Raw genomic sequence first — 43,936 nt, forward strand, 5'->3', positions numbered from 1 at the left:
TGGCTAACATCGTGCCTAAGAGGCACCACATCGGCCATCTCTTCCAGAAAAAGATTACGGTCAGTTTGCTCCATTGCCCGTCCCCCAGACTCAAGTTTGGCTACACACTTTGTAAATAAATCAATCTTCTGATTAAAATACGTATCCATTATAGTGACAACAACTGCATAAACTTCGAATTACTTAATGAAATTCCTACTAACTGCTTTCATCTTACTCAGTTTGATGATCGCCCCAAGCTGGGCTAAAACGCACCAAGAGCAAGATCAGGCAGCCTTGAATGCAATATATCGACAGTATGCCACAGCGTTTGCGGCGCTAGATGCTGAGCAACTTAAATCTGTCTATGCAAAAAATGCCACTTACGTGCCGGAACAACCTAGTATTGGCATTATTAAGGGGCTGGACGAGGTATTAGCGCTGTACCAAAAGTTTTTTGATCGAGTTAAAAAACGCCGGGCTACGCTAGAAGTCGATTTTCGTGTAGTCGATAGGCAACGTCACGGCAATGAGGTAACTGACATTTGCTACTACATGGTACGCTTTCATCCGCCTAAAGATACCGAAGAGCCGATCAGTGAGTTTGCAGGTAAGTTAGTTATGGTACTTAAAAAAGCTGACCAGACCACGAACCAATGGCAAGTGGTATTGGATGTGAGTAACCGTGCAGAGCCCAAGCTATACTACGATGCGACACCGAAACCAAACTGGTATTACGGCGAACAATTTTCACCGATAAAAGCCCCGATTAACCCATAGGCTCAACATTACCTCATGACCATGTCACTTTCTGCGGCCGCTAACTGCCCATGTCATAGCGGCTCAAGCTATGGCGAATGTTGCCAACCGTTTCATATTCATCACAATGCAACCTCTCCCGAACAGTTGATGCGCTCGCGCTATACCGCATTTGTGTTGCAGTTATTCGATTATCTGTTGTTGACTCATGCCACGGATTATCGCGCCGAACTCACGGAGCAAGCGCTAGCAGAAGCGACTCCTGAACAGTGGCTTGGCCTACAAGTGTTGAGTAGTGAGCAAGATGAAACCGAAGGGCAAGTACATTTCTGCGCATGGTTTAAAGATAATGGTCAGGTGGGCGCCATTCATGAAGTGTCACAGTTCTGCCGCGAACAAGGGCAATGGTTCTACACCACAGGGGAACAACTACCGGTGAAGATACCAGGGCGAAATGAGCCATGTATTTGTGGCAGTGGTAAGAAATTCAAACAGTGCTGCCTAAAGCCTTAATGCAGCACCGCCTCTTTAGCGTTCTCTATAAACATAGAAAATTCCGCTTCACGTAACGCCGGACTGTATAAAAAGCCTTGCGCTTGATGGCAGAGATTTTCCGTTAGGAACGTCTCCTGTTCGGTGTTCTCCACCCCTTCCGCCGTCAATGAAATATTCAACGCCTTCGCCATCGCAATGATAGCGCTGACAATTTCACGACTTTGGTGGCTGATGTTCAAGTCAGTGATAAATGAACGGTCAATTTTCAGTTTGCTGATCGGGAACTGCTTGAGATAACGCATAGAGCTGTAACCCGTGCCGAAATCATCGATGGCTAACCCGACACCTAACTCAGCCAATTCTTGGCACAAGTTAGTGGCATAACGAATATCTTCCATCAACTCAGTTTCAGTAATCTCTAGAATTAAACTTCGAGGCTTCAACGGATAACGATTCAGCAAATCCCATACCTGTTCGTACAAGTTGCTGCTAAAGAACTGCCGCGCAGACACATTCACATGCATCGATAGATTGATATCGTGATGCTGCCACAGGTACAGCTGTTTACAGGCCGCTTCCAGCACCCATGAGCCAATGGCATTGATCAGCCCGGTTTGCTCAGCAAGGTCGATAAACGCCCCAGGGTACAACACCCCTCTTTTGGGATGATGCCAGCGGATTAACGCCTCAGCTCCAATATAGCGTTGAGTTTGCAGATCTTTTAGCGGTTGGTAATAGAGTTCAAACTGACGTGTACGAATGGCGTGGTTGAGATCCCGCTCCAACTCCGCGTCATCCTTAAAGGCATCCAATAACGTCGAAGTAAAAGTCTGGATGGGCTGTCCTTGCTTTTTCTTAGCGCTTTGCAAGGCGATATCTGCACACGTCAGTGGTGACACCGTACTAGCAACTTTTGAGATATCGACGATCGCAATTGCTGGTCGTACTTCCACCGATTCACAACCAAAAGAAACCGGATGAGACAGCTGTTGATGCAGCTTTTTAACTACCATTGATAACTCAGGCACTTCAGGACTATGCAGCAGCAAAGCAAACTCATCACTGCCCACACGCGCACTGATGTAATTATCACCAAAATGAGAACTGGCAAAACTGCGTAACCGACGGCCGACCTCGACCAACATCTCATCGCCCTGCTCATGACCATAAGTGTCGTTATACCGCTTAAATCCCATGAGATTGACCATGACAAGCCAACCTTCAGCCATCCGATCCAACGCACGCGTAAAGTAAGGACGATTATATAATCCGGTCAAATTACAGTGCCATGCCAGATGTTCGAGCTCTAGCTGACTCTGGCGAATGTCGGTGTAATCTTCAGCGGAAATCAGCGCAAAATGGTTGCCACGAGGGGTTTCAAACTGACTGGCAAAAAACTTAATCCACACTTCATTGCCAGCTAGATTGTTGAATGAATACATGCCTCGCACATAATCACCGCTACACAGTTGCGATAATGTCTGCTTGGCTTCACGCGGATGTTCCTTGAAGTAGACTAATTCGTACAGACTTTTACCAACGATTTGCGCTGGGGCAATGCCAGTAATTGATTCGTGAGCAGCGTTAACGTATTCAATTCGCCCTTGGTGTAAATCAACCAACATGGTGATTTGGCGCGAATTATCGATGGCCGACTGAAATAAGCTCAGCATTTCATCTTTTTGATAAGCGTCATTGGTGGCCAAGGTTAACGCCAGTTGATCGGCCACATGAGTCGCGATATCAATTTCGGCGTTATCCCAAGGAGGCATCTGCATGGTACGTTCGAGACTAAGCACGCCTTCGATATGCCCGTTGATACGGATAGCGACGTCTAAACAGCGACCGATATCGTTTGGAATAAGGTAATCACGCTGCAACTCAATCAAGCGCATATCATTGGCTGCATCATTAGCATTAATATGCAAATGCTTACGCAACTCGGCGATATACATTTCCATATCTGCCAGATGCTTTGGCCGTTCACATGCGACAGGATGACCTGCTCGCGCTACAGCAAACTGAATATGTTGATCCTTCGACCAAGACCAAATGCTGACCTGATTAACTTCAAGTTGTTCGCTAAGCAATCGAGTTGCTAACTTAGCCGTCTCTATAAAGTTGCCGGTTTGCTTGGCCTCAGAATTCGTCAGCGACTCCAGTAACCGTTGAAACTTCTCACGATTAACGCCTATTGCCAAACCAATCACCTATATCCCACTGCCCTATGGAAGTTATTTTATTACCACAGCAGATTACACAGCACCTACTGTTGGCGCAATAAGTTTAATATTTACTTACATTTAACACTTTTTAGTAGGTATCTGTTTTGCTAAGGCAAATTGTGCTGTAGCTGAAATATCATCTTTTCAGCGCTACAACCAAACTCAATATTAAGCTGAACGTCATTACCCTGTTGTTGTAATTCAACCACAGCATCAGCAAAACGCTGCGTTGCTTGTTCCGCTAACATCCCCGCTTCTGCTCTGGCATTATCACCGCTTAAATTGAGTTGTAATTTGGTGTCACCTTCTTCAACCACCGCACCTATATCGACAAAACTACCGCATTCAGCGCAGGTATCGTTGACTAAACTGCTTTGTGCATCTTGGATACTTTTCATGACTTGCTCCAGCCGTAAACAGTAATAGGTGTGATTATATGCTGATTAGCTGCGCAAAGACTGTGGTTTAATTCACGCTGCGATACTCTTATTGAGCCACATACGCTGTTCGGTAAGCTGATCTGCAAAATCAGGCACTTGTGGCAGTACATTAATAGCGGTGCCAGCATAGCGACTACGACTATGCAGATCCAAATTTTCAATCACTTCGCTCATTTCCATCGAATGCTCACCACGGATCACTAACGCTTCGGGTCGCAAACACTGCTGTAGTCGAAATGCGGTAGCGCCTTGCTCGGCAAAAGTGGCGCTGTTATCAGTCACCACAGCATCAGTCGCCAAATTAGCTAAAAGCGGCTCAGTTGGGGGCAATTCAAACTGTTTGTGCAACTGCTGTTCGGTTGAGCCCCCATCCTGCAGATGGAATTGTGGCCAATCACACGCATCTTGCGATAGCAATGCCAACAGCAGACCAAAATCACCACGATGATTTTGATCAACGGCTTGATGCAGCTTAGGTGCAAGTTGTAACTCATTAACAATGACTGGCGTAGTTTGCATAAAAAAACATCAGAAAAACAATCTGTTGTTATTTAATCGACCAGTTGGAGAGGAACTTTAGCGTTTTTTTAAAATTCGGGCTTTACATGAAATCTGTCTATGTATACTATTGCCGCCGCTAAATGAGGAGGGGTTCCCGAGTGGCCAAAGGGATCAGACTGTAAATCTGACGGCTCCGCCTTCGAAGGTTCGAATCCTTCTCCCTCCACCATTTTGCAACGGCTAGTAATGATGTGTTTTGAATAAGCACTGGAGGGGTTCCCGAGTGGCCAAAGGGATCAGACTGTAAATCTGACGGCTCCGCCTTCGAAGGTTCGAATCCTTCTCCCTCCACCATTTTGCAACGGCTAGTAATGATGTGTTTTGAATAAGCACTGGAGGGGTTCCCGAGTGGCCAAAGGGATCAGACTGTAAATCTGACGGCTCCGCCTTCGAAGGTTCGAATCCTTCTCCCTCCACCATTTTCTCTTGTTATTTCCTACGCTTTTCTTCTTGCTGTTATTAATACCATCTTTGCTCGATTACATAGTCAGCATATTGTCGCGCCTTCATTTCGTTGGCGACAGTACGTCTACCAACAGATAAAACATCAATAAAAAACGACATCCACACTAGGCCGATGTCGTTTCATGCTGCTCTCACCCTGCTTCACCAAGCTTGGCTTAACCATGACGACTGCTGCGAGTAATCAGTCGATCTGTAGATATTTGTGTGTTTGTACTGACAAACGCCAGTTGCGCTCAATGCACACTTTCATGGCTAACTCAGTAGCGCGCGCCTTTTGGCTGATCGGCTGTAAACAGATGGTTTTTCCATCGGTATCAATTTGCGCTAATAACTCATCAAGCTGCTCAATGTGTAATGCGGTTGCGACTGGGTGTTTTATCTCATTGGCGCGCACCAGTGCTGATGCCAGCACGGGTAATTTTCCTTGCATCGCGACTTTAGGTGATACGGTGACCCAAGTCGCTTCCGCACACTGCACCTCAAATGTACCACTGGTTTCAATTTGCGTGGTATAACCCGCAGCATGCAACGCTTCGGTAAGCTGTCGCAGATCATACATGCAAGGTTCACCGCCTGTAATCACCACATGCTTGGCGGTAAATTGCTGTTTAGTGAAGCCCTCAATAATCTTTGCCGCCGAGAGTTCTGACCAACGGCCAATTTCGCCGTCAGTCTGAAAAATCACCCCATTTTCCACTTGATTTGCAGGCAGTAATTCCCAAGTTTGCTTGGTGTCACACCATGGACACCCGACCGAGCAACCTTGTAAGCGCACAAATAACGCAGGTACACCGGTCCACTGACCTTCGCCTTGAATCGTTTGGAAAATCTCGTTGACTGGATATTGCATGTACTAACCTCTTTTCGTTGCGGCGCACTTTATAGAAGATTTCAGCGCTAAACGCAATGCAGCTGTGGCTTGGAACTGTTGACCTTTGTTGATTATTTTGCAGCAAGAAGAGCGCAATTTAGACAAGACAGCTGATGTGCCGTGTCGTCATTCTCCACCGATACGGATAAATCCCGCGCTATCGCGGCCTGAAGGGTTCATTTAAATGCAGGCTGAACTTTGTTGCCTCCAGTTTGCTTAGTTGACTAAGCGTCACTGGCTGCGCCTTGCTCATAATGCACTCAATTTGAACAACAATTAAACACCAAAGATCAACACACTCTAGGGCTTATCAGGCTTTTACGCTAAACTAGCGCCAATTTTAGTAAGTACATTAGCCAATATGACAACAGCGACAGCCAACAACCAACGTAAAGCCATTATTGTATTCAGCGGCGGCCAAGACTCGACCACCTGTTTAGTACAAGCACTTGAACAATATGATGAAGTGCATGCGATCACTTTTGATTACGGCCAACGTCATAAAGCCGAAATTGAGGTGGCACAACAGGTGGCGGCGAAACTTGGGGTCGCAAGCCACAAAGTGCTTGATGTTGGTCTGCTTAACGATTTAGCAATCTCTGCCCTCACCCGCGATAATATTCCGGTATCAAATGAGCTGATGGACAATGGATTACCGAATACCTTTGTGCCCGGTCGTAATATTCTATTTTTAACGCTGGCAGGCATTTACGCCTATCAAATTGGTGCCGAAGCGGTGATCACAGGCGTATGCGAAACCGATTTTTCCGGTTACCCAGACTGCCGCAATGATTTTGTTATCGCACTCAATAAAGCCTTAGAGCTCGGCATGGATCGGCCGCTGAATCTCGTCACTCCTTTGATGTGGTTAGATAAAGCTGAAACCTGGGCACTGGCAGATCATTATGGCCAGTTAGATTTAGTCCGTCACCATACGCTCACCTGTTATAACGGCATTAAAGGCGACGGTTGCGGCGAGTGTCCAGCGTGTAAGCTACGTCACCAAGGGCTAACACACTACCTCGATAACCAAGCCGCGGTGCAGCAACAACTGCAGCAGAAGATGTCCCGCGCATGAGCGTAAACGGCTTGATGACTCGCTTCCCACCGCTGTGGCGAGTCATCTTTGGATTATCTTTGTTATGCGTAGCACTACAAGGCGCAGATTTAACGGAAAGCTTAGCCTATCAGCGCGCTAACATTGCTGATGGTGAGCTATGGCGGCTATTGACCGGTAATTTAATGCATACCAACGGGTGGCATCTGTTGATGAACCTCGCTGGCTTGTGGGTTGTCACTTATATCCACCGCATGCATTATCGCGCCAGAGGTTTGCTACTATTGCTGCTAATGCTCTGCTTGATGCAAGGCATCGGTCTTTATCTGTGGGTTCCGTCGCTGTTGGGTTATGTTGGCTTAAGCGGCGCATTGCACGGCTTATTTGTGTTTGGTGCGTTAAGTGACATTGGCAGAGGTTGGCGCTCGGGATGGCTATTGCTTATCGGCGTCAGTGCCAAAGTCATTTCTGAACAAACCTTAGGTGCGAGCAACGAAGTCACCGCTTTGATTGGTGCCCGCGTAGCAACAGAGGCCCACCTCATCGGTTTAATTAGCGGAATCGTGCTATTTGTCCTGTTCCGAGGCTATGGTTATTGGTCAAATAAAATCTAGCTGCTGTTGCCGTTTAACATTTAATTTTTCAAGAAAATAAACGTGTTGTTAGTGGGTCATTCGGCCACCGAGGCTTAGATTCCATGCCGTGCGAGAGGCGTTTAATCGCCCCGTTGGCATGTAGCCAAGCACCATTGGGTTAGCGTGAGTCGCTGGTTGTGAGGAGTGACTAAGCGGCATCTTACGCTGCTTGCCTAAGTCTTATGTGGTCGGCGGCAAAAAACATTTAACAAAGTCCCACCGCCGTTAGCTTCCTAATAAAAATAACGCCGCAGATAGTGAGTCGGCGGCGTTGTTGATGGCATAGCACTAAGCAGCAACTATCCCATACGTTTTAGCTGCTCATTCAGGCCAGCAATTTCGTCCCGCAGTGCTGCGGCTTCTTCAAACTCGAGATTGCGCGCGTGTTCATACATACGTTCTTCCATTGCGGCGAGCTCTTTGGTTAATTCGGCAACGTTACCGTGATAGCGCGCTTTTGGCTCAGCAACACGGCGAACATCGCGAATGTCATCATTCGTTGGCATATCGCGCTCTCGGCTGTCACCAATATCCATCACATCAGTAATGCGTTTCACCACCCCACGCGGCACAATGCCATTCTCAAGGTTAAACTGATGTTGTTTCTCACGGCGGCGCGCGGTTTCCCCCATCGCTTTATTCATCGATGCCGTGATTCTATCGGCGTACAAAATGACTTTACCATTCACGTTACGTGCAGCACGGCCGATGGTCTGGATCAAGGAGCGCTCAGAACGTAAGAAGCCTTCTTTGTCAGCATCAAAAATACACACCAGTGATACTTCAGGCATGTCGAGGCCTTCACGCAGCAAGTTAATACCCACCAGAACATCAAAGATCCCTTTACGCAAATCACGAATAATTTCGACCCGCTCTACGGTATCCACGTCAGAGTGTAGATAGCGCACTTTAACGCCGTGCTCGTCGAGATATTCCGTTAAATCTTCCGACATGCGTTTGGTGAGCGTCGTTACCAACACGCGCTCATTTACCGCTACGCGCTTCGCTACTTCAGACAGTAAGTCGTCAACCTGAATCGCCACTGGGCGCACTTCGATTTCAGGATCGAGTAATCCGGTTGGCCGAACAACCTGCTCGGCAATCTCGCCGTCACTGCGTTCAATCTCATAACTGCCCGGTGTGGCAGACACATAAATGGTCTGTGGCATCAGCGTTTCGAACTCTTCAAACTTCAGTGGCCGGTTGTCGAGTGCTGACGGTAAACGGAACCCATATTCCACCAGCGTTGTTTTACGCGAACGGTCACCTTTATACATAGCGCCGATTTGTGGCACGGTAACGTGTGATTCATCAATAATCATCAGACCGTCATCGGGTAGGTAATCCAACAATGTTGGTGGGCCTTCGCCAGGGGCGCGACCTGACAGATAACGTGAGTAGTTTTCAATACCAGAACAGTAGCCCAGCTCCATCATCATTTCGATGTCGTACTGCACTCGCTCAGTAAGGCGCTGCACTTCGACTAATTTATTAAGCTGCAGCAGTTGCTCACGCCGCTCACGTAGCTCTTCCTTTATTTGCTCTGCAGCCGCTAGAATCTTTTCTCTCGGTGTTACGTAGTGCGTTTTAGGATAGACCGTGGCCCTAGCAATTTTTTTGGTGACATGTCCCGTTAGTGGGTCAAACAGCGACAGGCGATCGATCTCTTCGTCAAACAACTCTACGCGAATTGCATCTCTATCCGATTCCGCTGGAAAGATATCAATGACTTCACCGCGAACGCGGAAGGTGCCGCGCGCCAACTCAATGTCGTTGCGAGTATATTGCAGCTCGCTTAATCGCTTGAGAATATCGCGTTGATCAACAATATCGCCTTGTCGCAGATGCAATAGCATCTTCATGTAGGAATCGGGATCGCCCAAACCATAGATTGCCGATACCGAAGCCACCAGCACCACATCACGCCGTTCTAACAATGCCTTAGTGGCTGACAAACGCATCTGCTCAATATGGGCGTTAACCGACGCATCCTTTTCAATAAAGGTGTTGGTGGATGGCACATAGGCTTCGGGCTGGTAATAGTCGTAGTAAGAAACGAAATACTCTACCGCGTTATGGGGAAAGAACTCTTTCATTTCGCCATACAGCTGTGCAGCCAAGGTTTTATTGGGGGCCAAAATTATGGTGGGTCGCCCTAAGTTGGCGATCACATTGGCGATGGTGAACGTTTTGCCCGATCCCGTCACCCCTAACAAGGTTTGGTGGGCTAAACCAGCATCTAATCCATCCACTAATTGTTGGATGGCGGTAGGCTGATCGCCCGCTGGAGAATAATTGGACTCAAGTTTGAAAACAGTGTCGGACACAGTAACAGCTCCTTTTAACTTGGGAGCATTGTAATCAGCTCCCGTTATAACTGCTACCACCACGCCAAACTTCCGCTAAATTTCTGGCCTAGGATTGTTAGCATTTCAGAACAACCATAAATGATCGCGATCAATGCTTTGGCTTGATTTTCGCCAAAATCAGTTAAACTGCCCCAATTTAATGCACAACGCAGAAATAACGATCTTCAGTAAATAGTCAGTTATGTAACAAATGCCTTTTGCATAGTCTTGACTTTTCTAACATATTGATATTATTTAAATTTGCTTTTATTAAAAATTTTTGCGCAAATTAAGACTATCGCAGTCTCCACAAGGGTTTGCGTGCCATTTGTACCTTTAACTCACAAGGTTATCCACAGAAATAGTGGATAAGTACCGCTAACCCCGTAGCCATGCGGGATTGCAAAATCGACACCTTTGCCACCGCACACCTCTCTACAAAAAAAATCTTGAAGACGCTCACTCTACCTCTAACTAATTAGTCGAGGATCGACATAAATGCCGATCGCCAACGCCCTGCTTCGGTGCAAGATAAATTTCTCTTTATGGGATAAACGCTCAAGCTTTAGCCCCAATGCTGTAATTCAGCTGATCTTTTCAAATTCAATAACAACATATGTAGTGCCAATATTGATATAGAAGTTGTGCTTAGCTGTTATTTTTTATGCATTATTCGTCATTAATTGGCCGATTTTATTCGTTATGCGCACAAGATAAGCAATCAACAACTAATTCGCGGCTTTTTTTGAAAAGGCGAGTTGACTCATTCCAAAGAGCGTTTTACTATGCGCTCCGTTCTTAAGCGAGACGCTTGCGATTCCCCAGTAGTTCAGTCGGTAGAACGGCGGACTGTTAATCCGTATGTCACTGGTTCAAGTCCAGTCTGGGGAGCCATCTTAAGCGTTACAATCTGTTCCCCAGTAGTTCAGTCGGTAGAACGGCGGACTGTTAATCCGTATGTCACTGGTTCAAGTCCAGTCTGGGGAGCCATCTTAAGCGTTACAATCTGTTCCCCAGTAGTTCAGTCGGTAGAACGGCGGACTGTTAATCCGTATGTCACTGGTTCAAGTCCAGTCTGGGGAGCCATCTTAAGCGTTACAATCTGTTCCCCAGTAGTTCAGTCGGTAGAACGGCGGACTGTTAATCCGTATGTCACTGGTTCAAGTCCAGTCTGGGGAGCCACGCTACGCCAACAACTCCCCCTCTGCTAGTTTTAAAAATCCCATTCAGACCTTAGGTACAGCTCAATACAACAAGTTGTTTTTATTGTCGCAATTATTTGGTTTATTTCGGGCCAACTGTTGGTAAATAACGCTAACCCCTGAATTCTATGTGTTGTTTATCGCTGCCTAAATGCCGATAATAAGCGTCTTGCGAAATAACCAAATTGCGTTGCAATGACTGAATATTTATTGCTGTTGGTCGGCACAGTACTGGTCAACAACTTTGTATTAGTGAAATTTCTTGGCTTGTGCCCGTTTATGGGCGTATCAGGCAAGCTTGAGTCTGCCCTCGGGATGGCGATGGCCACCACTTTTGTACTGACGTTGGCCTCTATTTTAAGTTACTTAGTCAATCAGTATTTGTTACTGCCATTTGACCTAACTTACTTACGCACTATGAGTTTTATTCTGGTGATCGCTGTCGTGGTGCAATTTACCGAGATGGTCGTGCAGAAGACCAGTGCCTCCCTTTACCGCGCTTTAGGTATTTATCTGCCACTGATCACCACCAACTGTGCTGTGTTAGGGGTTGCACTGCTTAACGTCAACGAAAAGCACAACTTATTGCAAAGTGCCGTGTACGGCTTTGGTGCCGCGGTCGGTTTTTCTTTGGTGTTGATCCTATTTTCTGCCATGCGTGAACGCTTAGCCGCCGCCGACGTGCCAACGCCATTTAAAGGCGGGGCTATTGCGATGATCACTGCTGGACTTATGTCACTGGCCTTTATGGGCTTTACCGGCTTAGTGAAATAATAGAGAGGCACAGATGTTAACAGCTGTAATTTTATTGACACTGCTGGCCTTAGTGTTTGGTGTCATTTTGGGGTTTGCCGCGGAAAAGTTTCGCGTTGAAGGCAACCCGATTGTTGATCAAATTGAATCACTGCTGCCACAGACCCAATGCGGTCAATGTGGCTTTCCAGGTTGTCGCCCATATGCCGAAGCGATTGCTAACGGCGAGAAGATCAATCGTTGCCCTCCTGGTGGTACCGCCACCATGGAAAAGCTGGCTGATCTCATGGGCGTTGAACCTGAGCCTTTAGCGGAAGAAGCCCAAGAACAGATAAAGAAAGTGGCCTATATCCGTGAAGAGGAATGTATCGGCTGCACTAAGTGCATTCAAGCCTGTCCGGTAGATGCCATTGTTGGCGCAGGTAAACTGATGCATACCGTGTTAACCGTCAATTGTACCGGTTGTGATCTATGCGTTGAGCCCTGCCCTGTTGACTGCATCGATATGATCCCTGTGGCACAAGACACACGTAGTTGGGATTGGCGCTTAAATGCCATTCCAGTGAAAACTTTGTAATTGGGGATAGCGCTCTTGAATCTTATCGACATTATTGATCAAAACACGCTATGGCCGTTGGCTGGTGGTATTCATCCGCCGCAGATGAAACAGTTATCCAATCAAACGGCGATTGCTCGGCTACCGCTGGCCGAAGAATATTGGATACCACTACCTCAGGTAGGTGATTGTGCCTTGCTCGCAGTTAATGTTGGCGACCACGTTCTCAAAGGCCAAGCGCTAACCCAAGCGGCTGGCGCTATGTATTGTGCGGTGCACGCGCCAACCTCAGGAACAGTCACCCATATCGAGCCCCGCGCCAGCAATCATGCTTCTGGCCTACCGCAGCTTACCTGTGTTATTGCAGCTGATGGCGACGATAAAGAAGTGAGTTACGACGCCGCTACACTCGCCGAGCTGAGTAAAGAACAAATACTGCGCCGTATTCGTGACGCAGGCATTGCAGGCATGGGCGGCGCCATGTTCCCTAGCCACATCAAGCTTAACCCAGCGAATACTATCGATTTGCTGATTATCAACGGCGTGGAGTGCGAGCCATACATTACCTCTGACGATCGCCTAATGCGTGAACACGCCAAGGGGATTGTCGCTGGCATCGAAATTATTCAACACCTAGTGCATGCTAAGCGGATTGTCATCGCGATTGAAGATAATAAGGCGGAAGCCGCCGCCAGCATGACTACCGCCGTAGCACAACACAATACGTTAAAAGCGCTGACCAGTGTTCGCGTTATTCCCACTAAATATCCGTCTGGCGGTGAAAAACAATTGATCCAGATCCTCACGGGACAAGAAGTACCATCGGGCTCTATTCCTGCAGAACTCGGCATAGTGGTGCATAACGTCGGCACATCTCTAGCCATTCGCGATGCAGTGTTGGCAGGCAAGCCGCTGCTCGAACGCGTTGTTACGGTGACGGGCGGTAATCTGACACAAAACGCCAACTACTGGTTGCCAATTGGTACCCCAGTCAATCACGTATTACGCCAGTGCGGCATCAAAGATACCAACACTGCCGAGGTGATTGTTGGTGGACCGATGATGGGCTATACCCTCTTCGATGCCGCCGTGCCCGTACTCAAAGGTACCAACTGTTTACTGGTCCCAAGCAGCGCTGAGCTTACCCATCCACAGCAAGAGCGCGCTTGTATCCGTTGCGGAGAGTGTGCCCAAGTATGCCCAGCAGATTTACTGCCGCAACAGCTTTATTGGCACGCCAAAGCACAGGAATACGACAAAGCGACTGCGTTTAATTTACAGGACTGTATTGAATGTGGTTGTTGTGCCTACGTCTGCCCATCTGATATTCCCTTAGTGGAATACTATCGCGTAGCCAAAGCTGCTATTCGCCAAGCGAAGGCTGACAAAGTACAAGCTGATCAGGCAAAAATTCGTTACGAAGCCCGCATCGCCCGCTTAGAGCAAGAGAAGCAGGAACGTGAAGCCAAAGCGCGTGAGGCGGCTGAACGCCGCAAAGCGAGCATGAGTGGCAATGAAAAGGATGCCGTTGCTGCTGCACTGGCACGTGTAAAAGCCAAAAAGGCGGAACAAGAGACTAGCGAACAGGCGAATACTCCAACTGCAGCGACCGATGATAAGCAATCACAAGTTTCCGCTGCCATCGCGCGCGCTAAAGCCAAGAAAGCTCAACAAACAGACGACACTGCTGGTGCCGATTCAACGGACACTGCTGCCGCTAACGATAAAAAGTCACAAGTTGCTGCCGCCATCGCTCGCGCTAAAGCTAAAAAAGCACAGCAAGCCGGCGACACGGCTGCAGCCAATTCAACGGACACAGCTGCCGCTGACGATAAAAAGTCACAAGTTGCTGCCGCTATTGCGCGCGCTAAAGCCAAAAAAGCCCAGCAAGCTGGCGAGGCAGTGCCAGCAGAAGCTAGCAGGACACCAACCGCGAGCGAAAGCGCAGAGAAACCAGCAAGTGATAAGCAAGCACGTATCGCCGCCGCAGTCGCCCGAGCCAAAACAAAAAAAGCACAGCAAGTAGACTCGTCGACAACGAGTGCTGAGGCAGAATCATCTGCCGCCGATACCGAAGCCACTCAGTCACCTGACACCAATACGGAAGCAACTTCAAACGAAGTGGATACCAAGCAAGCACGTATCGCCGCCGCAATAGCGAAAGCAAAAGCTAAGAAGGCACAGCAAACAGAGTCGTCGGTAGCGAGTGTTGAGGCAGAATCATCTACCGCCAACACCGAAGCGCCCCCGTCAACTGACAGCAACACCAAAGCAGCGCCAACCGAAGTGGATGCCAAACAAGCCCGTATCGCCGCCGCAGTTGCGAAAGCAAAAGCCAAGAAAGCGCAACAATCCGACGCCACGGCCGCAGAAGCTGGTGAACAGCAACAGGGTTCACCTAGCGCTGCCGAGCCTACACATACTAGCACCACGGCTGAAGTCTGCCCTCAAGCAGAAACTTCAGCAGAGCCAACAGCAGCGGATGCCAAAAAAGCACGCGTTGCTGCGGCGATTGCCAAAGCTAAAGCCAAGAAAGCACTCGCTGATAAGGAGAACCAAGACTAATGGCCTTTAAAATCGCATCATCTCCCCACATTATTCGGCCATTACAGACCAGTACCGTGATGCAACGCGTACTACTTTGCGCCCTTCCCGGCTTTGCGGTTCAGATTGCCTTCTTTGGTTGGGGCACACTGTTTCAGGTGTTGCTCGCCATGCTTACAGCAGTTGCGACCGAAAGTGCAGTAATGAAATTACGCCAGCGCACCGCCGCCAGCGCCATTAGTGATAACAGTGCGTTGCTGACTGCGTTGTTGATTGGTGTTGCGGTTCCACCGTTGGCGCCATGGTGGCTAACCGTTATCGGTACCGCATTTGCGATTGTTATGGTTAAGCAGCTGTATGGTGGATTGGGCAACAACCTATTTAACCCTGCGATGGCAGCTTATGTGGTACTTTTGATTGCCTTCCCCGTGCAAATGACCTCATGGGTTGCGCCAGTGGGTGCATCCGCTCATGCGCCTGCTTTTTTTGAAAGCTTAAACGTGATTCTAGCGGGCACTCAGATCAGTGTTGCTGACAGCTTCCAGCTCAGTGTCGACGGTTTTACCATGGCGACCCCTCTCGATACGCTGCGGACCGACTTATCACAAGGCCACTCGATCAGCGAAATCCTACAAAAACCGGCGTTCAATGGGATCGCCGGTGCAGGTTGGTTCTGGGTTAACCTCGCCTATCTACTGGGCGGATTAGTCATGTTAAAGCTTAAACTCATCCGTTGGCACATCAGTGCAGGTGTGTTGGGTGCGTTAACCGTGTGTGCCGCTATAGGCTGGTTATGGCAACCAGCAACGCATATCAGTCCACTACTGCATCTATTTAGCGGTGCCACCATGTTAGGTGCTTTCTTTATTGCGACAGATCCTGTGACAGCAGCGACCAGCAATAAAGGACGACTAATCTTCGGTGCATTGATCGGCGTACTGGTTTACGTGATCCGTAGTTACGGTGGCTACCCAGATGCTTTCGCCTTTGCTGTATTACTGGCGAACCTCACCGCACCGTTGCTTGATTACTACATCAAGCCTCGTACCTACGGTCACCGCGATTAATCTGAGAGGCAATAGTGAAAAATAGCATGTTAAAAAATGGCTTATTGCTGGGGGGGTTCGCCTTGGTGTGTTCAGCGCTTGTAGCTGGCGTAAACTTGTTTACCGCCCCTCAAATTAGTTATCAGCAACGGCAGCAGCTGTTAGGCACACTGCATCAGATTATTCCTGATTCAATTCATGACAATGATCTTGCCGCTTCATGCCGTTTGATCACCGCACCTGACGCATTAGGCACTAGCAATGCGATGCCGGTGTACGTCGCCACCAAGTTAGGTGAACCTCAAGCTGCTGCACTGGAAACCTTTGCACCGGATGGCTATAACGGCAATATTCATATTATCGTTGCCGTTAACAATGAAGGCGTTGTGTTAGGTGTTCGTACGCTTGAGCAGCAAGAAACGCCCGGTCTTGGCGATAAAGTCGACTTACGTAAATCGTCTTGGGTTGATGGTTTTGCTGGTAAGTTATTTGATCTGAACAATCTTAAAGCATGGTTTGTCAAAAAAGATGGTGGCGCCATTGACCAATTTACCGGTGCAACAATCACCCCTCGCGCCTACACCAAAGCACTGCGCAATACGCTAAGTTACTTTGTGGCCAACAAACAGCAAATTTATGCGAGTTCCACCCCATGTGAGGAGGGAAAACAATGAGCCAATATAGCGAGATAGCCTTTCAAGGACTATGGAAAAACAACCCAGGCTTAGTGCAACTCCTTGGACTGTGCCCCCTACTGGCAGTAACCGCCACAGTCACCAATGCTTTAGGCCTAGGTTTAGCCACTATGGTGGTGTTGATTGGCTCCAACGTGCTGGTATCATTGATCCGTGAATTTGTCCCCAAAGAGATCCGCATTGCCGTATTTGTGATGATCATCGCCGCCCTAGTGACAGTCGTGCAGTTACTGATTAACGCTTACGCCTACGGACTGTATTTGTCGCTGGGTATTTTCTTACCCTTGATTGTGACCAACTGTGTCATCATCGGCCGCGCAGAAGCCTTTGCTTCGCGTAATAGCGTGGCTAAGGCAGCTTTTGACGGCCTGATGATGGGCGTAGGCTTTACCTTAGTATTAATCGTCCTCGGCGCAATTCGTGAAATTCTCGGCCAAGGAACGCTGTTTGATGGTGCAGATCAATTATTAGGACCTTGGGCAGCGGGCTTGCGCATCGATTTATGGCATACCGATACCTCTTTCTTATTAGCGATGTTACCGCCGGGCGCATTCCTCGGTATGGGGCTGCTTATCGCGCTAAAAAACGTCATTGATAAAAAGCTGGCAGAGAAACAACCTAAAACGATAACAGCGCCGGTGGAGCGTGCTCGCGTTACCAAAGTGAATTAATTGGATCTCTTGTGAATAAAGATAAACGTCGTCAGATATTAGAACGCCTGAGAGCGGAAAATCCGCATCCAAAGACCGAACTGAACTATAGCAATCCGTTCGAGCTGTTAGTGGCTGTTACCTTGTCAGCCCAAGCAACCGATGTAAGTGTGAATAAAGCGACAGATAAGCTGTTTCCTGTTGCTAATACACCGTCAGCGATTGTGGCGCTGGGTGTAGACGGACTCAAGCAATACATCAAGACTATCGGCTTGTATAACAACAAAGCGGTTAACGTGGTCGCTCTATCACAAATATTGCTCGATAAGTATGATGGCGAAGTGCCAGAGAACCGCGAAGCGTTGGAGTCGTTACCTGGTGTAGGCCGTAAGACCGCTAACGTGGTGCTGAATACCGCATTTGGCTGGCCGACGATTGCAGTAGATACCCACATTTTCCGCGTAGCTAATCGTACTAAATTTGCTGTTGGCAAAGACGTAGTGGAAGTGGAAAACAAGCTGTTAAAGGTGGTTCCCACCGAATTTAAAGTCGACGTACACCATTGGCTGATCCTGCATGGCCGCTATACCTGTATCGCTCGAAAGCCGCGATGTGGTAGTTGTATTATTGAGGATCTATGTGAATTTAAAGACAAAATTTACCCGGATGAGTAGCAATAATAAAGCCGCTCTTGAGCGGCTTTATTGTTTTAGCGATAACGTGATGTTAGAAAATTTGTGCAATCATAATCGCAAAAATCACTGCAATCGCCGCTACGGTACCCAACGACCATTTTAATTCCGATGCCATACTTGTCTCCGCTTTTTAGCTAGGCTAGGTTTGAATCCATTATTCATCACCCCCTATTTAATTCAACGAAATATTTGCAATAATGTGACCTAAGAAGCATGCTTTTTAAATAAAAATGCGCTAGGGAACATGATTAATTTATCGCCATAAAATGATGTCAGCCGTTGTTTGTCTGACACGACAAAACTAAGGAGTAACTGTCGTAATGTCTCAAGTACTACATACTATGATCCGCGTGGGTAACTTAGAGCGTAGCATCGAATTCTATACTCAAGTCATGGGCATGAAATTACTGCGCCAATCAGAAAACCCACAATATAAATATAGCTTAGCGTTTGTTGGCTATGGTGATGAAAAATCAGGCGTGGCCGTTATTGAACTGACCTATAACTGGGGCACAGAGCAATATGATATGGGTAATGCCTTTGGACATATCGCCATCGGCGAAGCAGACATTTATGCACGCTGTGAAGCTATTGCTGCCGCAGGCGGCAAGGTAGTGCGTGCTCCAGGCCCAGTTGCAGGTGGCACCACTGAAATCGCGTTTGTGGAAGATCCTGACGGCTACAAAATCGAATTGATCCAGATGAGCTCTGCTGAGCATGGCTTAGGTTAAACCTAGTCGATAAAGTATCAGCCACCTGCCCTGCCGGGTGGCTTAATTTAATCTTTCCCGATTCACTCTTCATTCCTCAACATACATTCGTTTAAGTCGCCCCCCAACGGCAACCCCATAACACCTGTAAGCATAATCGTCCGCAACAGCGTCTACCTTTTTTTAGAGTGCATTAACGCTGTTATTCAGAGATACAAGCGGAACGGCGTTCTCTGCGGATTTTATGAACGGTGAGCGATGATGAGCAAAGCCAAGAAACGCAGAGTAAGTATTTATGCTCTGCCTACAATGATGCACATATTGACCAGATTGAATACCGCAGATAAAAAAATCCCCAGCAAGCTGGGGATTTTCACTAAGCACTAACCTAAATTAGAACTTGTAAGTTACGTTACCGTAAATTTGGCGACCAACTACGTCGTAAACTTCTGGAGAAGTACCGCCGTCGCTGCCGTTAGATACCCATGATGGCTTCTCGTCGGTGAAGTTTTTAACACCGGCAGACAAGCTCAGGTTATCAGTAAAGTGGTAAGTACCCACGATGTTGTGATAGAACACGCTATCTGCAGTATCTACGTAATCAACACCTTCGTCGTTATATTCGTCATCCATAGAGTCGATATAACGGTTGTAGTACATTACGCTCCAGTCATCTTGTGAAACTGTGATGCTTAAGTTGTTACGCCATTTAGCATAACCACCAAAGTTACCGTCTACAGTACCTTCGTAGTCAACACCGTCTTGCTCATAACCGATCAGGTAAGTAGCGTCGTTGTTGATGGCCCAGTCCAGACCCAAAGCTTCAAACTTGTAGTTAACGTTGATATCAACACCACTAGTTTTCACAGTACCAACGTTAGTCAGTGCCGCGGTCAGGTTAGTCAGGTTACCATCAGCAGTAACGTTGATAACTGAACACGCCGCTGAGTCGCCACCGAAACATGCATTCAGGTTATCTTGAACATCGACACGAGTGATCGCGTCAGTGATGTTAAATTTCCAGTAATCGACAGTTGCAGAGAAACCATCCAAGAAGCTTGGAGAGTAAACCAAACCAGCAGTAAATGATTCTGACTCTTCTGGTTTCAGATCTGGGTCTGAAGAGTAGTTAGTCAGGATCTGTGCGTCTTGCTCGTTACCCCATGGATCTGTCAGGTAATCGTAAGAACCTGAGTTACCACCAAACAGTTCACTTACGTTAGGTGCACGGAAACCAGTTGCAGTCACACCACGCAACATCAGGTCATCAGTGACACGGTAAGTCAGCCCCACTTTCCAAGTAGTCGCTTTACCGAACGTGTCGTACTCGTCGTAACGGAATGCAAAGTCACCAGTCAGCTTTTCAGTGAACGGTACGCTAACTTCTTGATAGAAAGAGATTACATCGTAGTGACCAGAAGTTGGGTCTTGTTGCGCTGCTGTACTTTCACCAGCTACGATGATTGGATCTGGATCGTAAGAACCTTTCTCATAACGGTATTCTGCACCGACTGCGAAGCTTACTGCACCAGCGCTTACTTGGAACAGATCGCCGCTCAGGTTAGCTTGAACGTCATGCTGTTCGTTACTACCTTTGTTGGTTTCCATGTAGCTGATAGCATTGATGTCATCCGCAGGGATTGCACCGCCGTAGAACCATGCATCTTGGTTTGCGTAAATGGCGTTTGACATCCAAGAAGCATTGATAGAGTTAGCGGTACCACTGGTTGCTTCGTTTTTACCGTAAGTGTAGGAAACGTCCCAAGTCATACCATTACCGATATCTGTATAACCTTGCAGGTCAACAGAAGCACGGTAGGTATCAGTATCTTGAGAATAGATACGCGGACCAACTTCGTTGGTACGACGACGATAGTTAACTACGCCATCTTCCGCAGTAATGCCCGCAGCGGTCATTCCTGAATCTAAAGTGATACAGTTGCTAGTGACATCTGCAGTACAAACAGCCAAATCTAAGTCAGCAGGCTGCGCCGCCATCTGTTGGTTAGATTTACGCTTGGTGTACAACAACTCACCAGACAACACCATGTCATCACCCAACTCTTGGGTCATGTTAGCAAACAAGCTGTAGCGCTTCGATGGTGTTTGGAAGTAGCTGTCTTGGGTGTAGTCGTAACCGTAGTCTCGATCATACCAAGTACCATCAGCAGCTGCACGCATACCACCCAAAGTCCCTTCAGGGATGAATGAGCTCGCACCTGGAGTCACCCAGTCACGATCGCCTTGGATTACGCCGTTACGCTTAGAGAATGCTGCTCCGATGGTGTAGTTACCACCGTTATCTGTGTTGAAACCATACAGTCCACTCAGTTCGTAAGTTTGACCATCACCTTTATCGGTAGTTGAAGATTTAGCATCCAGTTGGAAGCCTTCAAAATCTTTCTTGGTGATGATGTTAACTACACCAGCGATTGCGTCAGAACCATAAACTGCAGAAGCACCGTCTTTCAGAATTTCTACACGTTGGATCATGGCAACAGGGATAGTAGTCAAGTCGACTGCACTATCAGCACCAGTTCCTGAACTCACCATACGGCGACCGTTCAACAATACTAGAGTACGCTGTGCGCCCATACCGCGTAGGTCAACTTGTGCAGTACCGCCTGAACCATTATTAGAAGTAGCCCCCAGAGCCGCACCAGCCATTGAGGTTTGGTCTTGCAGCAGTTGGTCTACAGAGGTGTAACCTTGCGCAGTAATCGCTTCAGCGCTGATAGAGGTTACTGGAGAAGCTGTTTCCATATCCTGACGTTGAATACGGCTACCTGTAACTTCGATACGTTCTACTTTGTCTGCACCGTTGTCAGCTGCAATAGCTGATACTGATGCAAAGCTGCTGCCTGTTGCAGCAGCTACCAACGACCATTTAACGGCCGACGACAGCTTGTTGAATTTAAGCATCCAAAACTCCCTTACTTCTTCATTTTTGGCTATTAGTCTCTAGGCAGTAAGCTGACCAAATCTAATATTTATTCAAAGCACTTTTTGTGCTGGGGGTAGATACTGTCGTGACAGGCAAGAATCGTCAATGCTCTCATTTTTTTTACATAGCGAATAAAGTGTTTAATTATTGTTTATTTTGTTTAGTGAAAATGTTTAATAAAACATTTACCCCCAATAAAAACCATGAAAAAGATTAAATATCGAACTAAAAAAGCAAATATCCCAAAGTTTCAGAAGTTGCATCGCGTTTAATACCGCACATTTAATTAACACAAGTTTCTTTGTAAATTAATGTAAAGAACATATTGATCTTTTAACAGCATATCAGCTTAAAATATGAGCAACACACTTAACGTCATGAATATAATAGATTTTATAATTACCCATTAAGAAACGCTTTAAGTTTAATAATTCTTTGCTTGACAAATTATTAACACTCGTTTTTTAACCTTTACCTATGCGTAGATCGTTACCAAATGAGAAATGTTACTTTTTTAAGGTACAACTACAAAAACAAAACAAATAAAAAAAGGGCCCTGAGGCCCTTAATATTCATGGAGTATTAAATTACTCTGCTTCTTTTTTATACTTTTCAGCAGTTTCTTTAATTAACGTCTGTAGCTCACCTTTCTGATACATTTCAGCGACGATGTCACATCCACCGATCAGTTCTCCCTCAACCCATAATTGTGGGAAAGTCGGCCAATTTGCATATTTAGGCAGTTCAGCACGGATGTCTGGGTGCTGCAGAATATCCACATAGGCAAACTGTTCACCCATGTTGATCATGATTTGAGCGACTTGCGAAGAAAAACCACAGCTTGGCAATTTAGGCGACCCTTTCATGTAAACGATGATTGGGTTTTCTGTGATTTGTTGTTTGATTTTTTCTACGGTTTCCATATTGATTCCTGAATGTTGAGCACTTAGCACAAGACATATACCATTGTACGATACTGCGCAGCGGAACAAAAACCTACATTTTGTATGGCTTTTATATGTGGTTTTAATAGTATAAGAGCATCAACTCAATCGCTATTTTCGAATGTTGCGTAACAGCGATGGACGACAAACAATGATGCATATCACAAAAAAATCAGTACAATGTATCGCAGTGAGCAACGTCAAGAATGATTAACCAAGTCAATGGAGAGATTACTATGGCTTTCGAATTACCCGCATTACCTTATGCAAACGACGCACTGGAACCACACATTTCTAAAGAAACCATCGAGTACCACTATGGCAAGCATCACAACACTTATGTGGTGAACTTGAACAAACTGGTTGAAGGTTCTGATCTTGCTGGTAAGTCTCTTGAAGAAATCATCAAGTCTTCAACTGGCGGCGTATTTAATAACGCTGCTCAAGTTTGGAACCACACCTTCTACTGGAACTGCTTAAGCCCTAATGGCGGCGGTGCAGCAACTGGTGCTATCGCTGATGCAATCAACACAGCGTTCGGTTCTTTTGAAGCATTCAAAGAAGAATTTACTAAAAGTGCTATTGGCAACTTCGGTTCAGGCTGGACATGGTTAGTTAAGAAAGCTGACGGTTCTGTTGCTATCCACAACACCTCAAATGCTGGTTGTCCGCTGACTGAAGGTGTGACTCCACTGCTGACCGTTGATGTATGGGAACACGCTTATTACATCGATTATCGTAATGCACGTCCTAACTACCTGTCTCACTTCTGGGAACTGGTTAACTGGGACTTTGTGAACAAAAGTTTTGCTTAATGCAATAGTTCATACTTGCTGAGGAGCCCATTTGGGCTCCTTTTTCTTTACCGCTACTGCTCATTTCCCCTGCCATCAATTCGCCGATCATTTCATTCGCAACAGTTGCTAATGCAACTATTTCTTATTGTTTTTTCTCCATTTTTTTGACAAACACCACAAAAAAGTGTCTAAGATTAAACAGAGGTAAACACAAAAACGAGTTTCCTTCCAAAGATAAGCTTGGCGTTTTAGGGGGTTTAAGATGGGTATATTCGAACATTACCAGCAACGCTATGAGAAGAAACTACAAGAAGAATATTCACTTCAAGAGTTTCTCGACATATGCAAAAAAGATCGCACCGCTTACGCATCCGCAGCCGAAAGACTGCTTATCGCTATTGGAGAGCCAGAAGTTATTGACACCTCCAAAAGTCCGGTGCTCAGCCGTATTTTTTCTAACCGCGTTATTGCACGCTATCCTGCATTCAAAGACTTTTATGGCATGGAAGAAGCCATTGAGCAGATTGTCTCTTACCTCAAACACTCGGCTCAAGGCTTAGAAGAGTCTAAACAGATACTCTACTTGTTGGGACCCGTTGGCGGTGGTAAATCCTCTTTGGCCGAAAAACTCAAAGCATTGATGCAACATGTTCCCATTTACGTGCTATCGGCTAACGGTGAACGTAGCCCAGTAAACGATCATCCATTCTGCCTATTTGATCCAGAAGAAGATGGCAAGCTGTTAGAAAAAGAATATGACGTTCCACTGCGCTACTTAAAAACCATCATGTCGCCATGGGCGATTAAACGTTTACATGAATTCGGCGGTGATATTTCCCAGTTCAAAGTGGTCAAAGTCTTTCCATCGGTGTTAGACCAAATTGCGGTAGCCAAAACTGAACCTGGTGATGAGAATAACCAAGATATCTCTGCCCTCGTCGGCAAGGTAGATATCCGCAAACTTGAACATTATGCGCAAAACGATGCAGACGCTTATTCATACTCTGGGGCACTGTGTCTGGCAAACCAAGGCTTAATGGAGTTTGTGGAGATGTTTAAGGCGCCGATCAAAGTGCTACATCCACTACTTACAGCCACCCAAGAAGGTAACTATAACGGTACCGAGGGATTATCTGCGCTGCCCTACTCCGGCATAATTTTGGCCCACTCAAACGAGTCCGAATGGAGTACCTTTAGGAACAACAAAAACAACGAGGCGTTTCTTGATAGGGTTTACATCGTTAAAGTGCCTTATTGTTTACGTGTGTCGGAAGAAGTAAAAATCTACGAAAAACTCATCAGCAACTCTGAGTTAGCGGCGGCTCCATGTGCGCCAGGAACCATCGAAACGCTTGCGCAATTCAGTGTCCTGTCACGGATAAAGAATCCAGATAACTCATCCATTTACTCTAAAATGCGTGTCTATGATGGCGAAAGTCTGAAGGATACTGATCCTAAAGCGAAATCTTTCCAAGAGTACAAAGATTACGCTGGCGTAGATGAGGGCATGGTTGGCCTGTCCACCCGTTTCGCCTTCAAAATTTTGTCGCGAGTGTTCAACTTTGATAGAACTGAAATCGCAGCTAACCCAGTGCATTTATTCTACGTACTGGAAAAGCAAATTGAGCAAGAGCAGTTCCCAAACGACATCGCCGACCGTTACCTAGAGCACCTAAAAGGCTACTTGATCCCTAAATATATCGAGTTCATCGGTAAAGAGATCCAAACAGCCTATCTGGAAAGCTATTCCGAATATGGTCAAAATATCTTTGACCGTTACGTAACCTATGCCGACTTCTGGATCCAAGATCAAGAGTATCGAGATCCAGAAACAGGCCAATTGTTTGACCGCGCGGCACTTAACGCAGAGTTGGAGAAAATTGAAAAACCAGCTGGGATAAGTAATCCCAAAGATTTCCGCAATGAAATCGTTAACTTTGTCTTACGTGCTCGCGCCAATAATGACGGTAACAACCCTAACTGGACTAGCTATGAAAAGCTGCGCACAGTGATTGAGAAGAAAATGTTCTCTAACACTGAAGATTTGCTGCCAGTCATTTCATTTAACACCAAAACATCGACTGAAGATCAGCGAAAACATGATGACTTCGTCAACCGTATGATGGAAAAGGGCTACACCCAAAAACAGGTCCGCCTACTATCTGAATGGTATCTGCGAGTCAGAAAGTCCTCGTAGTCCCTAATCGGGTTCAGCACAGTGCCGAACCCGCTGTTTGCTTTGGGAGGTGCGTATGGCGAACTTCATCGACAGACGGTTGAATGCCAAAGGCAAAAGTACGGTCAACCGCCAGCGGTTTATTAACCGCTATAAACAACAGATCAAAAAAGCGGTGAGTGATGCCATCACTCGTCGTAGCGTCACGGATATCGATAAGGGCGAAAAGATAGGTATTCCTACTCGGGATATCAGCGAACCCGTATTCCACCAAGGTCAAGGTGGCGTGCGCGAACGCGTACATCCAGGTAATGACCAATTTACCCGTGGCGACCAAATCGAACGTCCACCAGCAGGAGGTAGTGGTGGCGCAGGCCAAGGTGAAGCATCCAACAGTGGTGAAGGCGAAGACGACTTCGTATTTCAAGTGTCTAAAGATGAATATCTAGAGCTGTTATTTGAAGATCTTGAGCTGCCTAATCTGCAACGTAATCGTCTTAACAAGTTGGTGGAATACCAAACCTACCGCGCCGGCTTTACCAATGATGGCGTCCCAGCCAATATCAACATTGTACGCTCACTGCGTTCATCATTAGCACGGCGCACCGCAATGAGCGCTGATAAAAAACGCCAATTGCGTGCCTTAGAAGAGGAGCTAAAAACACTTGAAGGTACCGCAGGTGCCAGCGCAGAGCTGATAATAACGCTACAAGAACAGATTGAAGCGCTAAAAGCCAAAATCGCTAAAGTGCCGTTTATTGATACTTTTGATTTGCGCTTCAATAACTTTGCTAAGCGGGAAATCCCCACCAGCCAAGCGGTCATGTTTTGCCTCATGGATGTCTCTGGCTCAATGGACCAAGCAACTAAGGAGATGGCTAAGCGCTTCTATATCTTGCTGTATCTGTTTCTCACTCGAACTTACAAGAATTTAGAAGTGGTCTACATTCGCCACCACACCCAAGCAAAAGAAGTTGATGAGCATGAGTTTTTCTACTCGCAGGAGACCGGCGGCACCATTGTATCGAGTGCATTGAAGTTGATGCATGAAATTCAGCAAGCCCGCTACCCTGCGGACGAATGGAATATCTATGCCGCACAAGCGTCAGATGGCGACAACTGGGCGGATGATTCGCCACTCTGCCATCAGATATTAGAAAAACAGATCCTGCCGATGGTGCGCTATTACTCTTACATTGAGATCACCAATCGACCTCATCAGACGCTATGGCGCGAATATGAGCAGTTAACTGAAAAGTTTGACAACATGGCGGTACGCAATATTCGCCAAGTGGAAGACATCTATCCGGTGTTTAGAGAGCTTTTCAAGAAACAGGCTGTTTAAGGGGAAGTGTTATGGTGAAATCCAAAAAGCGACAACCACTGAGTGATGGCCCTGAATGGACGTTTGATTTGCTCGAGCAATATGAAACTGAAATAGCGCGCGTAGCAGATCATTATCGGCTGGATTACTACCCCAACCAGATTGAGATCATCACCGCTGAGCAGATGATGGATGCCTATGCCAGTGTGGGGATGCCTATTGGTTATACGCACTGGTCGTTTGGCAAACGTTTTATTGAAACTGAGCAAGGCTACAAACGTGGGCAGATGGGGTTGGCGTACGAGATTGTGATTAATTCCGATCCATGTATCGCCTATCTAATGGAAGAAAACACTATCACTATGCAAGCTTTGGTAATGGCCCATGCTTGCTATGGGCATAATAGTTTCTTCAAAAGCAACTACCTATTCAGAACATGGACAGATGCCAGCTCCATTATTGATTATTTAGTGTTTGCCAAAAACTACATCCGTCAGTGTGAACAAAAGTATGGTTCGCGTGAAGTAGAAGCGATCATCGACTCGTGTCATGCATTGATGAACTATGGTGTCGACCGTTACAAGCGTCCAAGCGAAATTTCATTTGCCCAAGAGCAAGCGCGTCAAAAAGAACGCGAAGAATATCTACAATCGCAAGTCAACGACTTGTGGCGCACTATTCCAAGCAAACCCACCGCAGAAGCCGAGAAGCAAAAAAAACGTTTTCCGAGTGAACCACAGGAAAACATTCTGTATTTCTTTGAGAAAAATGCGCCACTACTAGAGCCGTGGCAACGCGAGATCATTCGTATTGTACGCAAGTTAGGTCAATACTTTTATCCGCAACGTCAAACTCAGGTGATGAATGAAGGCTGGGCAACCTTTTGGCACTACACCATTCTTAATCACCTGTATGACGAAGGACTACTCACCGACCGCTTTATGATGGAATTTTTGCAAAGTCACACCAACGTGGTCATGCAACCGTCGTATAACAGCCCCTACTACAGTGGCATCAACCCATATGCGTTGGGCTTCAATATGTTTTGCGATATTCGCCGAATATGTGAGCAGCCTACTGAGGAAGACCGTTACTGGTTTCCAGATATTGCAGGCAGTAATTGGTTGGATACCTTGCATTTTGCAATGCAGAACTTTAAGGATGAAAGCTTCATCAGCCAGTATCTATCGCCAACAATGATCCGCAAATTCAAACTGTTTGGGGTGTTAGATGACGAGAGTAAGGAGCATTTAAGTATCTCCGCTATCCACGATGAACAAGGCTACCGAGAAATCCGACAGATTTTGTCCGCTCAATATAACTTGTCGGTCAACGAGCCAAATATTCAAATTTACGATGTTGATGTGAATGGTGACCGTTCATTAACGCTGAGATATATCCCTAGCCGAGGTATCCCACTCGCCAACAGTCGTAATGAAGTGATTAAGCATCTCTATCGCCTGTGGGGATTTAAAGTAACATTAGAGCAACAGAATGACGATGGTACGGTTAAGGTTATCGCCCAATGTCCTGAGGTGAAAGCCTCTGCATAACGGCCATTAAAGCATTCAAATAGAAAAAGACCGCTTTTCAGCGGTCTTTTTAATGTGTTCTATTGATTATCTTGCGCCATATCGAGCGGCATATCATCACGTAACTTTTGCCACATAATGCCACTGTCTTTGCCGTAGGTACGCATCAACGCAGGCACTTCACTGTAATCACCACGCTGAGCAAGAATTTCTAACTCTCTGTAGAAAGACAACGCTAAGTGACGCGCTTCTGAGCTGCCGAAATAGTATCGGCCAACCTTAGCGTATAACCCTTTAAAGCCATTAAGGATCAGCACATACAGCGGATTACCGGACGAAAAAGCCAATGTATGATGCAGTTTATAATCAAACTCTGCATATGACTCCGCATTATCTTCAAGGTCATGCAATCCGGCCAACACGTCTACAGCAATCTGTGGGCTATTACGTAATGCACCACGGAAATAAATCGCGCTGATATTGGTGCGCGCCGATAACAGTTGATCCACCAGCAGCGGAAAACCTTTTGGGTTCAAATCTGCAATTGTCTCAAGAATATTAAGTCCTGAAGTCTCCCAGAAGTTGTTCACACGCGTAGGTTTACCATGTTGAATAGTCAACCAACCATCACGCGCTAAACGCTGTAACACTTCTCTCAACGTCGTACGAGTTACGCCGATTAACTCTGACAGTTCACGCTCAGCGGGTAAAATTGACCCAGGCGGAAATTTATTTTCCCAAATTGAACGAACAATATATTTTTCTGCGAAACTTGCCGGCCCTTTGGCATTGATGATCATTAGCCTGATTTTCCAACACAGCCATTAATTTATGCAACTGATCATACCAGAGGCAAAAAAAATGGAAACCTCTTGTTAATGTGACAATAGTCAACTTTGCATGAACTAAAGCACAAACACCGATAATGATGCAATTTCAAGCTCATTTATCGCATTTTTGAGCAGATGTCGCGTTTTTTAGTTACGCTACGCGGCTTAGCCATGACAGCGATATCAGCTTTGCGCTAGACTGATTGAATGACAAAAATATGCGCTTTTTGACGATATACAACAACTTGGAGAAGAAAACATGCCGATGTCGCTAGGGCAGGCTTTTATAAGCAACTTTCTTGGGAATTCACCCAAGTGGTACAAGCTAGCAATTTTATGCTTTCTGGTAATTAATCCCATTGTTTTCAACATCCATCCCTTTGCCGCTGGATGGTTATTGGTAGCTGAATTTATCTTTACGTTGGCCATGGCATTAAAATGCTATCCGCTGCAGCCAGGGGGTATCCTTGCCATTGAGGCTGTCATCATTGGCATGACCAGTCCATCGCAAGTACTGCATGAAATTGAAGCAAACTTAGAAGTGTTACTGCTACTGATTTTTATGGTGGCTGGTATCTACTTCATGAAACAACTACTGCTGTTTGTATTCACCAAGATTATTACCAAGATCCGCTCTAAGCTCACCGTATCATTAATGTTCTGCTTAGCTTCAGCCTTCTTGTCGGCATTCTTAGATGCACTAACCGTGATTGCGGTAATCATTACCGTCGCGGTCGGTTTCTACTCTATTTATCACAAAGTGGCATCAGGCAAAGGCTTTACTGATGATCATGACCATAACGATGATGGCAACGACCAACTGAATGAACAGGAATTGGAAGATTTCCGCGGCTTCTTGCGTAATCTGCTGATGCACGCTGGTGTGGGTACCGCATTAGGCGGCGTATGCACCATGGTGGGTGAACCACAAAACTTGATCATCGCTGCTCAGGCTAACTGGCACTTTGGCGAGTTTGCTATCCGCATGTCGCCCGTCACAGTCCCTGTGTTCATCTGCGGTATTTTAACCTGCATGCTGGTTGAAAAATTCCATATCTTTGGTTATGGCGCTAAATTACCAGATGCCGTGCACAAGATTCTGGTAGATTTTGCTGACCATGAAGATAAAAACCGCACCAGCAAAGACAATATCAAGCTGATTGTACAAGCCTTAGTGGGAGTGTGGCTGATTGTAGGTTTAGCATTGCACTTGGCGTCTGTAGGTTTGATCGGCTTGACCGTTATCATTTTAACCACCTCTATCAATGGTATCACCGATGAACACGCTATCGGTAAAGCATTCCAAGAAGCACTGCCATTCACTGCGTTATTAGCCGTGTTTTTCTCTATTGTGGCCGTAATCATTGATCAACACCTGTTTGCCCCAGTCATCCAATGGGCACTTAACCATGAAGGCAATACCCAGTTAGTTATTTTCTATATAGCTAACGGTATTCTGTCCATGGTAAGTGACAACGTGTTTGTAGGCACTGTGTACATCAACGAAGTCAAAGCTGCGTTGCTTAACGGTCAAATTACCCGTGACCAATTTGACTTACTAGCTGTGGCTATCAACACCGGTACCAACCTGCCATCAGTCGCTACCCCTAACGGCCAAGCTGCGTTTCTGTTCTTGCTGACCTCAGCACTGGCACCGTTAATTAGACTGTCATACGGTCGCATGGTATTAATGGCGTTGCCATATACGATTGTACTGACGATTGTCGGTATCATTACTGTGCAATCAGGTTTCCTAGAATCTGCGACACAATACTTCTATGATAGCCACGTGATTCTGCATCACTCGGCGAAAGAAGCATTGAGTCAAGCAGGAGCTGTAGCTCACTAATAGCTTTTGGAACTAATAGAATAAGTTCAAGTCAAACAAAAACGCCCGCTGTAAATGGGCGTTTTTTTATGGAGATATTATGTTGTCGATGTTTAAGGGATTTACACAATCTCGACTCAGTTGGGGCATATTGTTGCTAAGCGGTATGGCGTTAGAGCTGGCAGCGTTATTCTTTCAGTACGTGATGAAGCTAGATCCTTGCATTATGTGTATTTATCAACGTGTTGCGGTACTCGGGTTAGTATTAGCTGGAGTGATCGGTTTACTTGCGCCTACTGTCTGGCTAGTCAGAGTCTTAGCCGCCGCGGTGTGGGCAATTAGTGCTGGTTGGGGACTTAAGCTGGCGTACGAGCTTGATCAGATGCAAACCAACCCCAATCCATTTGCAACCTGCTCCTTTATGCCTGACTTTCCGAAATGGATGCCTTTGCATGAATGGTTGCCATCCGTGTTTATGCCAACAGGCATGTGTACTGATGTACCTTGGACATTTCTTAATGTCACCATGGCGCAATGGATGATTGTCATCTTTGTTGGTTTTTTAGCAGTGCTCTTATTGTTTCTGCTGCCGCTACTAAGCCGTCAACGTTAATAAAAAGCCTGAGATTGTCTCAGGCTTTTTACTTATTTGTATCCCATCCTGAAATACGTTGTCATAAAGAGGACTTCTTTATGACAACATCTATTTGGCTCAAGCGCTACCCGCACACGAGAGCGTTACCACCTTAGCTTTAAAATTAGGTGTCATAGAGTGTTGAATGGCTTAAACAGCGCCACTATTGTGCTTTGGCATTTAGAGCAACTGCATTAGTTCTTGTCCGAAAGCTCGCCCAAGCCTGCGCTTATTCAATATCCAGCAGCGGCCAAACCACGATGTAATCTTCCACCTCACGCACTTTCGCTTCACTCACAATTTTGCCTTTTACCGAGATCCCTTTCTTATGCATTAGCTTTTTGTCACCGCTAATCAACGGATGCCAGCTAGCAAGGCCTCGTCCTGCATGTAAACGGCGATAGGCACAGCTATCAGGCAGCCAAGTCAATTGGGCAATATTATCCTTGGTAATTGCAGTGCATTGAGGCACAAACTGAAAGCGGTTACTGTAATGCAAACATTGGCAATCTTTTTTAGACAACAACTTACATGCTACGTTGGTGTAGAACAGTTCATCAGTATCATCATCAATTAACTTATTCAAACAGCACTTACCACAACCGTCACATAACGATTCCCACTCTTCAGCGGTCATTTCTGACAGGGATTTTACTTCCCAGAAAGGTTTCATCAATTTCTTACTTCTATATCAATCTTTTATTCAACACCGAGCTTTTTAAGTCGCTCAGATAGGTGCACCATCGCCAATACTAGGTAGTGATCGGCATGCAGCGCATATAAGGTTCGATAGTTCTGATACACCATGTATTGTCGCCCATTTGCACCATCAGGCATCAGCAATGAAACTTGCATATCGCTGCGGTTAGGCAGCTCACCGCCATCGTAACGGGTCACCCCCGCCTTTTGCCAAGCATCAAAAGTCTTTTGAATAGCAAAACCGGTATCGGCTAATAACGCTGCAGGCGCCTTAACTTGGCGTCCCCACGTCTGCGAATCATCCCAGCCATTGGCATGTAAACAACTTGCAGCAGAGGCATAGATATCCAGAGCACTGTGCCACATATCAATAGTGCCATCGGTATCACCATCAACCGCGCAACCCAACAACATGCTGGCACGCAGCTTAAGTGGCCCGATAGTGCCATCTCTATCGGCAAGTAAGGTATCAAAAGAATAACGCCCATCAGCGATCAGCTTTACTCCGTCGACGTACTCCCTTGCAGCAGACTCGTCCCCTTCATAGGCCGATGAAGCGACAACAGATAACAGTGGATAAACACCGTTTCCAGTCCCCGTTTGGTCAATAGCGCCAAGCATAGCCCATTGCGCCAAAATAAACCGTGGTTGAACCCCATATTGATGAGATAACTTCAAGAACGTATCTTTATGCTGTTGATAAAGCTGAGTCGCTGCATTTACTTTGGCATCTGATACCATCGCTGGAATATATTGCTCTAACGAGGCATAACTGGCCTGCTTCACCGTTGCACGTCGAAATAACTTTGTTTGTGCACCAAGCTCATCGACTAACTTGGCGTCAACACCTTCATTTTTTGCTTGGGTCAACAGCGATGGTAAGAATTGCTCGAAACTTTGGGCACTAGCTTGCAAAGGCAGTAACAAAGACACTGTTACACCGATAGCACACCAAATGCCCATTAATCTCGATCTCATGCTGTTCCCCTCAAAAAACATCTCTATGACACGCCGTTTGACTGCTGGTGTTCCTTAAGCAAGTTTATCTGAGGTGGCGGTAATTGCAGATAAAAACCTTGCTCAGCCAAAGCTGCTTTGACTTTATTAATATCGGCAAAGCCTAAATGATCGCGTTTTTCTATGGGAAGCAACATCACCAATTTTGGTGTACCAAACACCTCCATCAGAGACGCTGGCACATCATCAAATTTCTCTTTTTGCTTGATGAACAAGTAGGTATCCGCTTTTCGGAGACTTTTATACACTGCACAGATCATAAGTACACCAATTCCTGAGCTTTAAACTTGCTAGTAAAATGCCGTCATTATAACATGTTCGACCATCGTAACCGCATGTTAATGAGTGCAGAACTCAAATTACGGAGCACTTCGCCAGGATGCAAAAAGCCGTGTTGGAGCTGAAAGGATCGTCTTTCACATTGTCCGTACTTCACATCAACAGTAAAGACCTCGATCGCCTACTAACAGAGTTAGACGCTAAGCTGGCTCAAGCACCGCAATTCTTTGTTAATGCGCCTCTCGTGTTAAACCTTGCCAAGGTTGCTGATGATATGCCTGATCTTGAAGCGCTGAAACAAGCGCTTCGCCAACGTAACCTTTTTGTCGTAGGGGTGACAGGCATAGCCAAGGCCGATATGGCAGCCGCATTGAAACTGCCACTGATAAAATCGGGAAAAGATCGCCAAAGCGCGCCAGCTAAAACTGCAGTATTACCGCGAACTACCAAAATAGTTAAACAGAATGTGCGCTCAGGTCAGCAGATCTACGCCGCCAATGCTGATTTAATTGTTTTCGGAGCGGTAAGCAATGGAGCTGAGGTGATTGCCGATGGTAGTATCCATATCTATGGCACCCTAAGAGGCAAAGCAATGGCAGGTGCTCAAGGCGATAACCATGCCGTTATTATCGCTAAGACATTATCTGCTGAGCTAGTATCAATTGCTGGCAATTATTGGCTGTCTGACAATATACAAGAACACACTAACGGTTCAGGCGCATGCGTACGCTTGGACGGTGAATCATTAATAATAGAAGCACTGCCGCTATAAGGCAGAGACGAAGGATAGACATATATGGCACAAATTATTGTGGTCACTTCAGGTAAAGGCGGCGTTGGAAAAACCACCTCCAGTGCCGCTATTGCTACCGGACTCGCACTTAAGGGACACAAAACGGTTGTTATCGATTTTGATATCGGTTTACGTAACCTCGACCTCATCATGGGATGTGAACGTCGAGTCGTATATGACTTCGTCAATGTGATTAATGGCGAAGCTAATCTCAACCAAGCACTTATCAAAGACAAGCGCTGCGACAAATTGTTTGTTTTGCCAGCTTCTCAAACACGCGATAAAGATGCCTTAACCAAAGAAGGTGTCGGCAAAGTGTTGGAAGATCTTAGTAAAGATTTCGACTACATTTTATGTGACTCTCCTGCGGGGATTGAAACTGGCGCCATGATGGCGTTGTATTTTGCCGACGTAGCGATTGTAGCCACCAACCCTGAAGTCAGTTCAGTGCGCGATTCGGATCGAATTTTGGGGATGTTGCAAAGCCGGAGCCGTCGCGCAGAACAAAGCTTAGAGCCAGTAAAAGAGTATTTATTACTAACGCGTTATGCACCTACTCGTGTAAAAACCGGAGAGATGTTGAGCGTTGAAGACGTGCAGGAAATCTTAGCGATTCCGCTACTTGGTGTGATCCCTGAATCGCAGTCAGTCCTTAAAGCGTCAAACTCTGGTGTGCCAGTGATTGTTGATCAGCAGAGCGATGCTGGCCAAGCATATGCCGACGCAGTAGAGCGCTTATTAGGCGCCGATGTGCCATTGCGCTTCGTCGCTGAAGAGAAAAAAGGTCTTTTGAAACGTATATTTGGTAGCTAACTATGTCCTTACTCGACTATTTTAGAAGCACGAAGAAAAGCAACACTGCCGCCACGGCCAAAGAGCGCTTGCAGATTATTGTTGCCCATCAACGTTCGCAGCGTGGTGACCCAGATTATCTGCCTTTGATGAAACAAGAGATCATCGAAGTGATCCGCAAATATGTACATGTGGACGAAGATCAAGTTTCGGTCGCGCTGGACCAAAATGATGACAACTTGTCTGTGTTAGAGCTCAATATCACTTTGCCGGAGCGCTAGCATTACCTTCCATTATCAAAACAATAAAAAAGCCACCCTAAGTGGCTTTTTTATCTTAATGAGTTTGCTTGCTTTTAGGCTTCAAACTTCACTAAATCAAACTCAGCAATATCAGACAAACGCGTAAAGGTTAAGCCGTCAATTTTAGCGGTAGGAATACGACTTCGAGGATCTGCTTTATTGACAGAAGGATAGAAAAAACCGCTCGCGTCGACATAACCTTTCGCCCGACTGTTGCTTTTAAGCTGTTCGTAAAACAAGCCATTGACGAAGAACCCTAAGGGGTGTCGTTGGCCTTTAGCCATCAAGCTGTATCGAATGTTCTCTTCCAATTCAACCTCCTTTTAAATCGGTAATAACACAAGCCGCTAAAATAAAGTCTAGTCAACTAACACAACTAACGCCGCCGCTTGTCACTTTTAATGTAGAATTTGTGATGGTAAGCAAATATTGACCAACCATAACTCCACAACATAAACGGAACCTTAATGATCATCGGTAATCCGCATGCCAGTAACTGCGTCTATTTACCCCATATTCCAGTTGTGCCCAACAAATGGCATTGGCAACAACAAGATGCAATGCAACAACTACTGACGGCTAACAGCAATCATTGGCGAAAAATTTGGGTCATTAGTGCCAAAATACTTGATGATACGAGTGATTGGCGACAATTTTTACAAACATGTCTGCTGCAACAATGCTGCTTTTACTGCGATGAGCCAACACTGCACTCAACAGCTAAGTTACATTTTTATAGTGGCCAAGCGATAGCGGAACAAATGAGTGGTAAATCGTTAGTGAATAACCTCAAACAGCGTTTAGCACAAGATGATAGTGGCCACTGGCACCTGCCCTATTTTGATTACCGTCAATTCCCCAACGCACTTATCGAATCACTAAGACAACGATTATCAAAATGATAAATCCACCGCGCCAAAGAAAATGCCGCGATTGTTAGCGGCATTTTCTTCACGATAAACAATTAATCGTAAATCGTTGGAATGGGCTTACGCTTATGCTGCGTCGCCTTATAAATACTAATCAATTTATCTTCCACTGCGGCAGGCACCTCTTTACCTTCAAGGAAGTCATCGATTTGATCGTAGCTGATCCCTAACGCGACTTCATCCTCAAGGCCGGGATTATCTGACTCTAAATCTGCGGTTGGCGCCTTATTAACCAAAACTTCAGGCGCACCAAGATACGCAGCTACTTGGCGGACTTGACGCTTATTCAAACCAAATAATGGCGTCATATCACAAGCGCCATCGCCCCACTTGGTATAGAAACCGGTGATATTTTCCGCACTGTGGTCTGTGCCCACAACTAACCCACCAATCAAGCCCGCAATATCATACTGAGCAATCATACGCATACGCGCTTTTACATTGCCTTTGACGAAATCGACTTTACTGGCAGAGGGTAATTCAACCCCAGCGGCACTCATTCCCGACAGCACTTGATCATGTACCCCTTCAACGCCAGCGTGGACATTCACCGTCACAATCTTACTAGGGCGGATAAACTGCAACGACAACTGTGCTTCGTCTTCATCACGCTGCTCCAAATATGGCAAACGCACTGCAATAAACTGGTAGTCTGCAGACCCTGCTTGCTCATTTAGCGCCTCGACAGCCAACTGACATAAGCGACCAGCTAGCGAAGAATCGATACCGCCACTAATCCCTAATACTAAGGCTTTACTTTTGGCTTCTAGCAACTTGGACTTTAGAAACGCCACTCGACGTTCGACTTCAAATGCAGGTTCAATCGCCTGCAGCACTTTCATTTCTCTTAAAATCTGTCCTTTCACGGCGGGGCTCCATCTCACTTTTAAAATAATCTAACTACTGCCGCGCGCATGAGCGGTAGCAAGCATAATTGTCATAAGATGGCTAACAAGATACCAATTATTTATAGGAGTGAACAGCCATCGCACGGGCTAGTTGCCCTTACACGAAATGGATGTACATAATTTCTGCCACACGCGTCAGCCACAGTTAAGTAACTGGAATTTAAGATAACTGCCATTGGCAATTTCTATGATTTCACCATAAACTGATGCCGCAACAATAAAGGACAAAGACATTATGAGAATACTAGTTGTTGAGGATGACCCATTACTGTCACATCACTTAAAAGTTCAGTTGAGTGAACTAGGCAACCAAGTACAGGTAGCCGCCACTGCGAAAGAAGGATTTTATCAAGCAACTGATTACCCTATTGACGTTGCTATTGTCGACCTTGGGTTGCCAGACCAAGACGGCATCTCATTGATTAAGCAGTTACGCGACGCCGAACTGAAAGCGCCTATTTTGATCTTAACCGCGCGTGTTAACTGGCAAGACAAAGTCGAGGGCCTAAATGCTGGCGCAGATGATTACTTGGTGAAACCCTTCCAGAAAGAGGAACTGGTGGCACGATTAGATGCGTTAGTGCGTCGTAGTGCGGGCTTTGTTAAACCTGTAATCAACAGTGGCGAATTGTCGCTGGATTTGGCAGCCAAACAGGTGACTATGAGTGGTGAGTTGATGGATATCACCGCATTTGAATACCAGATCCTTGAATATCTGATGCGCCACAATCATGAGGTTGTTGCTAAGCAACGCCTGCTAGATGTGATCTACGGTGATAAAGAAGGTGACCCAAATACCATTGAAGTGATGGTAAGCCGACTCCGCAAAAAACTTACCCGCGACGGTATTGAGAATCCTATCATCACCATTCGCGGCCAAGGATATAAATTTAACCTCCCATGCGAATAGCCATGAGACCGAAAAAACGCCTACTTACGCGAATGTTCCTGACATCTTTGTCAATTATCGCGTTGGTAGGCTTTGGCTTAGCATGGATGGTCAACATTCTACATGCGCAAAACAGCTATAACGAAGAAACAGCGAAACTTATCGCTGAGATCCCGCAAGTAGCAGCAGAGTTGCGCGAGCATGACTTGATCCCAGATACCAGTGCTTGGCTGGAAGAGAACAATACCCAGCAGTCTTATGTGATGGCGTCCTGTGACGACCAGTTCAAGCAGATCTGGACCTCTGCCTTAGCGGTGGATCGTGGCTTATTTGATATTTGCGAACGCTTTAACAGTATTCGCGATGACATTCCCCCTTACTTTTTAAGCATGAATGACCAGCGAGGTTATTTTGCTTACCTGCTTTCTGTTGATATTGCATCGATTCACTACAACTTATTGGTGTTGAAAGATGCGGAGAAAATCCAACAGGAATCGAGCAAATTTGCCAAGCGTACCTATTTGCGTCTAGCACTGGTACTCGCGCTAGCATTGCTACTGCTAGTCAGTGCCGCTTATTGGGGCATGCAGCCGCTTGGCCGTATGCGCAATGAACTTAAGGCGATTATTCAAGGCCGTAATCAGTCACTTTCTAAGGGCTATCCCGTTGAGCTAGAAGGCATCACGCAAGCGCTCAACGAGCTTATCCGTCAATCGGGTGAACAACAACAGCGCTATCAAAATGCAATGAACGACCTTGCTCATAGCTTAAAGACTCGGTTAGCGGCGGTGCATGCCATTACTGATGACCAAAACCTCAACCGCAAAGAGATGGCGGAAAAGGTGATGGAGCAAGTAAGCCAGATGGACCATTTGGTAAAATACCAACTGAAGCGCGCCATGTTAGGCCGTAAAGGGCTTAAAAAAGAAACCACTATGATTGAGCCCTTAATCAATCAATTGTCACAGATGCTCTTCAAGGTATATCGGGACAAAAACGTAGCCTTTACCGCTAACGTCAGCCCCGAGCTAGCCTTTCCTGGTGAACAAGGGGACTTAATGGAGCTCGTCGGCAATTTGATGGAAAACGCGTTCAGGCTATGTATCTCTACGGTACTAGTAACAGCGACTAAATATAAAAACATTCTCGAGATAATTGTTGAAGATGACGGTCCTGGTGTCGATGAGTCGCTCCGAGAAAAAATTACTCAGCGTGGTGTACGTGCAGATACGCGCTCTTCTGGTCAAGGGATCGGTTTAGCCGTTTGCCAAGAGATTGTGGACAGCTACGGCGGCACCTTAACCATCGAACAGTCCGAGCTTGAAGGTGCCTTGTTCAGAATTACGATTCCCCTGCTTTAACTACGATATAGTTGTTCTGCCCGATTAAACATTATCCATGACGTGGCAATATATTTATCGTTACTGATAGGTACATTGCCACGGTGAGTATGAGTAAATCCAGCCGGCGCGATAACGACAGTGCCCTTACTTGGCCTAACTTGACGCTGCTGATAATAAAACTCAGTCTCGCCCCCCTCCGCAACATCATTTAGATACACCATAAATAATGCGACTCGGTGCAGCGCCTCACTCTGCCCCAATTGAGGATACTGCTCTGAATGCCAATGCGGATAACCACCCTGCCCTTGAGAATATTTTTGGATATTAATGTTACCGCTACGATAAAGATACTTAACCAAGCTATCCAAGCGATTTGCGCCCAATGTGCCATAATTTTCATTGTATAAGGTAACGACTTGGCCCGATAAATCGGCAACTTGGACAGATACAGCGCCCATAAGCGCCATAGAATATTTATCGAAGTACTGGCAAACGCAGGGAAACACGCCTGTTAATAGTTCATCGCGAATAGAGGCGAGTTCACCGTGATGTTCCAACGTAAGATCGAAGCTAAATTTCTTACTCCGATCAACGCCATGGCCAGTCTGCCCCGCGGCAACCGAAGGATGAGCGTTAAATATCGTGATTAACCGATCACAAAGGGGGTCGGATATTGCGTTAGGGAAAACTTCGATAAAATCCATTGTAGAGATATTGTTAATCCATGATGAGCGTATGCTGACATCAACGCTCCTATGCAGTAAAGATACATAATGCAAGCAAACATTTATTTACCATCTAACAAAAAATAGTGGCCTATGGGTAATAGTCGTTTCGTTTCAGTACAGTAATTACAAGTCGGAAACTATGTTCGACTGCCGGTCGCATGGAAAGATCATCCCTTTCTTTTCAGCAGTTTTCGGCTCAAGCAGCAAGCACAGATTGAACTGATAAAAAAACTAGGCATTGATTCGGTTTATGTGGATATCGACAAAAGTGATGTACCGCCGCTAGAAACGCCAGCTGAAGCGGCCACAGCAGCGAACGATGTAACAGAGCTTGAACAGCTGCATCAACAGATGGAGCATAACAAGACCGAGCAAATTGAAGTCCTGCGAAAAATGCGTCGAGATCTTAACAAAGCCGAAGAGAGTTTTGATCGTTCCTTGGCACGAATGCGCAGTCTTATAAACAAATTACGCTCACGTCCGCTCAATGCCGTACAAGAAGCACAAGAGCTCGTCGCCGATATCACTGAAGAGTTACTTGCATCAAGTAACCTTGTGCTGCACCTGATGTCTGATCAGAAAAAAGATGATGGCATCTATTACCATTCGCTCAACGTCGCAGTACTGTCAATGCTTGTAGCGAAGGAGCTTGAATGGCCGCGCCAGGATATCGAATTTATTGGGCTTGGCGCCTTGTTTCACGATGTCGGTAAACTGAAATTGCCAAGCCAGATATTGCGAAAACAGGAAGCCCTTACCGCACCAGAGCAGAATTTATTGAATCAACATCCAGTACTTGGCAAAGAATTCATCAAACTGGCCAATGACTTCCCAGAGCAAGCGATGGAAGTGATTCTGAATCACCATGAATACCTTGATGGTACAGGCTCGCCAAGGGGACTCAAGGCTGAAGATATCTCTCAAATAGCCCAACTCGCGGCAGCGATTAATCAATATGATGTGCTATGTCATCCTACCGTTGCCAACTCAGTTGCTCGCACACCTTATGCAGCCTTAGGCTACCTATATAAATATTCTAAAGGAAAGCTAAATCAAGAATTCATTGGAAAGATGATCAAGCTATTAGGAATTTACCCACCAGGATCGGTAGTTGAACTCACATCCGGACAGTTTGGCATAGTCATGTCAGTCAATCTAAGTAAACTGCTTCTGCCAAGGATTCTGGTCTACGACCCAATGGTGCCCAAAGATCAAGCTCCGATAATTGATCTTGAATCAGAAGGGTTACAAATCACTCGTTGCATACAACCCAATGCCCTACCGGAGAAGATCTACAAATACCTCAATCCACGGGAACGAATTAGCTATTACTTCGGCAGCGAGACGCAATAGAAGAAAATATGCTCAATAGTAAAAATCAGCTACGCTTAAATAAAGGCGGAGCTTATGCTCCAAGACAACCAAGGATGGGAGGAGCACTATGGCTGAATTACCTGATTTTGATACCTTGATGTGGATGGCGCAGCATTCACCAGAAGAGCTCGATAAACTGCAGCAGAATTTATCTGAAGAACTCATCAGTAGCGCTGGCAAAAACGCATGGCAGTTGCGTGCCGTTAACCAACACCTAACCCATAAACTCGCCCGCTGCTCAAATCCATATCAGCGCTGCATAACCACAGTGACGCTCATGCGCAACAAGTTTGATTCGCTCGCACAAGTGCTGCAAGATCCAGAACACTTCCGTAATAACATGGCGCAGGTACTGCCCTTTAAACGCAAAAGCGCCTAACCATAGGCGCTTAGCGATATGTCAACGTAAAGGCTAGAGCCAACCCTTGCGCCTAAAGAACAGATATGTGCCTGCGGCACTTGCCAACATAAGCACAATCGCTAACGGATAACCGACAAACCAATCTAACTCCGGCATATGCTTAAAGTTCATGCCGTAGCTACTGGCAATCAACGTCGGAGGCAGAAACACCACTGCGGCAACCGAGAAGATTTTGATAATCTTATTCTGCTGTAAACCACTAAAGCCCATGGCTGCATCCAGCAAGAAGTTCAATTTATCAAATATGAATTGACTATGTGGCATCAGAGACTCGATATCCGATAGCATCTCACGCATATCTTTAATCTCCTCTTCCAGCATCTCATGCCGGTAATATTTCTGCATATAACGTAGTGAGCGCTGCGTATCGAGCAAACTTAGACGAATTTTACCATTCGAATCTTCCTGCAGGGTAATCATGCGGAAGATGTCATCAAGTTCATCACTTTCAAACACTTGCTGACTTACGTTCTCCAGCACTGTATACACATCTTCAATTAAGTCTGATAGATATTCTACTTTGAGGTTAAACAACTCAAGGAACAGGCCCTGTGGCGTCTTGACATCGATTCGTCCTAATCGTAGATAGTTACGAAGTAGACGGATCAAGCCAACATCTTCTTCACGGATGGTCAGTAGGAAGCTAGTACGTAAGTTAAATGATACGTTTACACCACGAACGTCTTGCCCTACCCGCTGTGGGAACAGTGAGTTGATGTGCAGGCCGTCGCTATTCTGATAGAAACGTGCCGAAGCCTCAATCTCGTTAATATCTTCTTCGTCAGGCACTTCCTCCACCGAATACTTAGCTAGCCAATCACGCTCGCTATCGTCTGGCCGATAAAGATCAAGCCACAAGGTATCTTCTGGAATGGCATCTTCTGCAGATAGTTCGATGATTTTAAGCTGCTGATGCTGGTAAATGTAAGCTGTGATCATAAAACCTCCTAGCAGCAGGTGAAGATGTGGAAGTACGAAGTGCTGCTAGTTTAACTGATTAATTCGGAAAGAAAAGTTAATACAAAAATATTAAAACTAAGGCGCAATTTCCACCCGTTCCTGCTGCGATAACCTGATAGTGATACCATCAACAGTCACTATTTTATTGTCACTAATATCGCGTTTACGAACGGTATAGGTCTCAGTAGTACCATGTTGTGGCGACCCTATGGTCACTTGCACTTGCTCAAAGCCCAACCACCACTGCCAACCGACAATGATGGCCGCAACCAACAATAAAACCACCGCTACTGTTGCAGTAACCTTCTTATTATAGAAACTCGGCGCGGGTGAGGTATTGACTATTTGGTTAGCGGACTGGCGCTTAGCTATCACTTTCCAACCAATAACTACCACTAATAATGTCACTAACAGCTTTGTCAGCATGCTCTTTACCCTAGCCAAATTACGCGAAGAACCCGCATTGTAACATATTGAATAGCTGCTTTATTTGATAAAGATGACGAATAGCCAAACACTAAGAAACCTTAACGGAACTAGGCATTATGGAAGTCTGTATCTATAGATTACTCATAAAAGGGCAAGGTAATGATGCTCGCAGGCTCTAATACTTCATGAGCTCAAGCGACAGATCGGACCATGCCTGTTACGCGTAGCGGTTACCCGATGCTACTGATTGGAATGCCGTAAAGCAAAAAGGCCACCCCTTAGGATGGCCTTTTTTAAATTAGGCGTCTGGCGATGACCTACTCTCACATGGGGAAGCCCCACACTACCATCGGCGCGATTGTGTTTCACTTCTGAGTT

General features: G+C 46.1%; 43 protein-coding genes and 7 tRNA genes (1 of these 50 running past the window's edge). 33 read left to right on the plus strand and 17 right to left on the minus strand.

The window, feature by feature from the left end:
* Positions 1 to 74 carry the 5' end (the start) of a DNA endonuclease SmrA gene (smrA, locus tag ACN0TT_RS13230; protein ID WP_417762624.1) on the minus strand. The gene continues 514 nt to the left of window position 1, outside the view, so the window shows 74 of its 588 coding nt (coding positions 1-74); it begins with the start codon at positions 72 to 74; its stop codon lies beyond the left edge, outside the window.
* A 112-nt stretch (positions 75 to 186) separates the two neighbouring features.
* Between smrA and ACN0TT_RS13235 the strand changes: the two genes are divergently transcribed.
* Positions 187 to 759 carry a YybH family protein gene (locus ACN0TT_RS13235; protein ID WP_417762625.1) on the plus strand — a complete coding sequence of 191 codons (573 nt, stop codon included), beginning with the start codon at positions 187 to 189 and terminating at the stop codon, positions 757 to 759.
* Positions 760 to 780: 21 nt separating this feature from the next.
* The gene (locus ACN0TT_RS13240; protein WP_417762664.1) at positions 781 to 1,251 is read left to right on the plus strand and encodes a YchJ family protein; all 471 of its coding nucleotides are present in this window, start codon (positions 781 to 783) and stop codon (positions 1,249 to 1,251) included.
* Here ACN0TT_RS13240 and ACN0TT_RS13245 read toward each other — a convergent pair.
* The 3 genes from ACN0TT_RS13245 to ACN0TT_RS13255 all read right to left on the minus strand — a co-directional run bounded on the left by ACN0TT_RS13245 (position 1,248) and on the right by ACN0TT_RS13255 (position 4,417).
* Entirely contained in the window at positions 1,248 to 3,434 is a 2,187-nt protein-coding gene (locus ACN0TT_RS13245; RefSeq protein WP_417762626.1) for an EAL domain-containing protein, read from the minus strand. The two genes, ACN0TT_RS13240 and ACN0TT_RS13245, sit on opposite strands and share 4 nt — an antisense overlap.
* Positions 3,435 to 3,565: 131 nt before the next feature.
* Positions 3,566 to 3,856 carry a DUF406 family protein gene (locus ACN0TT_RS13250; RefSeq protein ID WP_417762627.1) on the minus strand — a complete coding sequence of 97 codons (291 nt, stop codon included), beginning with the start codon at positions 3,854 to 3,856 and terminating at the stop codon, positions 3,566 to 3,568.
* 72 nt (positions 3,857 to 3,928) lie between these two features.
* Positions 3,929 to 4,417 (minus strand): VC2046/SO_2500 family protein, encoded by a 489-nt coding sequence (locus ACN0TT_RS13255; RefSeq protein WP_417762628.1) that lies wholly within the window; start codon positions 4,415 to 4,417, stop codon positions 3,929 to 3,931.
* Positions 4,418 to 4,543: 126 nt separating this feature from the next.
* Here ACN0TT_RS13255 and ACN0TT_RS13260 point away from each other — a divergent pair.
* From ACN0TT_RS13260 to ACN0TT_RS13270, 3 genes are all read left to right on the plus strand, one after another.
* A tRNA-Tyr gene (locus ACN0TT_RS13260) sits at positions 4,544 to 4,628 on the plus strand.
* A 40-nt stretch (positions 4,629 to 4,668) separates the two neighbouring features.
* Positions 4,669 to 4,753, plus strand: a tRNA-Tyr gene (locus ACN0TT_RS13265).
* A 40-nt stretch (positions 4,754 to 4,793) separates the two neighbouring features.
* A tRNA-Tyr gene (locus tag ACN0TT_RS13270) sits at positions 4,794 to 4,878 on the plus strand.
* Between the two features lie 227 nt (positions 4,879 to 5,105).
* On the opposite strand, the gene queE is transcribed toward ACN0TT_RS13270, so the two are convergent.
* Positions 5,106 to 5,774 (minus strand): 7-carboxy-7-deazaguanine synthase QueE, encoded by a 669-nt coding sequence (gene queE, locus ACN0TT_RS13275; RefSeq protein WP_417762629.1) that lies wholly within the window; start codon positions 5,772 to 5,774, stop codon positions 5,106 to 5,108.
* Positions 5,775 to 6,156: 382 nt separating this feature from the next.
* Between queE and queC the strand changes: the two genes are divergently transcribed.
* Positions 6,157 to 6,873, plus strand: a complete 717-nt coding sequence (gene queC, locus ACN0TT_RS13280; RefSeq protein ID WP_417762630.1) for a 7-cyano-7-deazaguanine synthase QueC — start codon at positions 6,157 to 6,159, stop codon at positions 6,871 to 6,873.
* Between the two features lie 14 nt (positions 6,874 to 6,887).
* Positions 6,888 to 7,466, plus strand: coding sequence for a rhombosortase (gene rrtA / locus ACN0TT_RS13285; protein WP_417762665.1), 579 nt, complete (start codon positions 6,888 to 6,890; stop codon positions 7,464 to 7,466).
* A 320-nt stretch (positions 7,467 to 7,786) separates the two neighbouring features.
* Here rrtA and uvrB read toward each other — a convergent pair whose 3' ends face one another.
* Positions 7,787 to 9,814: an excinuclease ABC subunit UvrB gene (uvrB, locus tag ACN0TT_RS13290; protein ID WP_417762631.1), complete on the minus strand. Its 2,028-nt coding sequence runs from the start codon at positions 9,812 to 9,814 to the stop codon at positions 7,787 to 7,789.
* A gap of 839 nt (positions 9,815 to 10,653) precedes the next feature.
* Here uvrB and ACN0TT_RS13295 point away from each other — a divergent pair.
* The 12 genes from ACN0TT_RS13295 (at position 10,654) to gloA (ending at position 18,707) form a co-directional block, all read left to right on the plus strand.
* Positions 10,654 to 10,729: transfer RNA gene (locus tag ACN0TT_RS13295), tRNA-Asn, on the plus strand.
* 20 nt (positions 10,730 to 10,749) lie between these two features.
* Positions 10,750 to 10,825, plus strand: a tRNA-Asn gene (locus ACN0TT_RS13300).
* A gap of 20 nt (positions 10,826 to 10,845) precedes the next feature.
* Positions 10,846 to 10,921: transfer RNA gene (locus ACN0TT_RS13305), tRNA-Asn, on the plus strand.
* A 20-nt stretch (positions 10,922 to 10,941) separates the two neighbouring features.
* A tRNA-Asn gene (locus ACN0TT_RS13310) sits at positions 10,942 to 11,017 on the plus strand.
* A 215-nt stretch (positions 11,018 to 11,232) separates the two neighbouring features.
* Positions 11,233 to 11,811 (plus strand): electron transport complex subunit RsxA, encoded by a 579-nt coding sequence (rsxA, locus tag ACN0TT_RS13315; protein WP_417762632.1) that lies wholly within the window; start codon positions 11,233 to 11,235, stop codon positions 11,809 to 11,811.
* Between the two features lie 13 nt (positions 11,812 to 11,824).
* Positions 11,825 to 12,367 (plus strand): electron transport complex subunit RsxB, encoded by a 543-nt coding sequence (gene rsxB / locus ACN0TT_RS13320; protein ID WP_417762633.1) that lies wholly within the window; start codon positions 11,825 to 11,827, stop codon positions 12,365 to 12,367.
* A gap of 6 nt (positions 12,368 to 12,373) precedes the next feature.
* Positions 12,374 to 14,911, plus strand: a complete 2,538-nt coding sequence (gene rsxC / locus ACN0TT_RS13325) for an electron transport complex subunit RsxC (RefSeq protein WP_417762666.1) — start codon at positions 12,374 to 12,376, stop codon at positions 14,909 to 14,911.
* On the plus strand, positions 14,911 to 15,957 hold the full coding sequence (gene rsxD / locus ACN0TT_RS13330) for an electron transport complex subunit RsxD (RefSeq protein ID WP_417762634.1): 1,047 nt from the start codon (positions 14,911 to 14,913) through the stop codon (positions 15,955 to 15,957). The genes rsxC and rsxD overlap by 1 nt, the downstream gene beginning before the upstream one ends.
* Before the next feature lie 14 nt (positions 15,958 to 15,971).
* A complete protein-coding gene (gene rsxG / locus ACN0TT_RS13335; protein ID WP_417762635.1) occupies positions 15,972 to 16,610 on the plus strand; it encodes an electron transport complex subunit RsxG in 639 nt (212 codons plus the stop codon).
* Positions 16,607 to 17,302 (plus strand): electron transport complex subunit E, encoded by a 696-nt coding sequence (locus tag ACN0TT_RS13340; RefSeq protein ID WP_417762636.1) that lies wholly within the window; start codon positions 16,607 to 16,609, stop codon positions 17,300 to 17,302. The genes rsxG and ACN0TT_RS13340 overlap by 4 nt, the downstream gene beginning before the upstream one ends.
* A gap of 11 nt (positions 17,303 to 17,313) precedes the next feature.
* Positions 17,314 to 17,955 (plus strand): endonuclease III, encoded by a 642-nt coding sequence (gene nth, locus ACN0TT_RS13345; RefSeq protein WP_417762637.1) that lies wholly within the window; start codon positions 17,314 to 17,316, stop codon positions 17,953 to 17,955.
* Positions 17,956 to 18,296: 341 nt separating this feature from the next.
* Entirely contained in the window at positions 18,297 to 18,707 is a 411-nt protein-coding gene (gene gloA, locus ACN0TT_RS13350; protein ID WP_417762638.1) for a lactoylglutathione lyase, read from the plus strand.
* A gap of 372 nt (positions 18,708 to 19,079) precedes the next feature.
* On the opposite strand, the gene ACN0TT_RS13355 is transcribed toward gloA, so the two are convergent.
* The gene (locus ACN0TT_RS13355) at positions 19,080 to 21,608 is read right to left on the minus strand and encodes a TonB-dependent receptor plug domain-containing protein (protein ID WP_417762639.1); all 2,529 of its coding nucleotides are present in this window, start codon (positions 21,606 to 21,608) and stop codon (positions 19,080 to 19,082) included.
* A 609-nt stretch (positions 21,609 to 22,217) separates the two neighbouring features.
* Positions 22,218 to 22,553 (minus strand): Grx4 family monothiol glutaredoxin, encoded by a 336-nt coding sequence (locus ACN0TT_RS13360; RefSeq protein WP_417762640.1) that lies wholly within the window; start codon positions 22,551 to 22,553, stop codon positions 22,218 to 22,220.
* A gap of 257 nt (positions 22,554 to 22,810) precedes the next feature.
* Here ACN0TT_RS13360 and sodB point away from each other — a divergent pair, with 257 nt between their 5' ends.
* From sodB to ACN0TT_RS13380, 4 genes are all read left to right on the plus strand, one after another.
* Complete coding sequence (sodB, locus tag ACN0TT_RS13365) at positions 22,811 to 23,389, plus strand: superoxide dismutase [Fe] (protein WP_417762641.1); 579 nt, start codon at positions 22,811 to 22,813, stop codon at positions 23,387 to 23,389.
* A 244-nt stretch (positions 23,390 to 23,633) separates the two neighbouring features.
* Positions 23,634 to 25,568, plus strand: a complete 1,935-nt coding sequence (locus ACN0TT_RS13370) for a PrkA family serine protein kinase (RefSeq protein ID WP_417762642.1) — start codon at positions 23,634 to 23,636, stop codon at positions 25,566 to 25,568.
* A 55-nt stretch (positions 25,569 to 25,623) separates the two neighbouring features.
* A complete protein-coding gene (locus ACN0TT_RS13375; protein WP_417762643.1) occupies positions 25,624 to 26,892 on the plus strand; it encodes a YeaH/YhbH family protein in 1,269 nt (422 codons plus the stop codon).
* An 11-nt stretch (positions 26,893 to 26,903) separates the two neighbouring features.
* Positions 26,904 to 28,424: a SpoVR family protein gene (locus tag ACN0TT_RS13380; RefSeq protein WP_417762644.1), complete on the plus strand. Its 1,521-nt coding sequence runs from the start codon at positions 26,904 to 26,906 to the stop codon at positions 28,422 to 28,424.
* A 59-nt stretch (positions 28,425 to 28,483) separates the two neighbouring features.
* On the opposite strand, the gene fadR is transcribed toward ACN0TT_RS13380, so the two are convergent.
* Positions 28,484 to 29,203: a fatty acid metabolism transcriptional regulator FadR gene (fadR, locus tag ACN0TT_RS13385; RefSeq protein ID WP_417762645.1), complete on the minus strand. Its 720-nt coding sequence runs from the start codon at positions 29,201 to 29,203 to the stop codon at positions 28,484 to 28,486.
* Between the two features lie 289 nt (positions 29,204 to 29,492).
* On the opposite strand from fadR, the gene nhaB reads away from it, so the two are divergent.
* Together nhaB and dsbB are read left to right on the plus strand one after the other, a co-directional pair.
* Positions 29,493 to 31,082, plus strand: coding sequence for a sodium/proton antiporter NhaB (gene nhaB / locus ACN0TT_RS13390; protein ID WP_417762646.1), 1,590 nt, complete (start codon positions 29,493 to 29,495; stop codon positions 31,080 to 31,082).
* An 88-nt stretch (positions 31,083 to 31,170) separates the two neighbouring features.
* Complete coding sequence (gene dsbB / locus ACN0TT_RS13395; protein ID WP_417762667.1) at positions 31,171 to 31,674, plus strand: disulfide bond formation protein DsbB; 504 nt, start codon at positions 31,171 to 31,173, stop codon at positions 31,672 to 31,674.
* 250 nt (positions 31,675 to 31,924) lie between these two features.
* Here the strand turns inward: dsbB and ACN0TT_RS13400 are convergent, their stop codons facing one another.
* The 3 genes from ACN0TT_RS13400 to ACN0TT_RS13410 are packed head-to-tail and all read right to left on the minus strand — an operon-like array spanning position 31,925 to position 33,671.
* A complete protein-coding gene (locus tag ACN0TT_RS13400; RefSeq protein ID WP_417762647.1) occupies positions 31,925 to 32,368 on the minus strand; it encodes a YcgN family cysteine cluster protein in 444 nt (147 codons plus the stop codon).
* A gap of 26 nt (positions 32,369 to 32,394) precedes the next feature.
* Entirely contained in the window at positions 32,395 to 33,372 is a 978-nt protein-coding gene (locus ACN0TT_RS13405) for a lytic murein transglycosylase (RefSeq protein ID WP_417762648.1), read from the minus strand.
* A 23-nt stretch (positions 33,373 to 33,395) separates the two neighbouring features.
* Entirely contained in the window at positions 33,396 to 33,671 is a 276-nt protein-coding gene (locus tag ACN0TT_RS13410; RefSeq protein ID WP_417762649.1) for a YcgL domain-containing protein, read from the minus strand.
* A gap of 119 nt (positions 33,672 to 33,790) precedes the next feature.
* Between ACN0TT_RS13410 and minC the strand changes: the two genes are divergently transcribed.
* From minC to minE, 3 genes are read left to right on the plus strand one after another with little or no spacing between them, the layout of a single operon-like run.
* Complete coding sequence (minC, locus tag ACN0TT_RS13415; RefSeq protein ID WP_417762650.1) at positions 33,791 to 34,462, plus strand: septum site-determining protein MinC; 672 nt, start codon at positions 33,791 to 33,793, stop codon at positions 34,460 to 34,462.
* Positions 34,463 to 34,486: 24 nt separating this feature from the next.
* On the plus strand, positions 34,487 to 35,296 hold the full coding sequence (gene minD / locus ACN0TT_RS13420) for a septum site-determining protein MinD (RefSeq protein ID WP_417762651.1): 810 nt from the start codon (positions 34,487 to 34,489) through the stop codon (positions 35,294 to 35,296).
* A gap of 2 nt (positions 35,297 to 35,298) precedes the next feature.
* Positions 35,299 to 35,556 carry a cell division topological specificity factor MinE gene (minE, locus tag ACN0TT_RS13425; RefSeq protein ID WP_238898446.1) on the plus strand — a complete coding sequence of 86 codons (258 nt, stop codon included), beginning with the start codon at positions 35,299 to 35,301 and terminating at the stop codon, positions 35,554 to 35,556.
* 74 nt (positions 35,557 to 35,630) lie between these two features.
* On the opposite strand, the gene ACN0TT_RS13430 is transcribed toward minE, so the two are convergent.
* On the minus strand, positions 35,631 to 35,888 hold the full coding sequence (locus ACN0TT_RS13430) for a hypothetical protein (RefSeq protein WP_417762652.1): 258 nt from the start codon (positions 35,886 to 35,888) through the stop codon (positions 35,631 to 35,633).
* A gap of 156 nt (positions 35,889 to 36,044) precedes the next feature.
* Here ACN0TT_RS13430 and ACN0TT_RS13435 point away from each other — a divergent pair, with 156 nt between their 5' ends.
* Positions 36,045 to 36,479: a DUF6942 family protein gene (locus ACN0TT_RS13435; RefSeq protein WP_417762653.1), complete on the plus strand. Its 435-nt coding sequence runs from the start codon at positions 36,045 to 36,047 to the stop codon at positions 36,477 to 36,479.
* 62 nt (positions 36,480 to 36,541) lie between these two features.
* Here the strand turns inward: ACN0TT_RS13435 and nadE are convergent, their stop codons facing one another.
* Positions 36,542 to 37,372: an ammonia-dependent NAD(+) synthetase gene (gene nadE, locus ACN0TT_RS13440; protein WP_417762654.1), complete on the minus strand. Its 831-nt coding sequence runs from the start codon at positions 37,370 to 37,372 to the stop codon at positions 36,542 to 36,544.
* Positions 37,373 to 37,649: 277 nt separating this feature from the next.
* Here nadE and ACN0TT_RS13445 point away from each other — a divergent pair, with 277 nt between their 5' ends.
* Together ACN0TT_RS13445 and ACN0TT_RS13450 are read left to right on the plus strand one after the other, a co-directional pair.
* Positions 37,650 to 38,324 carry a response regulator gene (locus ACN0TT_RS13445; protein ID WP_238898442.1) on the plus strand — a complete coding sequence of 225 codons (675 nt, stop codon included), beginning with the start codon at positions 37,650 to 37,652 and terminating at the stop codon, positions 38,322 to 38,324.
* A complete protein-coding gene (locus ACN0TT_RS13450; RefSeq protein WP_417762655.1) occupies positions 38,315 to 39,664 on the plus strand; it encodes a sensor histidine kinase in 1,350 nt (449 codons plus the stop codon). Before ACN0TT_RS13445 ends, ACN0TT_RS13450 begins: the two co-directional genes overlap by 10 nt.
* On the opposite strand, the gene ACN0TT_RS13455 is transcribed toward ACN0TT_RS13450, so the two are convergent.
* The gene (locus tag ACN0TT_RS13455; protein WP_417762656.1) at positions 39,661 to 40,350 is read right to left on the minus strand and encodes a 2OG-Fe(II) oxygenase; all 690 of its coding nucleotides are present in this window, start codon (positions 40,348 to 40,350) and stop codon (positions 39,661 to 39,663) included. The two genes, ACN0TT_RS13450 and ACN0TT_RS13455, sit on opposite strands and share 4 nt — an antisense overlap.
* Before the next feature lie 171 nt (positions 40,351 to 40,521).
* Between ACN0TT_RS13455 and ACN0TT_RS13460 the strand changes: the two genes are divergently transcribed.
* Together ACN0TT_RS13460 and ACN0TT_RS13465 are read left to right on the plus strand one after the other, a co-directional pair.
* Entirely contained in the window at positions 40,522 to 41,727 is a 1,206-nt protein-coding gene (locus ACN0TT_RS13460; RefSeq protein WP_417762668.1) for an HD-GYP domain-containing protein, read from the plus strand.
* 88 nt (positions 41,728 to 41,815) lie between these two features.
* Complete coding sequence (locus ACN0TT_RS13465) at positions 41,816 to 42,127, plus strand: DUF3135 domain-containing protein (protein WP_417762657.1); 312 nt, start codon at positions 41,816 to 41,818, stop codon at positions 42,125 to 42,127.
* Between the two features lie 33 nt (positions 42,128 to 42,160).
* On the opposite strand, the gene corA is transcribed toward ACN0TT_RS13465, so the two are convergent.
* Positions 42,161 to 43,108 carry a magnesium/cobalt transporter CorA gene (gene corA, locus ACN0TT_RS13470; RefSeq protein ID WP_417762658.1) on the minus strand — a complete coding sequence of 316 codons (948 nt, stop codon included), beginning with the start codon at positions 43,106 to 43,108 and terminating at the stop codon, positions 42,161 to 42,163.
* Between the two features lie 96 nt (positions 43,109 to 43,204).
* Positions 43,205 to 43,555, minus strand: coding sequence for a hypothetical protein (locus ACN0TT_RS13475; protein WP_417762659.1), 351 nt, complete (start codon positions 43,553 to 43,555; stop codon positions 43,205 to 43,207).
* Positions 43,556 to 43,936 lie beyond the last annotated feature (381 nt).

Origin of the sequence: Shewanella sp. (assembly GCF_048265805.1) — a bacterium.
In the GTDB taxonomy this organism is placed as follows: domain Bacteria; phylum Pseudomonadota; class Gammaproteobacteria; order Enterobacterales; family Shewanellaceae; genus Shewanella.

Excerpts from the sequence above, each read along its gene's own strand:
- ACN0TT_RS13235 (WP_417762625.1), top strand. The coding sequence starts at position 187 with ATGAAATTCCTACTAACTGCTTTCATCTTACTCAGTTTGATGATCGCC.
- ACN0TT_RS13240 (WP_417762664.1), top strand. The coding sequence starts at position 781 with ATGTCACTTTCTGCGGCCGCTAACTGCCCATGTCATAGCGGCTCAAGC.
- ACN0TT_RS13250 (WP_417762627.1), bottom strand. The coding sequence starts at position 3,856 with ATGAAAAGTATCCAAGATGCACAAAGCAGTTTAGTCAACGATACCTGC.
- ACN0TT_RS13255 (WP_417762628.1), bottom strand. The coding sequence starts at position 4,417 with ATGCAAACTACGCCAGTCATTGTTAATGAGTTACAACTTGCACCTAAG.
- queE (WP_417762629.1), bottom strand. The coding sequence starts at position 5,774 with ATGCAATATCCAGTCAACGAGATTTTCCAAACGATTCAAGGCGAAGGT.
- queC (WP_417762630.1), top strand. The coding sequence starts at position 6,157 with ATGACAACAGCGACAGCCAACAACCAACGTAAAGCCATTATTGTATTC.
- rrtA (WP_417762665.1), top strand. The coding sequence starts at position 6,888 with ATGACTCGCTTCCCACCGCTGTGGCGAGTCATCTTTGGATTATCTTTG.
- rsxA (WP_417762632.1), top strand. The coding sequence starts at position 11,233 with ATGACTGAATATTTATTGCTGTTGGTCGGCACAGTACTGGTCAACAAC.
- rsxB (WP_417762633.1), top strand. The coding sequence starts at position 11,825 with ATGTTAACAGCTGTAATTTTATTGACACTGCTGGCCTTAGTGTTTGGT.
- rsxD (WP_417762634.1), top strand. The coding sequence starts at position 14,911 with ATGGCCTTTAAAATCGCATCATCTCCCCACATTATTCGGCCATTACAG.
- ACN0TT_RS13340 (WP_417762636.1), top strand. The coding sequence starts at position 16,607 with ATGAGCCAATATAGCGAGATAGCCTTTCAAGGACTATGGAAAAACAAC.
- gloA (WP_417762638.1), top strand. The coding sequence starts at position 18,297 with ATGTCTCAAGTACTACATACTATGATCCGCGTGGGTAACTTAGAGCGT.
- ACN0TT_RS13355 (WP_417762639.1), bottom strand. The coding sequence starts at position 21,608 with ATGCTTAAATTCAACAAGCTGTCGTCGGCCGTTAAATGGTCGTTGGTA.
- ACN0TT_RS13360 (WP_417762640.1), bottom strand. The coding sequence starts at position 22,553 with ATGGAAACCGTAGAAAAAATCAAACAACAAATCACAGAAAACCCAATC.
- sodB (WP_417762641.1), top strand. The coding sequence starts at position 22,811 with ATGGCTTTCGAATTACCCGCATTACCTTATGCAAACGACGCACTGGAA.
- ACN0TT_RS13370 (WP_417762642.1), top strand. The coding sequence starts at position 23,634 with ATGGGTATATTCGAACATTACCAGCAACGCTATGAGAAGAAACTACAA.
- ACN0TT_RS13375 (WP_417762643.1), top strand. The coding sequence starts at position 25,624 with ATGGCGAACTTCATCGACAGACGGTTGAATGCCAAAGGCAAAAGTACG.
- ACN0TT_RS13380 (WP_417762644.1), top strand. The coding sequence starts at position 26,904 with ATGGTGAAATCCAAAAAGCGACAACCACTGAGTGATGGCCCTGAATGG.
- fadR (WP_417762645.1), bottom strand. The coding sequence starts at position 29,203 with ATGATCATCAATGCCAAAGGGCCGGCAAGTTTCGCAGAAAAATATATT.
- nhaB (WP_417762646.1), top strand. The coding sequence starts at position 29,493 with ATGCCGATGTCGCTAGGGCAGGCTTTTATAAGCAACTTTCTTGGGAAT.
- dsbB (WP_417762667.1), top strand. The coding sequence starts at position 31,171 with ATGTTTAAGGGATTTACACAATCTCGACTCAGTTGGGGCATATTGTTG.
- ACN0TT_RS13400 (WP_417762647.1), bottom strand. The coding sequence starts at position 32,368 with ATGAAACCTTTCTGGGAAGTAAAATCCCTGTCAGAAATGACCGCTGAA.
- ACN0TT_RS13405 (WP_417762648.1), bottom strand. The coding sequence starts at position 33,372 with ATGAGATCGAGATTAATGGGCATTTGGTGTGCTATCGGTGTAACAGTG.
- ACN0TT_RS13410 (WP_417762649.1), bottom strand. The coding sequence starts at position 33,671 with ATGATCTGTGCAGTGTATAAAAGTCTCCGAAAAGCGGATACCTACTTG.
- minC (WP_417762650.1), top strand. The coding sequence starts at position 33,791 with ATGCAAAAAGCCGTGTTGGAGCTGAAAGGATCGTCTTTCACATTGTCC.
- minD (WP_417762651.1), top strand. The coding sequence starts at position 34,487 with ATGGCACAAATTATTGTGGTCACTTCAGGTAAAGGCGGCGTTGGAAAA.
- minE (WP_238898446.1), top strand. The coding sequence starts at position 35,299 with ATGTCCTTACTCGACTATTTTAGAAGCACGAAGAAAAGCAACACTGCC.
- ACN0TT_RS13435 (WP_417762653.1), top strand. The coding sequence starts at position 36,045 with ATGATCATCGGTAATCCGCATGCCAGTAACTGCGTCTATTTACCCCAT.
- ACN0TT_RS13445 (WP_238898442.1), top strand. The coding sequence starts at position 37,650 with ATGAGAATACTAGTTGTTGAGGATGACCCATTACTGTCACATCACTTA.
- ACN0TT_RS13450 (WP_417762655.1), top strand. The coding sequence starts at position 38,315 with ATGCGAATAGCCATGAGACCGAAAAAACGCCTACTTACGCGAATGTTC.
- ACN0TT_RS13455 (WP_417762656.1), bottom strand. The coding sequence starts at position 40,350 with ATGGATTTTATCGAAGTTTTCCCTAACGCAATATCCGACCCCCTTTGT.
- ACN0TT_RS13465 (WP_417762657.1), top strand. The coding sequence starts at position 41,816 with ATGGCTGAATTACCTGATTTTGATACCTTGATGTGGATGGCGCAGCAT.
- corA (WP_417762658.1), bottom strand. The coding sequence starts at position 43,108 with ATGATCACAGCTTACATTTACCAGCATCAGCAGCTTAAAATCATCGAA.
- ACN0TT_RS13475 (WP_417762659.1), bottom strand. The coding sequence starts at position 43,555 with ATGCTGACAAAGCTGTTAGTGACATTATTAGTGGTAGTTATTGGTTGG.